We start from the raw sequence: 57,155 nt of genomic DNA, 5'->3' as shown, positions 1-57,155 counted from the left end.
TCGGCGATCACGGCCGCGACGATGATCGCGCCCTTGACCATCTCCTGGTAATACGCGTCGATGCGGATGAACGTGAAGCCCGACGTCATCACACCGAGGATCAGCACGCCGATCACGGTGCCCGTCACGCGGCCGAGGCCGCCCGACAGCGACGTGCCGCCGATCACGACCGCCGCGATCGCATCGAGCTCGTACATCACGCCCATGCCCGACTGTCCCGAGATCGCGCGCGCGGCCGTCACGGTACCGGCGATCCCGCTCAGCAGGCCCGCGATCGCATAGACGAAGACCAGGTGACGCGTGACGTTGATGCCCGACACGACGGCCGCGTGGCGGTTCGCGCCGATCGCATAGGTGTACTTGCCGAAGCGCGTGTAGCGCAGCACGACGTGGAAGATCGCGGCGATCACGAGAAAGATGATCACCGGATTGGCGCCCGCGCCGATGGCCGCGAACGGGTCGGTCAGCATCGACACGGGCATCCCGTTGGTAAACCACTTCGCGAACCCGCGTGCGGCGACCATCGTGCCGAGCGTCGCGATGAACGGCGGAATGCCCGTCATCGCGATCAGCGAGCCGTTCAGCAGCCCGACCAGCAGCCCGACGCACACGCCGGCCAGCACCGGCCAGATGATCGGCAGGTCGGTCAGGTGCGGAAACACCGCGCGCGGGAAGTCGGACACCTGCGCGAGGCTCGCCGACACGACGGCGGCAGCCGCCACGACCGACCCCGACGACAGGTCGATCCCGCTGGTGATGATCACGAGGTTCACGCCGACCGCGATGATGCCGATCACGGCCATCTGCAGCACGATGATCTCGAGCCGCTCGGCATTGAACAGGAAGCTCTGGCCGACGACGATCCAGCCGACGATCTCGAAGAACAGGCTGATGCCGACCAGCACGAGAAAGATGCTCAGCTCGGGCGGCCACTTCGTGTGCCGCGTCTTGATTGTCATGGTCTGCGCGTCCGCGACCGGATTCAGGTTGCCCATTTCAGTTGTCTCCAATCTTGTTTCGGCTCAGCGCGACGCGAGATCCATGATGCGGACCTGGTCGGCGTCCTTGCGTTCGACGATGCCGGTCATGCGCCCTTCGTGCATCACCATCACGCGGTCGCTCATCCCCAGCACCTCCGGCATCTCCGACGAGATCATCAGCACCGCGACGCCCTTGCCGGCGAGCGCGCTGACGAGCCGGTGAATCTCGGCCTTCGCACCGACGTCGATGCCGCGCGTCGGTTCGTCGAGGATCAGGATGCGCGGCTGCGTGAGCAGCCAGCGCCCGATCAGCACCTTTTGCTGGTTGCCGCCCGACAGGTTCTGGATTTCCTCGTGCAGGCCGGGCGACTTCACGCGCAGCATCCGGCTCATTTCCTCGCAGTCGCGCTTCAACTGCGCCTGCTGCACGAAATTGAACTTCACGTAACGGTTGCTGAGCACCGCCGCTTCCATGTTCGCGAGCAGGTCGAGATTCAGGAAGCAGCCGCTGTCCTTGCGGTCCTCGGTCAGGAACGCCATCCCGTGCTTCATCGCCTGCGCGGGCGTCGCGATCCGCACCGGCTTGCCGTCGATCCGGATCTCGCCCGACGTGGCCGGCACGACGCCGAACAGCGCCTCCGCGACGTTCGAGCGCCCCGAGCCGACCAGGCCCGCGACGCCGAGGATCTCGCCCGCGCGCAGCTCGAAGCTCACGTCGCGGAACACGCCGTCGACGCCGAGGTTCTTCACCGACAGCACGACGTCGCCGATCGGCACCTCTTCCTTCGGGAACATCTGCGTGATCTCGCGCCCGACCATCATGCGGATGATGTCGTCGCGCGTGACGTCGCTCGACGCATGCGTGCCGATGTACTTGCCGTCGCGGAACACCGAGAACTCGTCGGCGATCTCGAACAGCTCGTTCATCTTGTGCGTGATGTAGACGATGCCCTTGCCCTGCTCGCGCAGCTGGCGAATGATCCGGAACAGATGCGTGACTTCCTTGTCGGTCAGCGCCGACGTCGGCTCGTCCATGATCAGCACGTCCGAGTCGAACGACACGGCCTTCGCGATCTCGACCATCTGCCGGCTCGCGACCGTCAGCGTGCGCACGTCGGTTTCCGGATCGATGTCGATCGACAGCCGCTCGAACAGCGCGGCCGTGCGGCGGCGCAGCGCCGCGTGATCGATCAGGCCGAAGCGGTTCTTCGGTTCGCGGCGGATCCAGATGTTCTCCGCGACCGTCATGTACGGCATCAGGTTGAGTTCCTGGTGGATCATCGCGATCCCGCGGTCGAGCGCATCAAGCGGGCCGTTCAGCACGACGGGTTCGCCGTTGATCAGGATCTCGCCCTGATCGGGCGTGTAGACGCCCGCGATGATCTTCATCAGCGTCGACTTGCCCGCGCCGTTCTCGCCCATCAGCGCATGGACGGTGCCGCGGCGCACGCGGAACTGCACGCCGTCGAGCGCGACGACGCCGGGAAAGGACTTGCCGACGCCGCGCACCTCGAGCACGCAGTCGGCCGCGGCAGAAGCCGGCGAACCGGACGATCCGGATGCGCCGGGCGATCCTCCGGATGAAGCGGCCGGCGCGTCGACGCCGGCCATCGGGCGCGCGATCCTGGCTGTAAACATGGACGTTCCTCGACAAGTCGCGCGGGCCCGGCCAGGCCGGGCCCGCGCAGTTCAACGGAAAAGCCGGTCAGTGCTTGGCGTACTGGTTCATGTTCTCGGGCGTCACGAGCTCGAACGGCACGTTCACGAAGCGGTCGACGTTCTGCTTCTTCGCGAGCTTCAGCGCGGCGGCAACCGACTGCGCGCCCTGCCCGATCGCGTTCTGGTATACGGACACCTTCAGCTCGCCGCTCTTCATCGATGCGAGGCCGTCCGGCGTCGCGTCGATGCCGGCGACGACGGTCTTCGGCGTCCACTTGCGCGCGGCCTTCAGCGCGTTGATCGCGCCGATCGCCATCTCGTCGTTGTTCGACACGATCGCGTCGAACTTCGTCCCGGAGCTCAGCCAGTTCATCGTGATGTCCTGGCCCTGCGTGCGGCTCCACTTGCCTTCGCGCTTGTCGACGATCTTCATGCCCGAGCAGTCCTTCGTCGCGATCACGTCCTCGATGTCCTTGGTGCGGGCGCGCGCCGATTCGTTGGACAGTTCGCCCATCAGCACGAGCAGGTCGCCCTTGCCGCCGAGCAGCTTGCACACCTGGCGCGCCTGCAGCGTGCCCGACTGCTTCTCGTCGGACGCGACGACCGCGACGCCGGCCGGCAGCTTGTCGAAATCGACCGGCTTGCGGTTCACGTAGACGAGCGGGATCTTCGCCGCCGTCACCATCTTCGTGATCTTCGGCGTCGCGTCGGTGTCGACCGCGTTCACGATGATCGCGTCGACCTTCTGCGCGATCATGTTCTGAACCTGGCTCAACTGCTTGCCGACGTCGTTGCCGCCGTCCTCGATCTGCACCGTCGCACCGTCCTTCTTCGCTGCGTCGTTGATGCTGTTGCGCAGGATCGTCAGGAACGTGTCGTCGAACGACGCCATCGTCACGCCGATCTTTTCGGCGTGCGCAAGCGGCGCAGCCAGGATCGCGGCGGCCGCGACGGCCATCAGCTTGGTCTTCATGATCAATCTGTCTCCTCATCTCCGGGGGGCGGAAGACGGCGCGTTGCGCGCCGCCGGGCCGAGTCCGATACGGACTGAAGCATCCGGATGAAACTGTAGATCACTTCCTCGAAAATTTGGAAATTTATTTCTACGTGATTTCACCTAGGGAACTGGATTTCCAAAAAGTCTAGACTGCGTCCGTAGCCCGATTCCTTGCGGCAGGCAGCCTCGCGTCGTGCAGCGCACGTTGCGGACCGTCGCCGGAAGATCGGTCCCCCTAAACTGCCGGCAGCGCCGAACGCCGGCCGCGAGCGTGATACGTGATATGAGCCTGCTGAACTTTCCGAGTGACCGCCCCATCGATCTCGCCTGCCTCGGCCGTGTGGCCGTGGATCTCTATGCGCAGCAGTACGGCAGCCGCCTGGAGGACGCGCGCAGCTTCCAGATGTATCTCGGCGGCTCGTCGGGCAACGTCGCGTTCGGCGTGGCCCGGCTCGGGCTGAAGACCGCGATGATCTCGCGCGTCGGCGACGAGCAGATGGGCCGCTTCGTGCGCGAGACGCTCGAGCGCGAAGGCTGCGACACGAGCCAGCTGCAGACCGACCGCGAGCGCCTCACCGCGCTGGTGCTGCTCGGGCTGAAGGATCGCGACACGTTCCCGCTGCTGTTCGTGCGCGAGAACTGCGCGGACATGGCCGTGCGCGCCGACGAGATCCGCGAGGACTTCATCGCCGGCTGCCGCGCGCTCGCGATCACCGGCACGCACCTTTCGACGCCGGCCACGCGTGAGGCGTCGATGACCGCGCTCGGCTACGCGCGCCGCCACGGCGTCGTGCGGATCCTCGATATCGACTATCGGCCCGTGCTGTGGGGGCTGACCGCGCGCGGCGCGGGCGAGAACCGCTACGTGCCGGACGCGCAGGTGACGCGACAGTTGCAGCAGGTGCTCGGCGAATTCGACCTGCTGGTCGGCACCGAAGAGGAATTCCTGATCGCGGGCGGCGTGCCGCACGATCTGATCGGTTCGTTGCAGGCGGTGCGCGGGATCACGAACGCCACGCTGGTCGTCAAGCGCGGCGCGCTCGGCTGCTGCGTGATCGAAGGCGACATCCCCGCGCGGATCGACGATGCGCCGACCTTCCTCGGCGAACGCGTCGAGGTGCTCAACGTGCTCGGCGCGGGCGACGCGTTCCTGTCGGGCCTGCTGTCGGGGCTGCTGCGCGGACGTGACTGGGCCGAATCGACGCGCATCGCGAACGCATGCGGCGCGATCGTCGTGTCGCGCCATGCGTGCTCGGCCGCGATGCCGACGCCGGCCGAACTCGCGCACTGGTTCGACGGCAGCCGCAATCCCGTGGTCGACGCGGACCGCACGCTCGCGCACCTGCATCGCGTCACGGTGCCGCGCCGCGAATGGGACGACCTGTGCGTGATGGCGTTCGACCATCGCAGCCAGTTCTACGAACTCGCGGTGCAGGCCGGCGCGGACGAGGCGCGGATCAAGACGCTGAAGCGCCTGCTCGTGCGCGCGGCCGAACAGGTCGAGCGCGATCGTCATATCGAAGGCCACGTCGGCGTGCTGATCGACGGCGGCGCGTACGGCAGCGACGCGCTCGCGTCGGCCACCGGGCGCGGCTGGTGGGTCGGCCGCCCGGTCGAGCTGCCGGGCTCGCGGCCGCTGCGCTTCGACGAGACGCGCTCGGTCGGCTCGTCGCTCACGCACTGGCCGACCGAGCAGGTCGTGAAGTGCCTCGTTCACTACCACCCCGACGACGACGTCGACCTGCGCGTCGAGCAGGAGCAGCGTGTGCTGGAGCTGTGGGAAGCCACGCGCGCCAGCGGCAACGAGCTGCTGCTGGAAGTCATTCCGCCGCGCGCGGTCACGCCGGCCGGCACCGAGGACGATGCGGTGCTGCGTGCGGTCGCGCGCTTCTACAACCTCGGCGTGATGCCCGAATGGTGGAAGCTCGCGCCGCTGAGTGCCGACGGCTGGGCGCGGCTCGCTACGCTGATCGCCGAGCGCGACCCGCATTGCCGAGGCGCGGTGATCCTCGGGCTGAACCAGCCGCTGCAATATCTCGTCGACAGCTTCCGCTCGGCGACCGACCCGATCGTCAAGGGCTTCATGGTCGGGCGCACGCTGTGGGCCGATGCGTCGCTGAACTGGCTCGCCGGCCGGATCGACGACCAGGCGCTGATCGACGAGGTCGCCGGCAACTTCGCGCAACTCGTGGACGCGTGGCTCGGCCGCCGGGGCGCCGCGCGCGCCGCCGCCGCGGCCTGATGCATGTGCCCGTGACGACCACCCGACTCTTCATGATCGACAAACGATGACCCCTACCGTGAGACTGACCGTCAGCCAGGCGCTCGTGCGCTACCTGGCCGCCCTGCGCGCCGAAGTCGTCCAGCCCGACGGCCGCACCGAGATCCTGCCGTACTGCGGCGGCGTGTTCGCCATCTTCGGCCACGGCAACGTGGCCGGGCTCGGCGAAGCGTTGCACGCCGAGAAAGACCGGCTGCCGACGTTCCGCGCGCACAACGAGCAAGGGATGGCCAACGCGGCCGTCGCGTTCGCGAAAGCGAATTTCCGCCAGCGGATGATGGCCGCGACGTCGAGCATCGGCCCCGGCGCGACCAACATGCTGACGTCGGCCGCGCTCGCGCACGTCGGCCGGCTGCCGCTGTTGTTGCTGCCCGGCGACGTGTTCGTGTCGCGGCTGCCCGACCCGGTGCTGCAGCAGGTCGAGGATTTCGAACAGGGCGACGTCAGTGCGAACGACTGCTTCCGCCCGGTCACGCGCTACTTCGACCGGATCACGTCGCCCGAGCAACTGCTCGTCGCGCTGCCGCGCGCGATCCAGGTGATGACCGACCCCGCGCAGTGCGGCCCCGTGTGCCTCGCGCTGCCGCAGGACGTGCAGACCTTCGCGTACGACTGGCCCGAGGAATTCTTCGCGCCGCCGGTGATCCGGATGCGCCGGCCGCCGGCCGACCCGCTCGAACTCGCCGACGCGCTCGACGTGCTGAAGGCCGCGAAGAAGCCGCTGATCGTCGCCGGCGGCGGCGTGCTGTACAGCCAGGCATGGGACGCGCTGCGCGCGTTCGCCGACACGCACGGCGTGCCGGTCGCCGAATCGCAGGCCGGCAAGGGCAGCCTCGCGTGGGACCATCCGCTGAACCTCGGATCGATCGGCGTGACGGGCTCGCCCGCCGCGAACCGCGCGGCCGCGCAGGCCGACGTCGTGCTCGCGGTCGGCACGCGGCTGCAGGACTTCACGACCGGCTCGCACGCGCTTTACGGCGACGCGACGCTGCTGAGCCTGAACGTGCAGCCGTTCGACGCGGGCAAGAAACGCGGCCGGCAGCTGGTCGCCGATGCGCGCACGGGCCTCGGCCAATTGTCCGCCGCGCTGGCCGGCTGGCGCGCCGACGCGGCGTGGACGGCCGCCAACCGCGACCAGGCCGCCGCGTGGAACGCACGCGTGACCGAACTGACGACGCGCGTGCCGAAGGACACGCTGCCGTACGATGCGGACGTGATCGGCGCGGTGCGCGACTCCGCGGCCGACGCGGGGCGCGACAGCGCGCGCGGCGACCTCGTCGTGTGCGCGGCCGGCACGCTGCCGGCCGAGCTGCACAAGCTGTGGCGCAGCGGCGTGCCGGGCAACTACCACATGGACTATGCGTACTCGTGCATGGGCTACGAGGTCGCGGGCGGCCTCGGCGCGAAGCTCGCGCGGCCCGAACGCGAAGTGATCGTGATCGTCGGCGACGGCTCATACATGATGCTCAACGCCGAGCTCGCCACGTCCGTGATGCTCGGCCGCAAGCTGATCGTCGTGATCCTCGACAACCGCGGCTACGGCTGCATCGAGCGGCTGCAGCTGAATTGCGGCGGCGCGAGCTTCAACAACATGCTCGACGACTGCGTGCCGGAAGGCGGCGCGCGCTCGACGATCGACTTCGCGATGCACGCGCGCGCGATGGGCGCCGACGCCGTGCACGTGCGCGACGTCGGTGAGCTGCGCAGCGAAATGAAGCGCGCGCGCGCGGCGAAGACGAGCCAGGTGCTCGTGATCGACACCACGCACAAGCGCACGACCGACGACGGCGGTGCGTGGTGGGAAGTCGCGGTGCCGCAGGTATCCGAGCGCGCCGGCGTCGAAGAGGCGCACCGCGCGTATCTCGACGCAAAGACCCGGCAGCGGCGCTGATGCCGCGCGCAGCCTGCCCACCCGCCCCGCGAAAAACACATTCGAACCAAGGAAGCACGTCATGAGCTGGAACGTCCGCATCGGTATCAATCCCCTGTCGTGGATGAACGACGACCTGCCGTCGCTCGGCGGCGAGACGCCGCTTGAAACGGCGCTGAAGGAAGGCGCCGAAATCGGCTACGCGGGCTTCGAGCTCGGCAACAAGTTTCCGAAGACGGGCCCCGAGCTGAAGGCGAAGCTCGCCGAGTTCGGGCTCGTGTGCGTATCGGGCTGGTATTCGGGCTTCCTCGCGGAAGTCGAACCGGGCATGACCGACGCCGATGCCGTCGCCGCGGAAATCGAGCGCTGCCGCGCGCACATGACGAAGCTGCAGTACAACGACGTGAAGGTCGTCGTCTACGGCGAATGCGCGGGCACGATCCAGGGCAGCATCGACACGCCGGTCGCGAAGCGGCCGCGCTTCGTCGACGACGCAGCATGGCAGCGCTACGCGGCGCGCCTCGACGCGTTCGGCGCGCACCTGCTCGACACGTACGGAATCAAGCTCGCCTACCATCACCACATGGGCGCATACGTCGAGTCGCCCGACGACGTCGACCGGCTGATGGCGCTGACCGATCCGGCGAAGGTGTTCCTGCTGTTCGACACCGGCCACGCATATTTCGGCGGCGCGGCCGACCCGGTGACGCTGCTGAAGAAGCATGTATCGCGCGTGGTCCACGTGCATTGCAAGGACGTGCGTGCGCAGGTCGTCACGCAGGCGCGCAACGACGGCTGGAGCTTCCTGAACGGCGTGATCAACGGCACCTTCACGGTGCCCGGCGACGGTGCGCTCGACTACGACGCGACGCTGCGCACGCTGAAGGACGCCGGCTACGAAGGCTGGCTCGTCGTCGAGGCCGAGCAGGATCCGGCCGTCGCGCCGAGCTACGCGTATGCGAAAAAGGGCTACGAGTCGCTGCGCGCGATCGTCGACCGGTTGAGCGCGTGAGCACGCAAGTTGCCCGAACGCTTGAGCCCTACCCTATTGCGGAGCCCCACCCCATGACGATTTCTCCCCTGCTGGTCAAGGCATCCGCCGACCGCGAAATCTGCAACGTCACGCCCGAGTCGGCCGGCTGGAAGCATGTCGGTTTTCGCGCGCTGCGCCTGAAGGCCGGCGACACCGAGACGCTCGACACCGGCGCGCGCGAGCTGTGCGTCGTCGTGCTCACGGGCACGGTGCGCGCGGACGTCGACGGCGAAACCTACGATGCGCTCGGCAAGCGCGACAGCGTCTTCGAAGACGTGTCGCCGGACGCGCTGTACGTGCCGGGCGGCAAGACCGTCACGCTGGCCGCGACGCGCGATGCGGAAATCGCGCTGTGCACCGCGCCATACGCGAGCGGCGACAAGCCGGTGCGGCGCCTCGACGGCGAACGGATGCGCCGCTCGGTGCGCGGGCAAGGCACCAACACGCGCTATGTGTGCGACATCCTGATGGGCGACAACCCTGCGGCCGACCGGCTGCTGGTCGTCGAGGTCGTCACGCCGGCCAGCCATTCGAGCAGCTATCCGCCGCACAAGCACGACCGCGACGCGGCACCCGACGAGACCTCGCTCGAAGAAACCTACTACCACCGGATCGACCCGCCGCAGGGTTTCGCGTTCCAGCGCGTGTACACGGACGACCGCAGCCTCGACGAAGCATGTGCGGTCGAGAACCACGACGTCGTGATGGTGCCGCGCGGCTACCACCCGGTCGTCGCGCCGCACGGCTACAACCTGTACTACCTGAACGTGATGGCCGGGCCGAGCCGCGCGTGGGCATTCAAGAACGATCCCGCGCACGAGTGGATGCTCGACGCGGCGCCGAAGCGCTGAACAAATCACGGGCAAGCGCGCGGCCCGTGACGAGCCAACGCCGGCGCGCGAACACGACTTGTGACGATACGGAGCCGCCATGGTGACGACCTTCCTGCGCATCGATCACGCCGCGCCGCACACGGCGCTGCCGCGCTTCAATGCCGACGCCGCGCGCCGGCTCGGGGAAATCGCGGTCAATATCGCATCGCGCCGCGGGCTGCCGATCGCGGTCGGCATCGTCGGCGAAGCGGCACCGCTGTTCTACTGCGCGCTCGACGGCAGCCGTGCGGAAGACAGCGACGCGATCCGCCGCCGGCAGAACACGGTGCTCCGTTTCGGCCTGAGTTCGCTCGAGGTCGGCGCGCAGTTTCGCCGCGCCGGCTGGTCGCTGCGGTCGCAGGGCCTGTCGGACGACGACTACGCACTCGACGGCGGCGGCGTGCCGTTGCGAGTCGCCGGTGCCGGCCTCGTCGGTGCGATGACGATCGCGGGGCTCGACTCCGAACGCAATCACGCGCTCGTCGTCGAGAGCCTGCGCTGGCACGTCGGCGCGAACGCGCTGGCGATGATCGCTTGACGACGTAATCGGCACCATCGGCGCACGCGCGCCGATGGTGCCGACTTGCCGTATCGCGGGATCAGTTCAACCCGCCGCTCACGACGAGGTGTTCGCCGGTCATCCAGCGTGCATCGTCCGATGCGAGGAACACGGCAACCGACGCGATGTCGTTCGGCTCGCCGAGGCGGCCGAGCGGGGTCTGGCCAAGCACCTGCGCTTCGAGATCGGAACCGATGATGCCCGCGCTGTGCGTGCCCTCGGTCACCACCATGCCCGGGTTGATCGCGTTCACGCGGATCTTGCGCGGGGCGAGCTCGAGCGCGAGCACGCCGGTGATCGCGTCGACCGCGCCCTTGGTGCCGCTGTACACCGCGCTGGCGGGCGGCGTGATGCTGGTCACCACCGAGCTGATGTTGATGATGCTCGCGCCTTCGCCGAGATGCTTGACGGCCGCCTGCGTCGTGAGCAGCACGCCGAACACGTTCGTATCGAACTGCCGGCGGTAATGTTCTTCGGTGATCGCTTCGATCGGCGCGAATTCGTACACGCCGGAATTGTTGACGAGCACGTCGAGACGGCCGTACGTGTCGATCGCCGTATCGACGATGCGCTGCGCGTCGGCTGCCTTCGACACGTCGCCGCCGACCGCGACCGCGCGGCCGCCAGCTTCGACGATCGCGCTCACCACCGCGTCGGCGCCCGCCTTGCTGCTCGCGTAATTGACGACGACCGACGCGCCTTCCGCGGCCAGCGCCCGCGCGATCGCGGCACCGATGCCCTTCGAACCGCCCGTGACGATCGCTACCTTGCCTGTCAGCTTGCTCATGATTTCATTCCTCAGTCAGAAGACTATCGATGGATGGCGCCGGTCGCCGCGTCGATGCGGCGGCCCGGCATGAGTGGCAATTTAAGGCGCCGCGCGGCGGCGATAAAGCGGCTCGACGCGAATTGTCTGGCGGGGCCAGCCGAACAATCGGTTCGGCGTCGTCAGCCGGCGCTCAGCCACGCGTTGGCGACGTCTCCGCCCAGGCCGTCGAGCGCGCCGTCGTAGACGATCCGTCCGCGCCCCATTACCGCGACGCGCGTCGTCAACCTCGGCGCAAGCTGCAATCGCTGTTCGATCAGCACGATCGCGACGCCGTCGGCCTGCAGGGCGGCGAGGCACGCACCGACTTCGTCGACCGCGAGCGGCGCGAGCCCTTCGGCCGGTTCGTCGACGATCAGCACGCGCGGGCTGCCGGCGAGCGCACGCACCAGCGCGAGCACCTGCTGCTCGCCGCCCGACAGCCGCCCGGCCTTCACGTCCGCGCGCGCGGCCAGCAGCGGAAAACGGTCGAACAGGCGTTCGAGCGCCGCGCGTTCGGCCGCGCCACGCGTGCCGCGCAGCCCGAGCTTCAGGTTGTCGCGCACCGTCAGCAGCGGAAATACATCGCGGCTTTCGGCAACGTAAGCGACGCCGCGCCGCGCGATCTCGAACGTGCGCGCGCCCGCGCATTCGGCGCCGGCGATGCACACCGAGCCGGCCGTGCGCACGAGCCCCATCACGGCCTTCGCGAGCGTCGAGCGCCCCGAGCCGTTGCGGCCGAGCAGCGCGAGCGTCTCGCCCGGCGCGAGCGCGAGATCGACACCGTCGAGCACGGGCTGCATCCCGTACCACGCGCGCAGGTCGCGAATGTCGAGCAGTGCGCTCGTCATACGCTGCCCTCGCCGAGATACGCGGCGCGCACCACCGGATCGGCGCGAATCGCATCGGGTTCGCCGGTCGCGACCACCGTGCCGCGCACGAGCACCGTGATGCGTTCGGCGAAGCCGAACACCGCATCCATGTCGTGCTCGATCATCAGCACCGTGCGGCCCTGCGTCGTCGCCCGGATCAGCGCGATCATCCGCGCCGCCTGCGTGCGGCTCATGCCGGCCGTCGGCTCGTCGAGCAGCAGCGTGCGCGCGCCGCTCGCGAGCGCGATCCCGAGATCGAGCGCGCGCTGCTCCGCATAGCTCAGTTCGGCGGCCGGCGTGTCGCGCCGCGCGTCGAGACCGATGTCGTGCAGCACACGCGCGGCGGCGAGATCGACCGACGCCGATTCGCGCAGCCGGTTCCACCAGCGCCGCCGCTCGGCCGGCGCATGCAGCGCCGCGCAGCGCAGATTGTCGAACACGGTCAGCCGCGCGAACGCGCTCGTCTGCTGGAAACTGCGGCCGATGCCGAGGCGGCTCGCGACGACCGGCCCGCGCCCGCGCAGCTCGACGCCGTGCAGCACGACGCGCCCGCGGGTCGGCCGCGTCGCGCCCGCGATCACGCCGAACAGCGTCGACTTGCCTGCGCCGTTCGGCCCGATCAGCGCATGGCGCTCGCCGGCCGCGATGCTCAGCTCGACGCCGTCGAGCACGGTCTGCGCACCGAAGCGCTGCGTGACGCCATGCAGCGCGATCGCATTGCCGTTCATCGCCCGTCCTCCCGTTTGCCGGCCCGCGTGCCCTGCACGAGCCGCGCACGCCAGCCCCACAGCAGCGCGCCGATGCCGGCCGCCGAGCATGCAACGGCCCAGCCGGCCGGCGTATCGGCGTCGATGCTCCAGGCGCCGAACGCGAGGCCCGTGCCGCCGTCCTGCGCGAAGCGCCACGCATAACCGAGCTCGGCCGCGCAGACGATCGCAACGCCCCAGAACATGCACGCGCCGACGCCGCACAGCATGCGCCACCGCTCGGCCGCCGGCGCGCCGCGGCGCAACGCATGCGCGAGCGCTTGCGCGATGCCCGCGATCCCGCGCGGCGCAGCCACCACGATCACGACGAACAAGACGCCCAGATACAGCGCCCACGCGCGCGACACGCCCGCGACGACGATGCTCAGCGCGGTCAGCATGGCCGCGCCGGCCGCCGGCCCGAAGAACGCGCCGGTGCCGCCGATCACCGCGGCGATCAGCACGGTCGCCGAGCGCGCCATCGACACGCTGTCGGGCGTCGCTATTTCGACGTCGATCAACGTCAGCGTGCCGGCGATGCCTGCGAAGAACGACGCACAAGTGACCATCGCGAGCCGCACGCGGCGCGGATCGGTGCCGAGCGCGGCAACGCGTTCCGGGTTGTCGCGCACCGCGTTCGCGAGCCGCGCGAGCGGCGTGCGCGTCAGCGCATGCATGGCGAACGCCGACACGACGCACCATACAGCGATCACCGCGTATGCCTGTACCGGCGCGCCGAAATGCCAGCCGCCCCACGGCGTGCCGCTCGCGCGATCGATCGGCACGCCGCCGATGCCGCCGAACCACGCGGGCACGCTCCACGCGGCGGCCGCGACGCATTCGCCGAGCCCGAGCGTGATCATCGCGAACGCGGTGCCTGAACGGCGCGTCGCGAGCAGCCCGGCGACGAAGCCGAAGCCCGCGCCGGCCATGCCGCCGACGAGCGGCAGCAGCGGCAGCGGCCCGCCGAAGCGGTTGAACCAGTGCGCGGCCGCGAATGCGCCGAGGCCCGCGAACGCCGCATGCCCGAACGACAGCAGCCCGGTCGTGCCGAGCTGCAGGTTGTACGACAGCGCGAGCACGACGAGCGCGGCCGTCTGCGCGAGATAGCCGAGCACTGCGCCGTGCGGCCACAGCCACGCGGGCAGCGCGACGCACGCGGCGAACAGCGACCAGCGCGCAAGGCCGGCGAGCGCGCGGCTACGCATCGGCGCGCTCGCCGAACAGCCCGCGCGGCCGCGCGACCAGCACCGCGACGAGCAGCAGGTACGGTACCAGCGGCGCCAGCTGCGCGATCGACACCGCGGCCACGCTGTCGGGCAGCGCGACGCCGGCCCATAACGCGAGGTCGCGCAGCGACGTGTCGCTCGCGGCCGCGAAGGTCTGTGCGAAACCGACCGCGAGCGATGCGGCGAACGCGCCGCCGAGCGAACCGAGCCCGCCGATCACGACGACCGCGAACACGACCGACCCGACCGTCTCGGCCAGCGCGGGTTCGATCACCGCGAGCGGCGCGCCGATCACGCCGGCCAGCGCCGCGAGCGCGGTACCCGCGCCGAACAGCGCCGTCATCACGCGCGGCACGTCGTAGCCGAGCGCCTCGACGGCCGCGCGATGCGTGAGCGCCGCGCGCACGACGAGCCCGATGCGCGACACGCGCAGCAGCGCGCCAAGCGCGACCAGCATCGCCGTCGACATCCCCATCATGAACAACCGGTAGCGCGGCAGCGCGAGGCCGAATACGGTCACGGGTGCGCCGTCGAACAGCGTCGGCACGGGCGCCGGCAGCGGCGCGAGCCCCCACAGCAGTTTCGCGCCCTCGCCGATCAGGTACGCGAGGCCGAAGGTCAGCAGCAGCTCGCTCGTATGGCCGCGCGCCTGCACGCGGCGCAGCAGAGCGCGTTCGCAGCCGGCGCCGAGCAGACCGACCGCGAGCGGCGCGAGCACGAGCGCGGGCCAGAAGCCCGCGCGCGCCGCGATGCTGTAGCCAAGATACGCGCCGAGCATGTAGAAGCTCGCATGCGCGAAGTTCAGCACGCCCTGCACGCTGAAGATCAGCGTGAGACCCGCCGACAGCATGAACAGCAGCAAACCGTAGCTGAGGCCGTTGAAGGCCTGGAGCGCGACCGCGTGCACCGCGAACCGTCAGGCCGCGAGCGGGTCGAGCGCGGCGCGCAGCGCGTCGGGCAGCGGCACCGGGCGGCGCGTGCCGCGATCGACGTACACGTGCACGAAATGCCCCTGCGCGGCGGGCGATGCGTCGCCCTGCGCGAACAGCCCGACCTCGTAGCGCACGCTCGACGTGCCGAGCTTCGCGACGCGCAGCCCCGCGTCGACCGACTGCGGAAACACCAGCGGTGCGAAGTAGTTGCACTGCGTCTCGACGACGAGCCCGATCGTCTGCCCGTGCTCGACGTCGAGCACGCCCGCGCGGATCAGGTACTCGTTCACGACGGTGTCGAAGTAGCTGTAGTAGACGACGTTGTTCACGTGCCCGTAGACGTCGTTGTCCATCCAGCGGGTCGTGATCGGCAGGAAGTGGCGGTAGGCGTCGCGGGAACGCGGCTGCGGCTTGTCGGACATGGTGATGGCGGTCAGGACGATGGGGACGATGAAGACGAAGCGCGGCGGCCGGGTGGCACGGCGCGCCGGCAACAGGCGAAGCGCCGCGTCGCGGTCGCGCGCGGCACGTCGGATGAAACCCTGCGGACGGGCCGGCCCGTCACTGCCCCGGCCGGTCGACGAATTCGAAATCGAGGCCGCGCGCACGCATCCAGTCGGCAAGCGCGACGCCCGTGCCGGCGCGCCACGGGCGCAGCAGCGGCGGCTCGACGAGCCGGTATTCGAGCAGTTCGGGCGACAGCGCGACCGTGCCCGACGCGCGCACGTGGTACGCGATGATCAGTTCGTTCTTGCGGATGAATTCGTAGACGCCGACGAGCGACACGTGCTCGGCCTTCAGCGCCGTTTCCTCGAACACCTCGCGCGCGATGCCGTCCTCGGGCGTCTCGCCGTTTTCGAGGAAACCGGTGATCAGCGCGAACATCCCTTCGGGCCAGGCCGCATTGCGCGCGAGCAGGATCTTGCCGTCGAGCTCGACGATCGCGGCGACGACGGGCAGCGGATTGTTCCAGTGGACATAGCCGCAGGTATCGTCGGGACACGCCTGGCGGACGCGGCCGCCCTCATGTTCGGGATCGGCGCGCTCGGTCAGCGGGCTCGCGCAGCGCGGGCAAAAGCGGTAGTCGGCGGTGGTCATCGATGGGGATCTGGCGGACGCCCGGCGGCCGCCTGCCGGCCGCCCGCGCACCCGCTCGGCGCGGGAAAGGCTTCCATTCTAGCGAGTTTGCCCGCACCGCAGACGATCCGGCCCCGCCGGCGTCAGCGTCGCAGGCGGCCCTTTGCCGCGATCGCCGCGAAGCCGGCGGCACCCACGAGCAGAGCGGCCACCGCGACCCACAACGCGGGGGAAAACGACCCGAAGCGCGCCGCGAGCGGTGCCGCGACGAGCGGCCCGATAATCTGCCCGACCCCGTACGACGCGGTCGCATAGCCCATCAGCCCGGCCGCGCGCTCGCCGTGCAGGCGCCGCGCCTCGCGCATCGCGAACAGCGTGATCGCGGTGAACGGCAGCCCGAGCAGCGCGCTGCCGACCGAGAAGCCGAGCGCGTTCGGCCACACGATCCCGGCCGCGATGCCGAGCGCCTGTGTCGCACAGCCGGCCGCCAGCAGCAGCCGGTTGTCCCAGTGCCCGGGCAGTCGCGCGGCGGCGATCGCGCCGACGATCAGCGCCGCGCCGAACATCGGCCAGAACAGGTCGGGCCACGGCGAACCGGCCGGCAGCACGGCGCGCGCGATCACGGGCAGGAACGTCGCGGTGATGATGTAGCCGAAGCCCGGCGTCCCGTACAGCACGACGAGCCACGCGGCATCGGCTCGATGGCGGCGCGCGTCGGCCGGCGCCACGGAAGCCGCCGAGGCCGCGTGCGGCGTGGTGCCGGCCGGCGGCAAGGCTTGCGCCGGCGCGACCGCAAAGGTGCGCCAGATCGCGACCGACAGCACGGCCGACAGCGCCGCGAAGCCGAGCCAGCCCGACGCTGCCGGCCGGCCGGCCAGCGCGCTGCCGATCAGCCCCGTCAGCACGATGCCGACGCCGGGCCCCGCATAGATCACTCCGCTCCACTCGGGCGCGTGCAGTTCGGCCAGGCGCCGCAGCCCCCATTGCGATACGAACACGAACGTCCACGCGCTGACGACACCCGCGACGAAGCGCACCGCGAGCCACACGGGCAGCAGGTGGCCGATGCCCATCGCGGCGGTGAGCAGCACGGTGGCCGCGAGCCCGAAGCGAACCATCCGCGCGGGTGCGACGCGCAGCGCCGCGCAACTGACCGCGCCTGCGAAGTAACCCGCATAGTTCGCCGATGCGAGCCAGCCGCCGGCCTTCAAGCCGATCGAGCCGTCCGCGAGCATCAGCGGCAGCAGCGGCGTGAATGCGAAACGGCCGACGCCGAGCACGACGGCGAGGCCGACCATGCAGGCCAGCGCGGCCGCGCGGGCGCGTCGGTCGGCCTGATCGGACGGAAGCGCGCCGGCGGCGGCGGTCGGGGCATCGGAGCGGGACATGGCGGCAAGGGCCGGAGCGCGACGCGCCGGCCGGATCGGAAACCGGAATGCATCCATCGTAGCTTGACCAGATAATCTCGAAAAATGAATAATTAAGAATCCATCCATCGCCTGGAGAGAATCATGGATCTGGCGGCGCTGGCGATTTTCCGGGCGGTCGTGCGCGAGAACGGCGTGACGCGCGCGGCGGCGAAGCTCAATCGCGTGCAGTCGAACGTCACGACGCGCATCAAGCAGCTCGAGGAAGAACTCGGCGCCGCGCTGTTCGTGCGCGACGGCCGCCGGCTCGTGCTGACGCCGGCCGGGCACACGCTGCTGCCGTATGCGGAGCGGCTGCTGGCGCTCGCCGACGAGGCGCGCGACGCGGTGCGCGAGGACTCGCCGCGCGGGCGGCTGCGGCTCGGCACGATGGAGAGCACCGCCGCGAGCCGGCTGCCGACCGTTCTCGCGCGCTATCACCATGCGTGGCCCGACGTGTCGCTCGAACTGGTGACGGGTACGACGGGCTGGCTGATCGGCAAGGTGCGCGACTTCGAGATCGACGCCGCGCTGTTCGCGCGCCCACCCGCGCCGGACACGCTGCCCGACACGTTCGAGACGGTGCCGGTCTTCCGCGAGGATCTGGTGCTGCTCACGCCGCGCGGCCATCCGCCGGTGCGCACGCCGCGCGACGTGATCCTGCCGACGCTGATCGCGTTCGAGCGCGGCTGCGCGTATCGCAAGTACGCCGAGCAGTGGTATGCCGCGCATGGGATGAAGCCGGCGCGCGTGCTCGAACTCGGCTCGTATCACGCGATCGTCGCGTGCGTCGCGGCCGGCGCGGGCATCGCGGTCGCGCCGCGTTCGGTGCTCGACCTGCAGCCCGAGACCGGCAACATCGCCGCGCACACGATTCCCGAACTCGAAGGCATCGATACGCTGCTCGCGTGGCGGCAGGGTTATGCGTCGGCGGCGCTCGCCGCGCTGCGCGATGCGCTTGGCGAAGCCGCGCGGCAGCCGGACCCGGCGCAGAAGCCGCGCGTGGCGCAGCCGGCCTGACGCGATCCGCCGACGGACGCACGACGACGCACCCGCGCGCCGCCCGTCTGCATGGCCGGCTACCGCTCGTGCGTCAGGCATGGCGGGCGGATCAGCCACCTGCACCCCGTGCAAACGCAAAACGACCCGACCGGCCAATGGCCGATCGGGTCGTTTCGTTTCATGCGATTCCGCCAAAAGAACCGCGCGGTGCCGGCCGGCGCTCCGCCCTCTCGGGCGCCGCGCCGGCCAGGCCGATCAAAGACGCTCTTCGACCCAGCCCTTGACGCCGGCCAGCGCGCCCGGCAGGTTCGCCGGCTCGGTGCCGCCTGCCTGCGCCATGTCCGGACGGCCGCCGCCCTTGCCGCCGACCTGCTGCGCGACGAAGTTCACGAGCTCGCCGGCCTTGACCTTCTTGCTCGCGTCGGGCGTGACGCCCGCGATCAGGCTGACCTTGCCGCCTTCGACGGCCGCCAGCACGATCGCCGCGCTCTTCAGCTTGTCCTTCAGCTTGTCGACCGTTTCGCGCAGCGTCTTCGCGTCGGCGCCGTCGAGCGTCGCGGCCAGCACGTACACGCCGCCGATTTCGATGGCCTGCTGCGCGAGCTCGTCGCCCTGGCTCGATGCGAGCTTCGACTTCAGCGCGCCCAGTTCCTTCTCGAGCGACTTCACCTGGTCCTGCACCTGCGCGATGCGCTGGGTGAGTTCCGACGGCTGTGCCTTCAGCGCGGCCGCCGCTTCGTTCATGCGGGCGTCGAGATCCTGCACGAAGCGCACCGCGTTGTCGCCGGTGATCGCCTCGACGCGGCGGATGCCGGCCGCGACGCCGCCTTCGACGACGATCTTGAACAAGCCGATGTCGCCGGTGCGGTGCACGTGCGTGCCGCCGCACAGTTCGCGCGAGAAGCCGAGGTCGAGCACGCGCACTTCATCGCCGTACTTCTCGCCGAACAGCGCCATCGCGCCGCCCTTCACCGCTTCGTCGTACGGCATCACGCGCACGATGCCCGGCGCGTTCGCGAGGATTTCGTTGTTGACGATCTGCTCGACGCGACGAATTTCGTCGTCGGTCATCGGCGCGTTGTGCGCGAAGTCGAAACGGGTTTTTTCGGCGTCGACCAGCGAGCCCTTCTGCTGCACGTGCGCGCCGAGCACCTCGCGCAGCGCCTTGTGCATCAGGTGGGTGGCCGAGTGGTTGCGCTGCGTGCGCGCGCGGCGGTGCGCGTCGATTTCCGCGCGCAGCACGTCGCCGACCTTCAGCGTGCCCTGCTCGAGCGAGCCGTGGTGGCCGATCACGTCGGCCTGCACCTTCAGCGTATCGGCCACCGCGAAGCGCGTCGACGCATTCGCGAGCACGCCCTGGTCGCCGACCTGGCCGCCCGATTCCGCGTAGAACGGCGTGTGGTCGAGCACGACGACCGCATCCTGGCCGGCCTTCACTTCGTTGACCGACGAACCGTCGACGTACAGCGCGACGACCTTCGCGTCGTCGAACGCGATTTCCTCGTAGCCGTGGAAGGTGGTCTTCGCGCCCGTGTATTCGAGGCCCTGCGTGGCCTTGAACTTGCCGGCCGCGCGCGCCTGCTCGCGCTGGCGCGCCATCGCGTCGTCGAATGCCGGCTCGTCGACCGTCATGCCGCGCTCGCGGCACACGTCGGCCGTGAGGTCGAGCGGGAAGCCGTAGGTATCGTGCAGCTTGAACGCGAGTTCGCCGTCGAGCACCTTGCCGCCCTTCGCTTCGACGTCGGCCAGCGCGCCCTCGAGGATCGACATCCCGTGCTCGATCGTTTCGAAGAAGCGCTCCTCTTCCTGGCGCAGCACGTCGGTCACGCGCTGTTCGGCTTCCTTCAGCTCCGGATACGCGGCGCCCATCTCGGCGACGAGGTCGGCCACCAGCTTGTGGAAGAACGAACCCTTGCGGCCGAGCTTGTAGCCGTGGCGGATCGCACGGCGCACGATCCGGCGCAGCACGTAGCCGCGGCCTTCGTTGCCGGGGATCACGCCGTCGACGATCAGGAACGAGCACGCGCGGATGTGATCGGCGATCACCTTCAGCGAGTTGTTGGTGAGGTCGCTGATCTCGGTCACGCGCGCGGCGGCCTTGATCAGGTTCTGGAACAGGTCGATCTCGTAATTGCTGTGCACGTGCTGCAGCACCGCTGCGAGGCGCTCGAGGCCCATGCCGGTGTCGACGGACTGCTTCGGCAGGCGCGTCATGTTGCCCTGCGCGTCGCGGTTGAACTGCATGAACACGAGGTTCCAGATCTCGATGTAGCGGTCGCCGTCTTCCTCGGCCGACCCCGGCGGGCCGCCCCACACGTCCGGGCCGTGGTCGTAGAAGATTTCCGTGCACGGGCCGCACGGGCCCGTATCGCCCATCGTCCAGAAGTTGTCGGACGCGTAGCGTGCGCCCTTGTTGTCGCCGATCCGGATGATGCGATCGGCCGGCACGCCGACTTCCTTCGCCCAGATGTCGTACGCCTCGTCGTCTTCCTGGTAGACGGTGACCCACAGCTTTTCCTTCGGCAGCTGGTAGACCGTGGTCAGCAGCTCCCACGCGAAGCGGATCGCGTCGTGCTTGAAGTAGTCGCCGAACGAGAAGTTGCCGAGCATCTCGAAGAACGTGTGGTGGCGCGCCGTGTAGCCGACGTTCTCGAGGTCGTTGTGCTTGCCGCCCGCGCGCACGCTGCGCTGCGCCGTCGTGGCACGCGAATACGGGCGCTGGTCCGTGCCGAGGAAGACGTCCTTGAACTGGACCATGCCCGAGTTCGTGAACATCAGCGTGGGGTCGTTACCGGGCACGAGGCTCGACGAGCGGACGATCGTGTGGCCCTTCGATTCGAAGAATTTGAGGAATTTCTCGCGGATTTCGGCAGCTTTCATGGCGTGCGGGGACAGTCTGGCAAAGACGGCTTCAAACGCCGTCGCCCCAGGCGGGGCGCGCGGCGGCATGGATTCGGAAACGATCGATTATACGGGATCGGGGCCGGCTTCCGGGCAAAGCGCCGGCAAAGCGGCCCGGCCATCCGGCCGGCCCGGCCGGGCCACCCGCGCGGCCGATTCGCCTTAAGATGCTCGGCATGCCAATCGGCCTTGCCGAGCAACGGAGGCCAGCCATGAAAGGAGACGATTCGACGATGGGTGCCCTGAGCCATATCCGCGTGCTGGACCTCACCCGCGTGCTCGCGGGCCCGTGGTGCGCGCAAACCCTCGCCGATTTCGGCGCGGACGTGATCAAGGTCGAGCGCCCCGGCGCCGGCGACGACACGCGCCACTGGGGGCCGCCGTACCTGAAGGACGCGGACGGCGCGGATACCGCCGAAGCCGCGTACTACCTCGCGGCGAACCGCAACAAGCGCTCGGTGACGATCGACATCGCGACGCCCGAAGGCCAGCAGATCGTGCGCGAACTCGCCGCGCAATGCGACGTCGTGCTCGAGAACTACAAGGTCGGCCAGTTGAAGAAATACGGGCTCGACTACGAATCGCTGCGCGCGGTGAAGCCCGATCTCGTCTACTGCTCGGTCACCGGCTTCGGCCAGACCGGCCCGTATGCGCACCGCGCGGGCTACGACTTCATCGTGCAGGGAATCGGCGGCTTCATGAGCATCACCGGCGAGCGCGACAGCGAGCCGGGCGGCGGCCCGCAGAAGGCCGGCGTCGCGATCGCCGATCTCGCGACCGGCCTCTACTCGACGATCGCCGTGCTCGCCGCGCTCGCGCACCGCGACCGTACCGGCGAAGGCCAGTACATCGACATGGCGCTGCTCGACGTGCAGGTCGCGCTGCTCGCGAACATGAACACCAACTTCCTCGCGAGCGGCAAGCCGCCGATGCGCTGGGGCAACGCACATCCGAACATCGTGCCGTACCAGACGTTCCAGACGAGCGACGGGTGGATCATCGTCGCGGTCGGCAACGACGGGCAGTTCCGCAAGTTCGTCGAGGCCGGCGGCCGGCCCGAACTGGCCGACGACGAGCGCTTCGCGACGAACCCGTCGCGCGTGCGCCACCGCGACACGCTGGTGCCGATCCTCGCGGAGATGGTGAAGGCGCGCGGCAAGGCCGACTGGATCGGCGTGCTCGAAGCGGCCGGCGTGCCGTGCGGGCCGATCAACGATCTGGAGGAAGTGTTCGACAACGAGCAGGTCATCGCGCGCGGGATGCAGGTGTCGCTGCCGCACCCGTGCGGCGCGGACGTGCAGCTCGTGCGCAACCCGATCCGGATGAGCGCGACACCGCCCGACGCGCGCACGGCCCCGCCGCTGCTCGGCGCGCAGACCGACGACGTGCTGCGCGACATGCTCGGCTACGACGACGAACGGATTGCGGCGTTGAAGGCAAAGCAGGCGATCTGACGATCGACGCTTCAACGGCTCGCGCGGCGACGGCTACCCGACCGGCGTCTACCGCGCGAGCGCGTCCAGCCAGCCGCGCGCGGCCGGCCAGTCGCCGAGCCCGCTGTCCGCGTTGATATGGCCGCGCGGGCCGATGTCGCGGAATTCACTGCCCCACGCATGTGCGCAGCCGCGCGCGAACGCGAGCGAGCCGTACGGATCGTCGTTGCTCGCGACCACGCAGGTCGGAAACGGCAGCCGCTCGTGCGGCACGGGCCCGAAGCCGTGCGCGTCGGCGGGAAACGCCGGCCCGGCGGGATCGGGCAGCGCGACGAGCAGCGCGCCGCGCACTTTCGCGAGCGCGGCCGGGCGCGCATAACGCGTCGCCCACCACGCGGCGGTCAGCGTGCCGAGGCTGTGGCCGGCGATCAGCACCGGCCCGCGCGCGGCTTCGACCGCGCGATCGAGCGCGAGACACCAGCCGTTGCGAAACGCGCGGTCCCAGTCGGGCATCGCGACGCGCGAGAAGCGCGCATCGGCGCGCTCCCAGCGGCTTTGCCAGTGAAGCGGGCCCGAATTGGCGTAGCCCGGCAGGACGAAAACGAGGGGGGCGCTCATGAAAGGATTCGTCGACGAATGGTGTCGTAATGTGATGTCGACGAAGTGTCGCACACCCTCCTCTCCCTGATGCTGCCTGTCAAAAAACCGGAAGGATGTGCAGCGGATCGTGACGCGCTCGAATCGGCGTCACGCCCGGCCGGCGCTCGATCGCGCCGGCTTCGATCAGCGCACGCCGGCGCCGACCAGGCCGCCTGCCGCCGCGCCGGCAACCGTGCCGACCGGGCCGCCCGTGATCAGGTAACCGAGCGCGCCGCCAGCGGCCGCGCCGATACCGGCATTGCGTTGCGTATGCGTCATCGCGCATGCGCCGAGTTGCGACAGCGCCGCGACGATCACCGCGGTACGAACGAGAAAAGTGGTCTTCTTCATCATGATTATTGGCTTCCTCCCGCCACGCAATTACGCGAATGGCGGCATTGAATCGGTGAAGCCATCATAGGAAAACCCGAACGGCGCGAGCAATCCGATTTACGTCGTGTTACAGCCGACACACTATCGAGATATTGCGGCACGCATCGCGAACGCACCGCCCTTCACCCGCAAGCCGCGCGGGACGGACCCCGGTCAGGTAGAATTACAGGATTAAACCGGCGCGACGCGCCGACACAACCTGACGCCAACCGCATGAGCACCGAACGCAACGACGCCCCCGCGGCTTCCAACTTCATCCGCAACATCATCGACGACGACAACCGCACCGGCAAATGGGGCGGCCGCGTCGAAACGCGCTTCCCGCCCGAGCCGAACGGTTATCTGCACATCGGCCACGCGAAGAGCATCTGCCTGAACTTCAGCGTCGCGCGCGACTACGGCGGCGTGTGCCACCTGCGCTTCGACGACACGAACCCGGAAAAGGAAAGCGTCGAGTACGTCGATTCGATCGTCGACGCGGTGCGCTGGCTCGGTTTCGACTGGCGCAAGGACGCGGTCGACCACCAGTATTTCGCGAGCGACTACTACGACAAGCTGTACGAATTCGCCGAGCTGCTGATCAAGCGCGGCAAGGCATATGTCGACAGCCAGAGCGCCGACGAAATGCGCGCGAACCGCGGCTCGCTGACGGAAGGCGGCAAGCCGTCGCCGTTCCGCGACCGCACGCCCGACGAAAACCTCGACCTGTTCCGCCGCATGAAGGCCGGGGAGTTCAAGGAAGGCGAGCACGTGCTGCGCGCGAAGATCGACATGGCTTCGCCGAACATGAACATGCGCGACCCGGTGATCTACCGGATCCGCTACGCGCACCACTACCGCACCGGCGATGCATGGTGCGTGTATCCGATGTACGACTACACGCACTGCATCTCGGATGCGCTCGAAGGCATCACGCATTCGCTGTGCACGCTCGAATTCGAGGATCACCGCCCGCTGTACGACTGGGTGCTGAACGAACTCGCGGAAGCCGGCGTGTTCACGCGCCCGCTGCCGCAACAGATCGAATTCTCGCGGCTGAACCTCACGTACGCGATCACCAGCAAGCGCAAGCTGCTGCAGCTCGTCACCGAAGGCCACGTCGACGGCTGGGACGACCCGCGGATGCCGACGATCGTCGGCGTGCGCCGCCGCGGCTTCACGCCGGAGAGCATCCACCTGTTCTGCGAGCGGATCGGCGTGACGAAGATCGATTCGTGGATCGACATGAGCATCTTCGAAGGCGCGCTGCGCGACGACCTCGACGACAAGGCCGCGCGCACGGTCGCGGTGCTCGATCCGCTGAAGCTCGTGATCGACAACTATCCGGAAGACCAGGAAGAAGCGTGCACGGCGCCCGTGCATCCGCATCACCCGGAGCGCGGCGTGCGCACGTTCCCGATCTCGCGCGAGCTGTGGATCGAGCGCGAGGATTTCGTCGAGAACCCGCCGAAGGGCTATTTCCGCCTGTTCCCGGGCAACAAGGTGCGCCTGCGCTACGGCTACGTGATCGAGTGCACGGGCTTCGACAAGGACGCCGACGGCAACGTGACGGCCGTGCACTGCAACTACTTCCCGGACAGCAAGTCGGGCACCGACGGCGCGAACACGTACAAGGTCAAGGGCAACATCCACTGGGTCAGCGCGAAGCATGCGCAACCGGCCGAAGTGCGGATCTACGACCGCCTGTTCAAGGAGCCGCATCCGGACGCGGGCGGCGCGAACTTCCTCGAAGCGCTGAATCCCGATTCGAAGAAGATCGTGCAGGCGTACGTCGAGCCGGGCAACAGCGACATCGCGCCGGAAACGCGCCTGCAGTTCGAGCGGCACGGCTACTTCGTTGCCGACCGTGTCGATTCGAAGCCGGGCAAGCCCGTGTTCAACCGGATCGTCGGGCTGCGCGACAGCTGGGGCAAGCCGGCCTGACGGCCTGCTCCGCGTGCGGCGCGCGGCCTCGGGCCGACGTCGCGCGACCATGAAAAAACCGGCTCGAGGGCCGGGGCGATGCCCGGTCTTTTCCAGAAGCGGGGCCGGTACGGGCCACCGCCACCTGTTCGGTTCACATCTGTTGATGCGAGCGCGGAACCGAATTGATCATGAACTCGCCCATCTGATAACGCATCGCGATTTGCCGGATGCCTTGTAGGTCGTCCGGCTTTTGCGGACCGATCACCATATAGTGATCGCCGGTCCCGCCTTTCATTTCGACATACTCGTGCCAACTCTTCTCGTTGGTCGAGTCGATCTTGACCTTGGTGTCCTTGTTGTCGGGAAAGATCAGAACCTTTCCCTGCGCGTTGATCTGATTGATCATCTCGACGGCAGCCTGCTCGGTCATGTCCTCCGGGTAACCATTGCGATTCTGCATCACATGGACGAGGAAATCGCGCTGTCCATCCGTCTCGACCATCTTGCGCAACACGTTGTTTCCGACGTCGAAGCGAAGCACCTCCTGAAGGTTCTCCTTGGCGCCCGGCTTGTTCCAGACCGAAGCAATTTGGTTTTGTGCGGCGGTCTCGTGCCCGGTCGTCAGATAGAATCCTTTGCCGAATTCTCCCTCTCCACTGTCCACATTGACCTGTGCGTGATCGAAGTGGCGAAGCGCACTCGGCCGGGTGACGTGTGCGAGGGAGGTCGTGGTCGCCGGGTCCAGTTCGGTCGGAACCGCATGCGCCGTGGGTGTTCCAAGGTCCCAATTCTTCGGGAACCCATTGTTGGAGGGGTCCATTTCACCGGGGAAAACGCGAAACTGGCTCTTGGTCTCGTCGAAAAATTCCACACCCGGCCGAGAGTTGTTCACTTGCCTGAGGTGGTCGATAAGTTCTTTCGGAGAGCTATATTGTTTGAGGTCATCCGTTTTCTCGAGGAATCTGAGCGCCTCCTGGAGCCTCGGAGGGAGTTCTTCCGGCAGCTTCCTTTGTTTTCCTGCCGCTACGTCGCCCGCCGACGTGCCGACTTTCGACGCGTTGGCTGCATACCATTCCGCCCAGTCCTTGGCGCCTCCTCTCGTCGGCACCGGTGAAAAGCCGGTTTCCGGTGCGGGTGCCGATGCCGATGACGCGCGTGCGGAGGGCAGGGGGGCCCTGTTCGTTACCAGTGTCGCCGTACTCGAATGAGGCGTCAAAGCCTGGAGCTGTGGTGACGATCCGCCTCCCGATACGCTCCCGCCGGGACGCGAATTGTCGGGGCGCGGGGCGATAACCTGGGATGTTTCCAACTGCCGCATGCTCGGTGACGAACGGTTAATTCCCGACGGGCTGCTCATGGCCAATTCTCCATTTTGAGACGTGTGAAAGCCAGGCTCATTGCGATCGTCCTGGCGAGTGCCTGACTATCGCCCAGCGTCTCCGGCGCGCTTGCGCCACCCGCGAATCCGCGCACTGAAATCCGAAACGCGATGGCAACCCGGCGCGTCATGCGACGCGATTGCAAAAAAAACGCCACCCGTTCTATCGGGTGGCGCTGCTAATAAAAAATGCCGTTCAGTTCTTAACTGAACGGCATTAGGCTCGAGCGCCGGTTTTTTATTGCATGCAACGAAGCCAAGAGACGCGGCGACGGAAGCCACAGCGTTCCTTCACGCGCCCGACAGCCGCCGATGCAGTTCCGCCAGCGACAGCTTCGTGCGAAACAGCCGCGCGAGGCTGCGGCTCGCATACGCGTCGATATCGCCCGGCGCGGTCCAGCGGTACGCATCCATCTCGGGAATCATCGAGCCGTCGCGACGGCTCGGGAACAGCGACGTGCACGTGCACAGCGCGGGATCGATCTCGCCGTCCGCCACCTGCACCGCGAACAGGTGCAGGTCCTTGTCGTGCCGGTACGCGAAGCGGCCGAGATCGAGCAGCCGGGCCGGCGCGAACTCGATGCCGGTTTCCTCGAGCAGCTCTCGCAGCGCCGCGTCGGCCGGCGTCTCGCCGGGCTCGCCCTGCCCCTTCGGGATGTCCCAGTGCGTGGTGTCCGTCGCGTGCGCGAGGAACACGCGGCCGGCCGCATCGAGGATCACGACGCCGCACGACACCGCGCGCGGCGCGTCGCCCCGCTTCATCACCCGCGTGCTCAGCGCTTCTGCAACTGCCACTTGCCCGCGGCCGTCTTGCAGTAGACGGGCTTGAGCGTCATCGTCTGGCCCTTCGCGGTGATGTCGGTGGTGATTTCGCGGCAGGTCTTGCCGTCCGTCTCGGTCGTGGTCGGCGTGAGCTTCGCCTCGATCTGCGTGCGGCTGCCGCTGTTCTGCCACGTCGTCGTCTCGCCGTCCTTGCCTTCGTCGCGCACCTTCGCGGCGGCCTTCGACAGCGATGCGGTGTCGGCCTTGCTGAAATAGCTGAGCGGCGTGTCGTTCAGGAAGTTCAGGTTGTTCTGCGCGTGGGCGGGCAGCATCGCGGCAACGCACGCGGCGCCGGCCAGCACACGCGTGACGACGGAAAGGGATGCACGCATCGACATGTTGTTCTCCTTGGATGTTCGATCGAACGGCGCGGTGCATGCCGGCGAACCGGCACGCGCCACGCCCGTCAGCGAGCGAGCATAGCATGCGTGCCGCGTGCGACGCTTTCGGGCCTGTTCCCTCTAATAACGGGCCTTAGCGGGCCGCCTGCGTCGACCCGGGTTGATATCCGTCAGTCAGCGTGCCCAGGAACGCGATCACGTCCTTGATCTCGGCCGCGTTCAGCGCCGGCTGCTCGCCGCGCTTGCGGTCGAACGGCGGTTCGCGGTTGATGTTCGGCCAGTAGCGCTTCGGCAGGTCGTCGTAGATCTGCACCTTGCCGTGCACGACCGGATAGAACTTCTCCGGATGAATGTCGCGCTCGACGTAGAAGCGCATCACGTCCTCGAGCGAGTGATACACGCCGTTGTGGAAGAACGTCTTGCGCAGCGCGACGTTGCGCAGCGACGGCGTGCGGAACAGCCCGCAGAATTCGTCGCGGCCCTTCAGGTCGGTGCGCTCGGGGCCGCACGCGCCGAAATCGTGGAAGCTCGGGTCGCGGTTCACAGGCAGCGCGCGGTTGCGCGGCACCGCGATCGCGATCAGCCCGAAATCGCTGAACTGCGGCGGGCCGCCTTCGAGCGTGCGCTGGCTGATGTGGCAGCTCGCGCAATTGCCCTTCTTCTCGTCGTTGAACAGTTGCAGACCGTGCAACTCGGCCGGCGTGAGCTGCGCGCGGCCGGCCAGGTACGCGTCGTACTTGCTCGTGTACGGATCGAACAGCGCAGGCTGCTGCTGGAACGCATCGAGCGCACGCAACACCGCGTCGAAGGCGGCCTGATCGTCGCCGAGCACCCGCTCGCCGAATGCCTTGCGGAACGCGTCCGCATACGGCGCAGCGCGCACCGCCTGCGCGACCCGCGCCGGCGAGCTGCTCATCTCGAACGGCGACAGCAGCGGAATGCGCGCCTGCGCGTCGCGCGTGTCGACGCGGCCGTCCCAGGTCAGCCCGCCGGTCGGGCCCGCGTCGATGCTTTCGTCGCCCTCGTCGGGCGAATCGTGGAAATGCTCGCTGAACGGCGGGATGCCGCGCAAGTACTTCAGCGACGGCGCCGCACGGAACCCGATGCGATGCATGTCGTCGCCGCCGAGCTGCACCGACAGCGCGTTTGGCGGCCCGAACGCGTGTTCGGCGCTGTGGCACGACGCGCACGCGAGCTTGCCGGAACCCGACAGCGACCGATCGGAGAACAGTTGCTTGCCGAGCGCCGTCATCTGCTTCACGCCCTCGAACACCTGCGCACGCGTCTGCGGCTGGCTGGCCGGTGCGACCGCGGGCGCGGCCTGGGCGGCCTGGGCGGCCTGGGCGGCCTGGGCGGCCGGCACGATGGCCGCCGCCGGCGAATTCGCGCCGGGCCGTGCATCGCAACCGGCGAGCGCCGCGAGCCCGGCAGCCAGCGCCAGGGCCGCCGCGGCATGGATCAACGATCGCGCGGACGCAAAGGATTTCGGGGTGGTGGGCATCGTCGTTCTATGGGTAGCGGTGGGCAATCGGCCGGAGCTTATGTCAGTTCCGTGTCCGTCGCGTGACGTTCCGCCGACAGTCAATTGAAAGCGCCCCTACACCCGCCTGTCAAACGGGTTCCAGATAATGCGCGCAGCCGGTCGGCGCCCGGCTCCTGCTGCGCCGGCCCCAAGCCACCCCGGTTCCCACACGCGACCAACGACGAAAGAGAGAACATCGCATGAAGAAGCACGCCTGGATTCGCCATACGCCGATCGCCCTCGCGGCCGCGCTCAGCCTGACCGCCTGCGGCGGCGACGACGTCACGCAACAGGGCCTGTCGGCCGTCAAGAACGTTGTCGTGATCTATGCGGAAAACCGCAGCTTCGACAACCTGTACGGCAACTTCCCGGGCGCGAACGGCCTGCAGAACGCGACGGCCGCGAACTCGGTGCAGAAGGATCGCGACGGCTCGACGATGGCGACGCTGCCGAAGGTCTGGGGCGGCCTGACCGCGACCGGCATCACGCCGGCGCTCACCGAGGCGATGACGGCGAACCTGCCGAACGCACCATTCGCGATCGACGATCCGAACGGCTTCAACCAGCCGATGAGCATCGCGACGCGCGACATCGTGCACCGCTTCTACCAGGACCAGATGCAGATCAACGGCGGCAAGAACGACATGTACGCCGCGTGGACCGATGCCGGCGGCCTGACGATGGGCCATTACACGCCGGACCCGTCGAAGCTGCCGCTGTGGAAGATCGCGCAGCAGTACGTGCTCGCCGACAATTTCTTCATGGGCGCGTTCGGCGGCTCGTTCCTGAACCACCAGTACCTGATCTGCGCGTGCGCGCCGTTCTACGCGAACGCGAACACGAGCCCCGCGGCCGGCAAGATCGCCGTGCTGAACGCGGACGGCAAGTCGCTGAAGGTCGCTACGAACTCGCCCGCCTCCGCGCTGAGCGGCCCGCCGAAGTTCGTCAACGACGGCGCGATCACGCCCGACTTCTTCGCGGTCAACACGATGCAGCCGCCGTATCAGCCGAGCGGCAACAAGGCGGCCACGGGCGGCGACCCGCTGCTCGCCGACCCGGCCAACGCGTCGACGATGCCGCCGCAGACGGCCACCAACATCGGCGACCTGCTGACCAGCGCGAACGTGTCGTGGGCATGGTATAGCGGCGCGTGGGGCCAGGCGCTGCAGGCGAGCCAGAACGGCACGTCGAACGTGATCTACGGCGCCGACCTGTCGACGCCGAACTTCCAGCCGCACCACCAGCCGTTCAACTACTTCGCGAACCAGGCGCCGGGCACCGCGAACCGCGCGCAGCACCTGCTCGACGGCGGCGCGAACGGCGCCGAGTTCATCAAGGCGATCGACGCGGGCACGCTGCCGGCGGTGACGTTCTACAAGCCGCAGGGCAACCTGAACGAGCACCCGGGCTACACGGACGTCACCTCCGGCGACCAGCACATCGCCGACGTGATCGCGCACCTGCAGGCGAGCCCGCAGTGGAAGAACATGGTCGTGGTCGTCACGTACGACGAAAACGGCGGCTTCTGGGATCACGCCGCGCCGCCGACCGCCGACCGCTGGGGTCCGGGCACGCGCATTCCGGCGCTGATCGTGTCGCCGTATGCGAAGAAGGGCTTCGTCGACCACACGCAGTACGACACGGGCTCGATCCTGCGCTTCATCACGCGCCGCTACTCGCTGCCGCGCCTCGCGGGCCTGCAACAGCGCGACGACGCGCTGAAGGCCAACGGCGCGCAGCCGATGGGCGACCTGACGAACGCGCTCACGCTGTCGCCGAACCTGTAACGGCATCGCGACGAACGGGCCGGCGGCGCTGCCGGTCCGGACGAACGAAGGGCGGCCTCGTGGCCGCCCTTCGTTCATGAGTGCGCGTCGTTGTCGCGCCCCTTCGTCACCAGCCGTACTTGAGCTCGACGCCGACATAGTCGGCGTTGTGCCCGCCCGCCTGCCGGATCGCGTCGCCGACCTGGAAATGCACGGCTTCGACCGCGCCGATCAGGTTCGCGGCGATCGTCCAGTCCGCCCGCAGCTGCACGTACATCCCCGTCCACAACCCGCCCTTGCCGGCCGTGCCCGGCACCACGGCGTTGCCCTGCTGGTAGACCGCGTCGCCGGTCGTCTCGCGCCACTGGAAACCGAGCGCGCCGAGCAGCGCCAGGTTCGGCGACGGCTTCAGCGTCACCGACGGCTTCACGTGGATCAGGTTCGAGTAACCGGTGAAGCCCGCGAGCGTGAAGTAATAGCCGTTCGGAAACAGCGGATTGAAGGTGCCGATGCGGCCGTCGTGCGGATGCCGGTCGCCCGACGCCGCGTCGACCTGCAGCGCGACGCGCGGCGACCACGGCGCATCGAGCCGGTAGCCGGCGATCGAGCCGAGCGCCCACGCGCGGATCGAGCTGCTGCCGACCGTCCCCGTCTGCAGCATCGTTTCGAGATCCCAGTCGAAGCGCCCCTGCGTGCCCGTGTAGCGCACGTCCCACACGTCGCGGCGCTCGGCGCCGCTCGCATCGAGAAAGCGCGCGTTACTGCGGTTGTAGCGTGACCAGTAACCCGACAGGTCGCCGGGCCCGACCGACTGCCGCTCGAAGCGCACGCCGCTGAACGTGAGGTTGCGGTTCGACACGTCGTCGAACGCGGACACGGTGCGGTTCTGCACGGGCTGCGTCGCATACGCGATAAAGCGCCACTTTTGATATTCGTAGTCGGCCCACACCGCATCGAACGCCTGCCGCACGTTCGGGCCATCACGCGCGGCGATGAAACGCTGCAAGTCGAACGCCATCTCCTGCCGGCCGACGCGAAACTTGAACGTGCCGCCGCCGAGCGCACCCGTGTAGGTCGCGAATGCCTGTTCGAGATCGAGCGGGTTCCTGTCGACCGGCGAGATCGTGTTCTTGCCGAACGCACGGTCGTCCTGCAACTGCACGAAGAACTGCCAGTGTTGGCCGAGATGCGCATCGGCATGCACTTCGACGCGCTGGATCAGGTACGTGTCCGATTGCGCGGAGCCGATTCCGAACAACGGCGCGTCGTTGGTTTCCAGACGCTCACGTAGATTCACGCCGAGCGAAAGATAGGATGACGGATCGTTGCCGAGCGGGATGTATTTCAACCCGTCGAGCGGCGCGCGCGGCACGCATGGATTCGCGAGCACCGACCAGTCTTCCTGCCAGCGGTTGAACAGCACGGTCGGCCGCTTGGCCGTGCACGTCGATGCGGGCGCGCTGTCCGCCGCCGCCGGTGCAGTCGCCGTGTCCGCGAACGCCGCATCGGCACCCGCGAGCAGCAGCCCCGCGACAACCGACGCGCGGGCAACCCGGTCGAAGCGTCTGCCTCGGGTCGTCGCGGCACGCCGCCCGCTTGTCGCGGCCATCCGTTCGCGACCGCCTGCATCGGTCCGGCCCGCTCGCCCGCCGCGATCGCGACGCGCCCCTCCACGCTGCACGATCATGCATGCTCCTGCGTGCCGGTACGGGCGGACACCCCCGTACATGCCGCCAGCACCGCGAGCGTGCCGGCGGGCACAAGCAGCGCCCAGAACCCGATATGGCGAAAACCCAGCGCGCCGCATACCGCGCCGAGCGCGAACGCGACGATCGCCGGCAGCATCTTCGCGAAGCGCGCGCGTGCCGTCGCGCGCACGCTGTCGGCCGTGCCGGCGGACAGCAGGTCGACGACATCGAGGATCGCCTGCGTGACGTTGCCGGTCATCACCGTGTTCGGCACGCCGGCGCGCGCGATCACGCGCGGATGCGCGTTCTGCACGCCCATCGCGAACGTGCCGACGAAACCGGCCACCAGCACCGGCAGGCTGTCGGATTGCGTCACGGGCGTCGCCCACACGCCGGCCGCGCAGAAGCCGAGCAGCAGTACCGCCTGCACCGTATGCAGGGCTCGCGCGCCCTGCCATGCGGGTCGCGCGGAAAGCGCGCGCGCAATCAGGCTGCTCGCGACGACGCCGCACACGAACGCAGGAAACACGCTGAGCTTCAGCAGGACGCCCTGCCCGAACCCCGCGACGCCCGCGCCGATCAGCACGAAGTTGCCCGTCACGTGCGCGGTGAACAGTCCGAACAGCGCGACGAAGCTCAGCGTATCGACGAAGCCGGCCACCGCGGAAAGGATCGTGTCTTCGTGCTTCATCGCACCGCGCTCGCGTGGATCTCAGCGACGTAGCCGCCGGGGAACTGCACGAGCGCCGCATCGCGCCCGTCCGCCGTATACGACGGCACGAGCACGTTCACGCCCGCGGCCTGCGCCTGCTTCAGCGTCGCGGCCAGATCCGGCACTTCGTAGCCGGTCATCTCGTGCCCGTACGGGTAAGGCAGTTGGCCGTCCGTCACGAGCACGGTCATCTTGCCGAAGCCCGACGTGATGCGAATGCGGCGATAAGTGTCGTTCGGCCGGCCGATCTCGATGCCGGGAGCCTTGAGGTTGTCGGACACCACCTTGCCGTTCGAGAACTTGACGAAATCATGGACGAACTTGCGCACGCTCTGCGGCGACACATACACGCGGTTCTCGGGGATCGTCTGCAGCGCCGCGTAGTTCGGCGCCTGCGTGTGCCAGTACAGCTGCATCTTCACGCCGCCCGTCCACGCGATCACCGCATCGCGGCCGATCGGATCGGGGAACGTGTCGACGATCACTTCCGCGCCATGCTCGCGCGCCACCTTGATCGCCGCGTCCATGTCGGTGACGAGATAACCCGTGCGCTCCGCGCCGAACGGCCAGGGCACGGGCGTCTTGAAGCCGAACACGGAGATCGTGCCCGCCGGCGTGAAAACGAGTTGCGACATCGTCTGGCTCGGGGTCGGCGTGACCTGGAACACGCCCTGCTTCGACTTGCTGCCGCCGAACGTCGCGACGAAGCTGTCGGTGAAGCGATCGAAATCCTCGGGGGCGACGTATACGTGTGTCGTGTCGTATTGCGGCCCGACGGCAAGCGTCGGCGTGGCCGCCGGCGGCACCGGCGGCTTCGCGTACGACGCCGGCGCCGCGACGAGGCCGGCGGCGATCGCAAGCGCGAGCAAGGCGGAACGAATCGTTTTCATCACAGGATTTCCTTGTTGTTTAATCGTCATCGAGTGGTACGGCCGTCGCCGGCCGTGTGCTTCGCATCGGCGAGCAGCGTCGCGAGCACGAGTGCGGCGATCAGCCCGAGATGCTCGAAAAAGCTGTTGAGCGCCATGAAATGATCGGCGCCCGTGCGGTTCCAGAAATCGTTCGCCACCAGCATCGCGACGAGCGTCAGCATGCCGAGGCTGCCGGCGCCGAGCCACGTGAAGCGGTTCAACACCACGCACAGCGAGCCGGCGATCTCGACCGCGATCGCGAGCGCCGCCCAGAGCGCGGCCGGATGCAGGCCGAAATGCGCCTGCTCGGCGACCGCGCCGTCGAAATCCAGCGCCTTCGCGACGCCGCCGATCAGGTAGGCGGACACCAGCGCGAGGCGCACGAGCGGCAGGACCCACGGCTGCGCCAGCAACGCGCGGACCCACGCCGGGTTGCCGAAGCCGCCGGGGTTGATCGGGGCCGCCATGTCAGACCGCCCAGCAGGAACAACCGAACGCGCCCCAGAAGCCCTTCGCGTCCGACGTCGGCAATGCACTGCCCCACGCGCTCGCATGGGCATGCGCGTGCACGTTGCACGCACTCGCGCAGCCGCACATCGCGGCGGCCGCCGCACGCTGCAGCGGTGCGCCGTTGCGCTGCGTCGCGCCCCAGCCGCCGTAGCCGCCGTACTCGCGCACCGGCGACCAGTCCGGCATCGCGGGCGGAATCGGCGCGTCGTGCGACGCGAACGGCCCCGCGCCCCATACGATCTTGCCGCCGACCACCGTCAGCAACGCGGTCGTGCCCGCGATATCGTCCTCCGCACATGTGAAGAAATCGCGATCCGGGACCACCAGGACGGCGAGCTGCCCGACCGCTAAACGCCCTTTCTTCCCTTCCTCGTTCGAGAACCAGGTCACGTATTCGGTCCACATCCGCAGCGCGGTCTCGCGATCGAGCAGGTTGCGTTGCGGATACATCCGCAAGCCGCCGACCGTCTTGCCCGTCACGAGCCACGCGAGCGACACCCACGGGTTGTACGACGCGACGCGCGTCGCGTCGGTGCCGGCCGACACCTTGATGCCCTTCGAGAGCATCTTCGCGACGGGCGGCGTCGCTTCGGCCGCCTGCGCGCCATAACGCTCGACGAAGTATTCGCCCTGGTACGCCATCCGGTGCTGCACCGCGATGCCGCCGCCCAGCGCCGCGATACGGTCCATCGATTTTTCGGTAATGGTTTCCGCGTGATCGAAGAACCAGTTCAGGCCTTCGAGTGGGATGTCCTTGTTGACCTTCTCGAACACGTCGAGCGCGCGGTCGATCGTTTCGTCGTAGGTCGCATGCATGCGCCACGGCCAGCGGTTCTGTGCGAGCACGCGCACGACGCCTTCGAGATCGTCCTCCATCTGCGCCGGCAGGTCCGGCCGCGCGGCGCGGAAATCCTCGAAGTCGGCCGCCGAGAACACCAGCATCTCGCCCGCGCCGTTGTTGCGGAAATAGTCGGTGCCGTCGTGATACTTAACGCTCTTGGTCCAGTTCACGAAGTCTTCCTTCTCGGCATTCGGCTTCTGCGTGAACAGGTTGTACGCGATCCGGATCGTCATCTCGCCCGCGTCGTGCAGCTTGCGGATCACTTCGTAATCGTCGGGGTAATTCTGCGAACCGCCGCCCGCATCGATCACGCCCGTCACGCCGAGACGGTTCAGTTCGCGCATGAAGTGGCGCGTCGAGTTGTACTGGTATTCGAACGGCAGCTTCGGCCCCTTCGCGAGCGTCGCGTAGAGGATCGTCGCGTTCGGGTTCGCGAGCAGCAGCCCGGTCGGGTTGCCCGCGGCGTCGCGCAGGATCGTGCCGCCCGGCGGCTCGGGCGTGTCCTTCGTGTAGCCGACCACGCGCAGCGCGGCCGCGTTCAGCAGCGCACGGTCGTACAGGTGCAGGATGAACACCGGCGTATCGGGCGCGGCGGCGTTGAGCTCCTCGATCGTCGGCAGGCGCTTCTCGGCGAACTGGTGCTCGGTGAAGCCGCCGACCACGCGCACCCATTGCGGCGCGGGCGTGATCGCGACCTGCCGTCTGAGCATGTCCATCGCGACTGCGAGCGAACGCACGCCGTCCCAGCGCAACTCCATGTTGTAGTTCAGGCCGCCGCGAATCACGTGCGTATGGTTGTCGATCAGGCCCGGCAGCACGGTGCGGCCGTCGAGATCGACGACCTTCGTCGCACGGCCCGCGAGCGGCACGATCTCCGCATTGCCGCCGACCGCGACGAAGCGGCCGTCCTTGATCGCGACGGCGGTGGCGACGGGGTTCGCACGATCGAGCGTCGTGATGCGCCCGTTGTGCAGGATGAGATCAGGTTGAGTGTCGGTTGCGCTCATCAATTGGGTCCTCTATGCAATCAGAAGCCGAGCCAGTGACGGACCGGTGCGATGGCCCCTGCGCCGATCAGCATGCCGGCGAGCCCGACCAGTGCAATCAGCGGCGGTGCGGGCGAGCGCACCTTGATCACGCTGTATACGACGCCGATCAACACGCCGGCGCCCAGTGAAACGACATACGATTCCATATGCTCCCTCCCGACTGGATTAGAATGACCCGCATTGCCGCGCGCCATCGGCGCGATCCGCTGCCGCCGAATCCGCTTCGCTTCCCTGCCACGCCTTCCAGCCATGCAACATCTTCCCGATCTCGAAGCCTGGGCCATCTTCGCGCGCGTCGCGGAAACCGGTTCGTTCGCCAAGGCCGCCGACCTGCTCGGCATATCGCAACCGACGGTGTCGAAAGCGATCGCGCGCCTCGAAAAACGCCTGGGCTCGATGCTGCTGTACCGCACGTCGCGCAAGCTGTCGCTCACGCCGACCGGCGAACTGCTGCGCGATCGCGCGATCCGGCTGCTCGCCGACGCCGAGCTGATCGAAGGCGAGGCGTCCGCGCACGCGCTCGAACCGCACGGCCTGCTGCGCGTGAACGCGCCGATGTCCTACGGCCTGTGCAATCTCGCGCCGCTGTTGCCCGCGTTTCTCGAGCGCTACCCGCGCGTCGACGTCGACCTCGTGCTCACCGACAACTTCGTCGACATCGTGTCCGGCGGCTTCGACGTCGCCATCCGGATCGCCGAACTGAACGATTCGTCGCTGCGCGCGCGCCGCCTCTGCGCCGTGCGCCGGCCGCTCGTCGCATCGCCCGCGTATCTCGACCGGCGCGGCCGGCCGACCCATCCGAGCGAACTCGACCAGCACGTGTGCCTGACCTACACGAACATACCGACACCCGAATACTGGCGCTTTCGCCACACGGCGTCGGGCGACGAATTCGGCGTGCCCGTGCGCGGGCGCATTCGCGCCAACAACGCCGACGTTCTCTGCCCCGCGCTGATCGCCGGCCACGGCCTCGCGCTGCAGCCGGCGTTCCTGGTGTGGGATGCGCTGCAAAGCGGCGAGCTCGAGGAAGTGATGCACGACTGGAAAATCCCCGACATCAACGTCAACCTCGTCACGCCGCCCGGCATGCTGCGTGCGGCGCGTGTGACGGCCCTGCTCGACTTTCTCGTCGAGAATCTGACACACGCGCCGTGGGCACTGCCGCCCGTTTGAACGCGCGACGGCATGCGGCCCGTTACTTCGCCGGCACCGGCGCGAGCGACTCGTGCGGCGTCGCGGTGCGCTGTTCGGCCTTGTGGACCATCGTGTACGCGTAGTCGACGCCCATCCCGTACGCGCCCGAGTGCTCCTTCGCGATCGCCATCACGGCGTTGTAGGTGTCGCGGCGTGCCCAGTCGCGCTGCCACTCGAGCGCGACCTGCTGCCACGTGACGGGCACCACGCCGGCCTGGATCATCCGTTGCATCGCGAAGTCGTGCGCGTCCTTCGACGTGCCGCCCGATGCATCGGCCACCATGTAGATCTCGTAGTCGCCTTCGAGCATCGCGCAGAGCGCGAACGTCGTATTGCAGACTTCGGTCCACAGGCCCGACACGATCACCTTCTTGCGGCCGTTCGCGGCCAGCGCGTCGCGCACCTTCTGGTCGTCCCACGAGTTCATCGACGTGCGTTCGAGCGTCTTCTGGTTCGGAAACACGTCGAGCAGTTCGGGATAGGTGTAACCGGAGAAGCTCTCCGATTCCACCGTCGTGATCGTGGTCGGAATGTTGAATGCCTTCGCGGCCTTCGCGAGCCCGACGACGTTGTTCTTCAGCGTCTGGCGATCGATCGATTGCACGCCGAATGCCATCTGCGGCTGCTGGTCGATGAAGATCAACTGGCTGTTCTGGGGAGTGAGGACTTCAAGCTTGGGGTTGCTCATGGCGCGAATCATCCTTTGGACAGGAAACGTTTAAGGCTTGCCTCGATCGGAAAGTACGAGGAGCCGACTGTGCGTTGCTCCGGATTTGCGTCTTCCGGTTGCAGCCATTTAATCGGAAAAGTCGCAGCTCGAACATCCAAGAAACGGAATCGATCGAATTCCGAAAGAGGGGTCTCTCAAGGGCAATCCGCCCTTTTTTTCCACACGTAAACCCGATACGCTTCCAGCACATTAAAGGCGCACCCTTCGCGCCCGACCAGCCTATCACGAGAGGTTTTCATCATGAAACCGTATTTTCTGTCGCTGCTCGCCGGCATTCTCGCCGGTGTCATCTACGGCGCGCTCGGCGTGAATTCGCCGGCGCCGCCCATCATCGCGCTCACCGGCCTGCTCGGCATGCTGGCCGGCGAACAGATCCTGCCCGTCGCGCGCCGGATGCTTTCCGGACACCGGCTGAATACCGCATGGCGCGACGCGCAATGCAGCCAGCACATGTTCGGCGCGCTGCCGGGTGGCGCCGCGAACGACCGCAGGCCGTCGTGATGCACGCCGTCGCCGCAGGCCGCGCATGACCAACGTCGAGCTGTTCCACTACCTGCTGCTGTTGATCTGCGGCGCGGGCGCGCTCACGTGGCTCGCCGAACGAATCTCGATTCCGCCGGCCGTCGTGCTGCTGCTCGGCGGCTGCGCGGTGGCGATCGCCGGCAAGCGCGTGCCCGACATGGACCCGGCGCTGCTGCTCGCGGCCGTACTGCCGCCGCTGCTGATGTCGAGCGGGTTCTACACCGCATGGAAGGAATTCAGGCAGGAGCTCGCATCGATCGCGTCGCTCGCGCTCGGTGCGGTGGCGTTCACGACCGTCGCGGTCGCCGTGGCCGTGCGTGCCGCGAACCCTGCGCTGCCGTGGGCCGCGTGCTTCACGCTCGGGGCGATCGTGTCGCCGCCCGACGCAGTCGCCGCGAAGGCGATCCTGCAGCGCTACCCGCTGCCCGCGCGGCTCGTCGCGGTGCTCGAAGGCGAAAGCCTCGTCAACGATGCGTCGGGCCTGCTGCTGTACCAGATGGCCGTATCGGCCGCGCTCGCCGTGTCGATCACGGCCGCGAGCGCCACCGGCCTGTTCTTCTCGCTGACGCTGATCGGCATCGCGGTCGGCCTCGCGTGCGGCCATGCGATGTGCTGGGTGCTGCCGCGCCTGCGCGACCCGATGCTCGGCATCGTCGTGACTTTCGCGATGGCATGGGGCAGCTACGGGATCGCGGAAGCCGTCGACGGCTCGGGCGTGCTGTCGGTGGTGACCTGCGGCCTCGTGCTCGGCGTGCGCCAGCATCGCGTGTTCGACGCCGACCTGCGGATCAAGGCGAAGGCGACGTGGGAAGCGATCGTGTTCGTGCTCGATGCGCTCGTGTTCATCCTGATCGGTCTCGCGCTGCACGCGATCCTCGTGCGCGTGAACCACGAAGGCGCGGTGCTGATGGCCGGCCTGCGCGTCGCGCTGCCCGCCACCGCCGCCGCGATCGGTGCGCGCGTCGTGTGGGTATTCGTCGCGATGTGGCTGCCGGACCGCCTGCGCGCACCGCGTGCGGGCCACGCGCGGTGGTCGTGGCGCGAGGCCGTCGTGCTCGGCTGGTCGGGCATGCGCGGCGTCGTGAGCCTCGCGGCCGCGATCGCGCTGCCGAGCAACTTTCCCGGCCGCGACCTGATCCTGTTCAGCACGTTCCTGCTGATCATCGCGACGCTCGTCGTGCAGGGCGGCACGCTTGCGCCGCTGATCCGCGTGCTGAAGCTGCGGCCCGTCGCGCGGCATACGATGTCCGAGCACGCGGTACGCGCGCATACGTTCGGCGCGGCGCTCGCCGAACTCGACGCGCTGGAGCAGCGCGGGTCGAACCTCGAGCGCCCTTCGCTCGACCGCCTGCTCGCCGAATACCGCAACCGCGTCATGTTCAACGAACGCGCGCATCGGCATGGTGCCGAGCCGGCCGACATGCGAGCACGGATGCTGCGCGTCGAGCTCGAACTCGTCGGCGTGTCGCGCCAGGCGCTGCTCGACCTGCATCGCGACGGCAAGGTCGACGACACGGTGCTGCACCGGATCGAATCGGAGTTCGATTTCGAGGAACTGCGGCTGCAGCGGCTGCTCGAACCGTAACGTCCGGCCACGCCGCCGGCCCTCCCCCTTTCTCCCCAATGGAACTGCAATGAGCGAACTGTCCGTCGAAGCGAGCATCGGCTCGGTCGATTACCTCGTCCACTTCAGCGATGGCGTCCACCAGTGGCGCGCCGACGAACCGGCGCCGCTCGGCGGCGGCGATGCGGCGCCGACGCCCGTCGCGCTGCTGCTGTCGAGCCTCGGCGCCTGCACCGCGATCACGCTGAAGATGTATGCGCAGCGCAAGGGCTGGCCGCTCGCCGAAGTACACGTGAAGCTCGCGCACGAATCGGGCAGCGCGGGCAGCACGATCGTGCGCCGCATCACGCTCGAAGGCGACCTGTCCGGCGAGCAGCGCGAGCGCCTGCTGCAGATCGCGAACGCGTGCCCGGTACACAAGATCCTCACGCATCCGATCACGATCGACACGGCGATCGCCTGACCGCCCACCGCACCGAACACGAGCTCCCCATCATGACCGCATCGATCAAGACCCTGCTCACGCCGCGCGAAAGCGACATCGGCAACCTCGTCGTGCGCCGCGTGCTGCCCGCGCGCGCCGCACGCCTCGTCGGCCCGTTCATCTTCTTCGACGAGATGGGCCCGGCCGTGCTGCCGGCCGGCCGCGGCATCGACGTGCTGCCGCATCCGCACATCGGGCTCGCGACCGTCACCTACCTGTTCGACGGCTCGCTGATGCATCACGACAGCCTCGGCTTCCGGCAGAAGATCGTGCCGGGCGACGTAAACTGGATGACGGCCGGCCGCGGCATCGTGCATTCGGAGCGCTCGCCCGACGAGGACCGCCCGCGCGAGCAACCGGTCCACGGGATCCAGACCTGGGTCGCGCTGCCGGTCGAGCACGAGGACACCGCGCCCGCATTTGTCCATCATCCGGCCGACACGCTGCCGTCGTTCGCGCGCGACGGCGCGAGCGTGCGCGTGATCGCGGGCACCGCGTTCGGGCTTACGTCGCCGGTCGCCGTGTTCTCGCCGACGCTCTATGCATATGCGGAATTCGCGGCGGGCGGCCAGCTCGCGCTCGATGCGGAGCACGACGAGCGCGGCGTGTATCTCGTCGACGGCGATCTCACCATCGACGGCACGCCGCTCGCCCCCGCGACGATGGCCGTGCTCGAACCGGGCGCGACCGTTGCGCTCGCCAGCGCGAACGGCGCGCGCGTGATGCTGCTCGGCGGCGCACACCTGCCGGGCGAGCGTTTCATCGAATGGAATTTCGTATCGAGCGAGCGCGCGAAGATCGAAGCGGCGCGCGCAGCGTGGGCCGCACAGACCTTCGGCAAGGTGCCGGGCGAGGAAGACGAATGGACGCGCCAGCCGGAACGCAGAGCGCGACCGGCAGAATAGGCAGGTTCGCCCGCAAGCAGGCGACGGCCGGCACGCATGCCGGCCGTCGTTCGTTTACCGCTTCAATCCCATCAGTTTCGCGAGCGTCGGCCAGCGCTCGAGCGACTCGATGAACGCGCGGCGCGCCTGCTCGTCGACATAGCGCTCCGGGTCGAGCGCGGGCAGATGCCGCGCGAGGCCGAGCACGTCGTTCGGCTGCGACAGGCGATCGTCGTCGCCTTCGCCGGGAAGGATTACTGTTCGTCGATCCATACGCCATCCGGAGTTTTCACCGCGTAGCCCGCGGCCGTCTGCATCGTTACCGTGCCCTCGTTCTCGCCGACCATCCGCGTGCGCGGCAGGTCCGCCGCATATTGCGCGAGCGTCGCGCCCGGCTTGAACGGGCTGTTCGACACGAGGTTCGACAGCAGCTGCGCGAGCGCGAGGAAGCTGGTCGGCTGCTCGATCACGGTCGTCGCGCCGTGGTTGCCGGCAAAGCCGACGAGCCGCACGCCTACCGGCCCGTGCACGATGCGCGGCGTCGGGATCTCGCGCAGGCCCGCGACCTGGTTCTTGTCGCCGCGCAACGCGGCGCCGTGCTCGGGCACGAACACGATCACCGCGCGGCGGCCCGATTGCGCGATCAGGTCGGCGAGACGGTCGAAGTCGCTCATCAGCTTCGTCGCACGCTGCGGATACGAGTCGATGCTCGTCAGCGAACTGCCGACCACGCGGTTGCCGTCATGCAGGCTGATCGTGTTGTAGTACAGCGCGACAGGCCCCTGCACCGTCCCGCGCTGCGCATACCAGTTCGCGAGCGTTCCGTAGTCGTCCTTGATCGCCGAGCCGTCGAACGCGTGCATCGCGACGGGCGCGGCCGCGTTCGAGACCATCGGCGCGTCGGCCGCGCCGATGTTGTCGTGGATCACCTGCAGGAAGTTGTCGAAGTGGCCGTCGTGGTTCAGCAGCGACTGCACCGTGTAACCGGCGCCCGCGAGTTGCGCGAACAGCTGGCACTGTTGCGGCGCGGGCTTGTACAGGTCCGCGTGCGCCTCCTGCCCGCAGCTCGCGCGCAGCACGCGGATCGCCGCCGGGCCGCTGTAGCTCGCGGCGGTGCTGAAGTTCGTGAACAGGTAGTCGAAATGGCTCAGCATCGGGTGATTGCGCACCTTGGCCGCATCGAGATCGTCCCACGACAGCGAGCAGACGTGCAGCACGATCACGTCGAACTGGGCGGCCGGATCGTTGCCGAGATGGCCGAACGCGACCTGCCGCTGCGACTCCTGTGCACGGAACGTCGCGAGCGCGGCGTTGCGGTCCTCGGGCTGGTCGGCGCGCCCCATCGTCGTCGTGCCCTGCGCGTTCGCCTGCTGCGTGGCCGGTGCGGCCACGCGCGCCATCAGGCCGCTGCCCGCTTGCCACAGCGGCATCACGATCAGCACGGCCAGCACGAACGTCGCGACGCGCAGCCAACGGTTGACGATGAAATAGACGATCAGCGCGCCGGCCACCGTCAGCACGAGCGCGGGCGGCAGCAGGCGCGGCAGCAGTTCCATCCAGTAGTCGACGCGGAACGTGCTCATTTCGCGCGCGGCCTCGACGAGGCGTGCGAGCGGCGGCGCATGCATCTCGCGCGCGAGCAGCGGCACCGCGATCGCGATCGCCGTGAGCTGCCGGACGATGCGCCATGCACGCCGCCGCACCGGCGCGCTCGCCGCGAGCGCCACCGCGAACGCGAGGTTCGCGAGCCACAGCGGCTGCAGGTGCCCGGTCGCGAACAGCGCGAACTTCAGGATGAAATACAGATTCCAGAACGCCATCTAACCCACTCCATGATGAGCGCGCGTCAGTCGCGCGCCCGATCGAGCTTCGGCGCCAGCATGGCCTGCAGGCCGCGCGCCGCACCCTTCCACATCCGCACATAACCGTCCACGCCGATGCGCAGCACGCCCTTCAGCCCGCCGAGCGGCGTGTCGACGCGCGTGCCTTCGTGCCAGTCGAGCCACGCATCCGCGCGGCCGAACGTGCATTGCACGAGCTGGCGCTCCTGTTCGAGCGTCAGCGCTTCGAAACTCACGCCGACGTGGGTCGGCGTCACGCGGCTCACGCGCACCGGGAACGGGAACGGCCGGTCGCCGCGCGTCACGCACACCGTCAGCGTGTCGCCGACGGCGATCGGCAGCCCCGGCACGGCCTCGAGGCCCAGGCCGCCGGTCGAGTAGTCGCTCGTGAAGCATGCGGCCGTCGTTCCGTCGGCGAGCAGCAGCGTGGCCGGCACGCGCATCGCGATCCGGTGCGTGACGCGCACCTGCCTGGTCTCGCGCGCGACGGCCAGCGCCGCGCCGAGCATCGCGAGGTTGTACACGGTCCAGCCGAGCGTGATCAGGATCGTCGACGCCTCGTCGCCCTGGTCGGCCGCGAGCCGCCACAGGCCGGCGACGATCGCGAGCACGTTCAGCGCGAACAGCACGAGATACGGCTTCGACGTCGACCAGTCGACATAGCCTTCGTCGATCTTGCCGCCCTTGTCGGTCACGTTGAACTTGCCGTGCTTCGGGCTGAAGAACGCGACGGTGGTCGGCAGCGCGATGTACCACGCGAGCACCGATTCGTAGACCTCGGCCCAGAACGAATGGCGGTAGCGCCCCTGCATCCGCGAGTTCGCGACGTTCGCGAGCACGAGATACGGGATCACGTAGCTCGCGAGCGCGAGCGACGACGCGTTGATGAAGTACAGGTGGAAGAACAGGTATGCGATCGGGATCGTCAGGAACACCAGCCGCGGAATCCCGTAGAAGAAATGCAGCATCGCGTTGCCGTAGCAGATCCGCTGGATGAAGCCGAGCCCGCGCCCGAGGAACGGATTGTCGATGCGGAAGATCTGCGCCATCCCGCGCGCCCAGCGCGTGCGCTGCTTCACGTGGCCCGCGAGGCTTTCGGTCGCGAGGCCGGCTGCCTGCACTGTCGGCAGGTACGCCGACGTATAGCCGCGCCGGTGCAGCTTGAGCGCCGTATGCGCATCCTCGGTCACGGTTTCCACCGCGACGCCGCCGACCTCTTCCAGCGCGCTGCGCTTGAGCACCGCGCACGAGCCGCAGAAGAACGTCGCGTTCCACAGATCGTTGCCCGACTGCACGAGGCCGTAGAACAGGTTGCCCTCGTTCGGGATCTCGCGGAATGTGCCGAGGTTGCGCTCGAACGGATCGGGCGAGAAGAAATGGTGCGGCGTCTGCACGAGCGCGCACTTCGGGTCGCGCAGGAACACGCCCATCGTCGTCTGCAGGAACGAGCGCGTCGGCACGTGATCGCAGTCGAAGATCGCGATGTATTCGCCGTGCGTCTTCGGCAGCGCGCGGTTGATGTTGCCGGCCTTCGCGTGAAGGTTATCGTCGCGCGTCAGGTAGTCGATGCCGGCCTCGGCCGCGAACGCGGCGAACTCGGGGCGCCGGCCGTCGTCGAGCAGGTAGACGCGCAGCTTCGCCGTCGGCCAGTCGATGCTCTGCGCGGCGAATACCGTCGGCTTCACGACCGACAGCGGCTCGTTGTAGGTCGGGATGTAGATGTCGACGGTCGGCCAGGTGTCGGGGTCGTCGGGCAGCGGCACGATCGGCCGGTCGAGCGGCCAGGCGGTCTGCACGAAACCGAGCAGCAGGATCATCCACGTATAGGCTTCGGCGCCGTACAGCAGGTAGCCGGCGACCGCTTCGACAGGGCTGCGGAAGTCGAGCGTCTGCGTCGTGCGCCACCACACGTAGCGCACTGCCGCGAGCAGCGCGAGCGACGCGAGCGCGAGCGTCGGCAGGTGGCCCGGCAGGCGGCGCAGCGCGAGCGCCAGCACTGCGACGATCGCGAAGAACGCGAACTGCGCGCCGGGCATCAGCGGCGACATCCCGGCCGCTGCCCACAGCAGCGCGCCGGCCGCGAGCAGCAGCGGCGCGAGCCAGCGGTGGCGGCCGACGCCGTTCGCGCGCGCATCGAGCCAGCCGCCCCAGCGCGCCCACGGCAGGCGTTCGAGCATCGCGTCGATGCGACGGCCGACCGCGCGCCCGGCCACATACACCGGCACGACGAACGTGTCGAACCACGCGAGCGGATCGCGCGCCGGCCGGCCGTCGGCCGCGCGCGGCGCGCGCACGATCGCGCGCCACAGCCATTCGCGCGGACTGAGCGGCTGCAGCACGCCCCACTCGTGCGCGAGCCGCAGGAACGCGGCGCGCGCCCGGCGGCGCACGGGATCGGGCCGGCCCGGCGGCGGCGCGTGGAAGAACAGCCGCACGACCCAGTCGAGCAGCGTGCGCTCGGCCGGCAGCCCGATGCCGCGCGCGAACCAGTCGGTCGCGCGGCGGCCGAACGCGCGCAGCCGCGGCGCGAAGGCGGCCTTCATCGCGCCGCTCCGGTGCGGCCGGCGACTGCCGCCGCCAGCCACGCATCGACCCAGTTCGCGATGCCGTTCAGGTCGTGCGACGCCTGCGAATACGGCGCGTCGTCGAAGATCCAGCTGCCGCGCGCAAGCGCTTCGGGCACGGCCGCGTCGACGTGGATCCGCTGTTCGAGCATCGATGCCGGCCCCGCGACCGCGCGCAGCATCGCGATCGCATCGCGCTGCATGTCGCGTGCCGGATTCAGCCGGTTCACGACGATCTGCAGTTCACCGCCGCCGGCACGCAGCGCCCCGAGCCGCGCGGCCGCCGTCGCGCAGGCGATCGGTTCGGGCGGCACGACGACGAGCGTCAGGTCCGCGCGGCGAATCGCCTGCTCGGCCTGCGGCGACGGATAGCGCGCGGTGTCCACCAGCACGACGCCGTCGGCCGGCAGCGCGATCTCGTCGAGCGCGCGCGACAGCCATGCCGGGTCGGCCGCGAGCCGCGCATCGCACGCGGCCGCGCCGGCCGCGTCGACCTGCCCGTACGGCACGAACAGCACGCCGTCGGCATTGCGCCACGTATGCGCGTGCCACGGCTCGGCGCCGCCGAGCACGCTCTGCGCGAGGCCGTGCCCGGCCAGCGAGTCGAGGCCGAGCGTCGCGCCCATCAGGTTCTGCGCATCGAACTCGACGGCCACGACCTGCCGGCCGCGGCGCGCGAGCAGCACCGCGAGCGCGGCCGCGAGCGTCGTGCGGCCCGCGCCGCCCGTCGTCGATGTAATGGCGATCGTCTTCATCGCGTCGCCTCGCCGCCATGCTCGCCGCCGCGCTCGTCCCCGCGCTCGGCGCCGGGCAGCAGCCGCCCGCGCAGCGCGACCGGCACCAGTTCGCACGGCACCGCGTCGCGCCGGTCGATCCCGCGCGGCGCCTGAAAGCCGCGGCCGATGCCGAGATGCTGTGCGACGATCCAGACGGGCACCGCGACCACGATGCCGACGATGAATCCGATGACGAGTTCGGCGATCATGCGCCCTCCGGCTTGCGCAGCGGCATCGCGCTGCGGATGGCACTGCGCGTTCGCGCGGCGGGAATCACGGGTTGCGGCGGCGCCGCGTCGACGCCCGCGGGCGCCGGCGCCGGCGTCGCACCAATCGCCTCGAGCGCGACGATCGTATCGATCGCGTCGATCGCATCGCTTACTTCGCTCGCTTCGTCCGACGCCGCGCCGGAATCGGCGCGCGCCGCAGGCGCACGCGCGGCGCCCGGCGGCTGCTTGACCGCGAACAGGTCGCTGTAGTCGGCGATCGGCGCGCGCCGGTTCTCCGCTTTCAGCGCATCGAGCTCCGTGTCGATGCTGCCCCGCCCGAGGCACACGACGCGATCGGACAACGTGTCGACCGGCACGTCGAAGATGCGCGCGAGCGCGTCGTCGGCATCGACCGGCTCGCACGCGAACAGGAACACGTACAGGTGCCCGGGATCGGCCGTCACGACGTCGCCCGCGCGGCGCGGCTGGCAGTGCCGCAGCGCGTCGACGTGCGACACGCCCGGCAGCAGCGCGATCTTCGCGAGCGTGTGCGGCAGCGCGAGCACGGCGCCGCGATCGAGCACCGCGCGAATCCGCAGGCAGAACGCGCCGACCGGCAGATAGCCGAGCACCGAATCGCCGAGCGCGGCCGCGAGCGCCGCACGATAGTCCGCCGCGACGGGCCGCGCATAGAGCTGGCCGCGCAGCGCGTGCACGGCGGCCTGCATCCGCGACACCGGCAGGTCGCGCGCGACGACGCGGTTCGCGCCGACGCTCAGCAGCAGCATCTCGAACTGCTGGCGCAGCACCTCGCCTCCGCGCTCGACGACCGCGATCTTCAGCGCGCCGCCGCACTGCCGGCGCAGCGCGTGCACGTCCGCGCACAACGCTTCGAGCTGCGCATGCGAGCGGAACGCGAGCACCGCGGTCGCGGCCTGGGCATGCGCGCAGGCCGCGACGACGGCCGCGTTGTCGTCGACGATTTCCCAGTCGCCGGGCGCGCGGTTCACGCCATCGAGCACCGCGCGGCTGACGACGACGCGATCCTCGTCGATCGCGAGCTTCATCCGGCGCGCCGGCTCGGTCGCGCCGCCATCGATGCTTGCCGACAGCCGGCCGCCCGGCGCAAAGCGCAGCGGCCGCACCTCGCCGGCCGCGAGCGTGTCGCCCGCGCGCCAGAAATCGACGATCCACAACAGTTCACCGTGCGTGCGCTGCATCTGCGCGACGCCCGAGAAGACGCCGTGGAAACCGCTGCGCGGCGTGCGATCCGCACCGCGCACGAGCGGCGGATCGTCGGTGCGCGCATCGGTGCCCGCACGCGCCGCTTCGGGATCGAGCAGCAGCACGAGCGCGATGCGGTGCGTGCGGCACCAGTCGGCGAGTGCGCGCGCTTCGTCGGCGAGCGCGACCGGATCGTCCCAGCTGAACCAGCGCTGCGCGCCTTCGACGAAATACAGCGAACGCGCACGAAAACCGTAGCGCTTCATCGCGCGCAAGCCGCCGGTCAGCCGCGCGAACGGGCCCGGTGCCGCGTGGCGCGGTGCGGCGCCGGCGCCTTCTCCATCGGCCGGCTCGGCCGCCGCCGGCATCGCCAGCACGCTCAGGTTGCGCGGCCAGCCGGCCGGCTGCGCACCGCCCGCAAAGCCGCGCGCCTCCATTTGCTCGACGACGCGCGCCGCGTCGCGTGCGAGCACGACCGTGACGTCGCGCGTGCGCGCCTGCCGCGCGCTCTCCCACACGAGCGCATCGCACGCCGGCGTGCCGCCGGCCGCGTAGATCGCGTACAGGCCGCCCGCTTCCAGTTGCGTCCATGCGTCGGGCAGGCCGTCGATCGCGAGCCGGCTCAGCGTACCGACGCGGCCGCCGGCCGGCCCCGTGCGCAGTAGCGCACGCAGGCGGCCCAGCAGGCCGGCGGCGCCGAGCGCGGGACGGGTGGCATCGATTTCCGTATTCACGACGTTCCCCTAGTAATCCGAATAAAGCCGCACCGGCGTCGGCGTGACGAGCCAGCTGGGCTGCGCGCGCGCATCGAACGCATAGCGCAGGTACACGAGCGCCGAACTCGGCGCGTAGTCGTGCGACCGGTCGACATGCAGTTGCGCGCCGACGCTCAGGTGCGGGTTCACGCGGTACTCGACGATGCCGTTCACGCCGTACGAGAACGACACGCCGCGTGTCGAGCTGCCCGCGTACACGAACCCGGCCGCCACCTGCGCGGCCCGCTGGTCCGAAAACGTCGGGTAAAACAGCGAATCCTTCTCGTAGCTGTTCGAGATTCCGCCCGTGACGGTCAGGTCCCACGACAGCGCGTCGCGCCGCCCCGCCCATTCGATCGGCACGCCGAGCGACAGGTAGCGCTGCGGGCTGTAGTAACCGCCCTGCCCGTACGTGTAGTAGCGCAGGTTCTGCGCGTAGTGCCACGCATTGCCGACGAGCCCGGTGCTGACCTTCATCGTCGCGCGCTCGTACACGGGCACCGTGAACCCGGTGCGCAGCGTGACTTCCGCGTTGCGTTCGACGTTGCGGCCGGACAGCACGCCCGCGCCGAGTTCCGCGAACAGGTTCGTGCGGCCGACGTCGACCGACGCACGCAGGTTCACGCCGTCGCGGCGCACGCCGCCCCAGACCGCGCCCGTCCACGGGTCGCGCATCCCCGCGTACGACAGCACGCTGCTCGTTTCCGGCCGCCGCGACGCATTCACGCTAAAGCTCGCCGGGCCCGCGTCGAAACGGTAACGCACGCCGCCGACGAGGTAATGCACGGGGAAACCAAGCGGCGACGTGCCGAGATCGAAGCGCCACGCATCCGTGCGATAGCCGGCGCCGAGCGCGACGCCCGTCGTCGACTGGTGCAGCGAGCCCGGCGGATTCGCGATCAGCGCGGAGGCCGGCTGATTCGACTGGAACGGGGGCGGCAGCCCGTTCGATGCCCTGAGCGCCGCGTAGGTCCCGAAGGTCTTCAGCGAATACGCGTTCGGGTCGCTCGTATCGAGCGTGCCCGGATCCAGATGCACGGTGTCGATCTGCGCGAACACATGCCCGTCGTAGCGGATCGGCATCTGCAGGTAGATCGGCACCTGCTGCGCGCGATACGACGAGATGCCTTCGTCGCCCGACTTGTACGCCGGCATCCAGCCGGTCTCGATCTCGGGGTTGCGCCGCTGTTCGAGATCCGCGAACGCGGCTTGCGCGGGCGTCAGCCCGTCGCGGCCCGGGCTCACGCCCGCCGTGCGTTCCTGCGACCGCGACAGCCGGTACAGCGACGCCGCGTCGTCATAGCGGCCCTGTGCCTCGGCCACGCGCCCGGCCGCGACCGTCACGTCCGCACGCGCCGGATACGCGGCCTGCAGCCGGCCGGTCACCTGCGCGGCTTCGTCCGGATGGCGCAGCGCGTTCAGGCGGCGCACGGCCGACAGTTGCGTGTCGACGTCGTCGTCCGGCGTGCGTGCGAGCACGGCCTGCACCCGCGCGAGCGCGGCCGCACGGTTGCCGCTGTCCTCGTCGATCCGCGCAAGCGCGAGCTGCGTATCGGCATCGTCCGGCGTGCGTGCGACGACCGGCGCAAGCGCGTCGCGCGCCGCGCCGTAATGGCCCTGCGCGCGTTCGAGATCGGCCAGTTCGAGCGCATGGCGCTTGTCCGCGCGGCCGGCCGGGCTCGCGCGATCGAGCAGCGCACGCGCCTGCGCGTAGTCCTGCCGCGCGATCGCATCGTCCGTCTGCCGCAGCACGAGCCGCAGCGACTGGTCCTCGAGCCTCGCCGTCTGCGCGGGCGTCAGCGACGGTTCGCGGCGCAGCGCATCGAGCCACGCGGCGAGTGCGTCGTCGCGCCCCGCGCTGCCGAGCAGGTCGCCGTAGCGCAGCCGCACGTCCGCATCGGCTTCGCGCGGGTGCGCGGCGATCCAGTCGCGCAACTGCGCGAGGCCGCGCTCGGGTTCGCCCGCGTCGATCCACTGCGCGCCGATCGCGGCGAGCATGTCGGGATCGTCCGGCGCGCTCGCCTGCGCATGCGCGAGCGATGCCGCGAATGCCGCATGATCGCCGCGCCCGAGCGCGCCGCGCGCGTCGGCCAGCGTGCTTTCCGCGTCGAGCTTGCGCGCGAGCGCGCGCATCCCGTCCGAGCGGTGCGCGTCGTCGACGGGCGCGAGCGCGGCCTGCGCGCCCGCGACGTCGTCGAGAGAATTGCGGTACAGCGCCGTTGCATAGCGCATCTCGGGCGTATCGCTTTGCGCGAGCCCTTCGTCCATCACCGTGCGGCCGAGCTGCGGCAGCCCCATGTCGCGATACAGGCGCGCGAGCGCGAAGCGCGTCCACGGCGCGTCGGGCGCCGCACGCACGGCCGCCTCGTAGCGTTGCGCGGCGGGCCCGCGTTCGCCCTTGTCCGCGAGCGCGCGCGCCTGGTTCGCGAGCAGGTCGGCGCGCATGCCGTCGAGCGCGCGGCGATCATCGCGGCCCGTCACGCGCCCTTGCAGCGCGTCGAGCAGCGGGCCGATCCGGTCCGCGCGGCCGGTGTTTTCATACAGCGTCGCCGTGCCGCGCACGGCCGACGGGTTCGGCGAACGCACGGCCAGCAATTCGCGCAGCAACGGCTCCGCGCGCGCCCAATCGCGCTGCGCCAGCAGCGCATCGGCAAGCTGCAGCTTCGCGTCCGGGCTGTCCGGCTGCATCGCGAGCGCGGCACGCGCCGCGCGCTCGGCATCCTGCGGCCGGCCCGCGGCGGCGGCCTCGCGGCCTTGCGCGACCAGGCCCCAGAACTGCGCGGTGCGCGCCAGGCTCTGCCATTTGCCGCGCTGGTCGGTCGCGAGCGTCGCGGCTCGCGCGAACAGCGCGCGCGCGTCGTCGTGCCGCCCTTCGCGCAGGCGCAGCAGGCCAAGCCCGCCGACCGCATCGGCGTCGTCCGCGCGCGCACGTGCGGCGCGGGCAAGCAGCGGATCGGCGGCCGCAAGGTCGCCGCGCGCGAGCGCCTGCAGGCCGCGCTGCTGCGCGATGTAGCCGGGGTCGCGTTCGAGCCGGCGCTGCGCATCGCGCCGGCTGTCCAGTTCGGCAGCGCGGCCGCGGAATTCGGTGTCGTCCGGCACGAGCGCGAGATACGCATGCAGCGCGTCGAGATACGCCGGATCGCTGCCGGCCGATTGCAGCACGCGCCGCCACAGCGCCATCGCCTCCGTATGGTCGGCGTCGTCCCGCTTCGCGAGCGACCATGCGATCCGGTTCGCCTCCGCGCGCGTGTCGGCACGCTGGTTCAGCAGCCGCGCGAGCGCCATCGACGCGCTCGTGTCCTGCGGATCGGCCGCGGCCGCGCGGCGCAGCGCGGCGATCGCCGGCTCGCGACCGCCCGGCGCATTCGACACGATCTGGTAATACTCGGCGCCGAGCGCACCCGACGGCGCACCGTTCGGAAACAGCGCGACGATCCGCCGGGCTGCCTCGTCGGCGCGGCCGCTGCGCGCGAGCAGGCGAATCTGCGCCATCTCGCCGCGCCCGCTCGTCGCGACGCGGTATTCGTCGGCCACCCGCCGCGTCGCGGGCGCATTCGGTGACTGCGCCTGCAGGCGCGCGAGCGCGGCCTGCGCGCCCTTCGCGTCGCCGAGCCGCAGCAGCACACGGACCTGTTCGGCAAGCAGTTCAGGATCGCCCGGCGCGATCAGCAGCCCCTTGCGCAGCGCATCGTGCGCGAGGTCGTCGCGATGCTTGACGCCCCACATCCGCGCGGTATCGAGCTGACGCTGCGCATCGGCGGAAGCGGCGGCCGCCGGCATGGCGGTTTTCGGCATCGCCGCGTCGGCTGCGGTGCCCGGCGCCGCCGCGCACACCGACGACGCGAGCCATGCGAACCCCGCGACATGCGGCGCGGCGCACTTCAGCGGGCGGCGCACGAATGGCCTCCCCAGCGGGCGTCGAGCGTGCCGTCCGCGCCGAACTTGTAGCGTCCGTCGCGCCAGCCGAGGCCGAACAGCGTCAGCACGCTCGTGTAATAGCCGGGCGCCGACTGGCGCGCAAGCGACTCGACGCGGGCCGCCTGCGCGTCCGCGAGCGCGCGCTGGCCGCGCGCGTCGAGGAACGGCACGGCCGCCGCGGAGAACCCGGCGTTGCCGTCGTTCGGCCCCGCGACGCCCGTCGTCGTATCGACCTTCTCCGGCGGCGCGCCATGCGCGGCGATATGGTCGGCGAACGGCGCGAAACGCGCGAGCAGCGGCGCGGCGAGCGGATCGGCGCGGTCGAGCATGCCGGCCCACAGGTACACGCGGATCGCGTTGTACGCGCTCTCCGCATGCGTCTGCGGATCGGGCCCGAAGCCCGTGCCCATGCGATACAGCGCCCAGTCGGGCGAGAAACCCTTCGGCGCCGTGTCGAGCAGCACGCGCCCGGTGCTGGACGCCAGCGCGGCCCAGCGCCGGTCGTCGGGCAGGCGCGCGCCGAGCGCGCGGATCACCTGCGGCGGCGAATAGCTCGGGTTCACGCGCCACTGGCCGTTGGGCAGCCTGAAGCCGGTCGGCCCCGGCAGCAGCGTGACGCCGAGGCCCGGCACGGTCGCGGTTTCCTCGTCGAGCACGCGCTTCGCGAGCAGCGCGCCGCGCGCCGTGTAGCTGCGCTCGTGCCACAGCCGCCCGGCCTCGACGAGCGCGTACGCGATCCACAGGTCGGCGTCCGACGCCGCGTTCGCGTCGAGCACGCGCCACGCGCCGCCCGGCGCGCGGGCCCACAGCCACGCAGGCAAGTGCGCGCTCAGGTCGCCCTGCGCGAGGTTGTTCTCGGTCCATGCGAGGATCGTGTCGAACATGCGCCGGTCGTTCGCGACCAGCGCGAAGAAAAGCCCATACGCCTGCCCCTCCGACACCGTGCGTGAATCGGCCGAACCGACGTCGATCACGCGGCCGTCGGCCGAGATGAAATCGCGCTTGAACGTGTCCCAGCGCGGCCACGCCGCGCTGCATCCGGCGGCGGCCGCATCGGTCGCGCTGGCGCCCGCGGCCTGCGCGCGAGTGGCCATGCCGGTTGCCGCGCACGCCATCGCAACCGCCAGCGCGAGTGCCGCGCCGACGCGCCGCGCCGGCCGCGTTGCCCGTCGCTTCGCCATTGCCCGCGCCATCCGTTACATCCCCCGTCGACGCGCGGCGATTCTCTGCAGCACGCTGAACACGCCGAGCGCGAGCAACAGCCCCGCGACGACGCCGATCGCGCCGAGCACGACCGGATGCCGCGCCGCCTGCGTCCAGACGCGCGCATACCACGGCACGAAGCCGACCACGTAAGGCTCGCCGACGCGCAGGCTGTCGACCTGCCCCGGCCGCACCAGCGCGAGGTCGCCCTGCAACTGCGACACGAGGCCCGAGTTCTCGAACACGTTCAGCAGATCGCCGAGGCGCGGCTGGTCGGTCGCCGTCAGCGCGACGACGCTGCGGCCATGGCTGCCCGGCAGCTCGAAACCGGCGAGCGCCGCGAGCGGGCCCGTCTGCTCGATATGCGCGCCGCCGTCGGGAAGGCCGACGCCGTTGCGCCAGCGCTCCTTGACCGTGAACGCGACGCGCGTCGCGCCGTCGCCGCCCGCACCGCCCTGCTCGCCGATCGCGAGCGGCAGCGCCGAGCGCCAGTGCGCGAGCAGCGGCGACGCGGGCGAGCCGTCGATCACGAGCAGATCCTTGCTGCCCGACAACGCGGCGACGTCGCCGGGCCGCGCGACCTGCACGCGCAGTGCCGGGAAACCCGTCCACTCGCCCATGTGGCCGAGCATCGTCAGGTAGGCCTCGAGTTCCTGCGGCGACGGCCGCTCGGGTATCACGACGGCCGTCTGCGACAGGTCGGCGAAGCGCGTGAACGGAAAACCGCTGTTCGCGAAATACGCGAGGTTCGGCAATTGCGCGTAATGGACGAAGTGCGAGAAGTCGATCGTCGAATCGGGATCGATCGCCGCGCGCTGCGGCTCGGTGGCCGTGCTCGAGCACAGGCCCGTCTTCTGCGAATCGAGCGTGAAGCGGAACTGCAGCTGGTTGCCGCTGCCGACGCGGAACGCCGGGATGTCGACATCGCTCGTCACGCGCCCTTCCGGCACCGACAACAGCGGCAGCTGCATGCGGCCGCGCGCGTCCTCGGCATGGGCCGGCCCGAGCCGGTACGACTTCACGAGCTGGTCGTTGATCTCGACGGCGAGCGTCGAGTTGTCCTGCACGGTCGGCGCCGTGTAGCGGTAGCGCAGCGTGATCGGCACGCCCGAGCCGTTCCATGAATGAAGATCGGCCGGCACGCGCAGGTTCAGGCGAATCGCGTCGGGCGTCGTGCCGCGCGCTTCCAGCTCGCGCAGATCGGACACGAGTTCGCGGAACGCGATCGGCCGGTTCACCGGCAGCCAGCGCGGCGCGTCGTACGGCTTGCGCGGCGCGCCGAGATCGACGTGCGCGACCGTCGCCGCCGGCCCCGACAGCGCCGCGCGGCCGAGCACGAGCGTCGCGACCGCGTCGTCGACCTCGGCCGCCGTGCGGCCCGTGACGACGAGCAGCTTGCGTCCCGGCGCGGCCGGGTTGTCGGCGACCGCGAGCAGCGGGCCGTTGACCGACGGCAGCGCGAGGCCGGCCGGCAGCGTCGCGGCCGTGCCGACCACCACCGCCTGGTCGTCGGCCGGCAGCGTGGGCGACACCGGGAAGCGCGCATGCCGGTAGTCGGCCAGCGCGCCGAACCACGACGCGAGCACGCCCGCGCTGCGCAGCGTCGCCGAATCGGGCGACCCCGGCAGCACGAACGGCAGCCGCACGCGGCCGTTGTCGCGCCGGTCGAAGAACGGCGCGGGCAGCAGCGCGAGATCGTTCGGCAGGCGGACCGGCGATTCGTCGAGGATCAGTTCGCTCGTCGGGCTCACGTCGGCCCACAGCGCCGAATTCGACGGATCCTCGCAATGGTCGAGCGTGTAGTGCGCGATCAGGCGCAGGCCGATCTGGTTGAAATCCGAGAAGTAGCGCGGGTCGATCGGGATGTCCTGCGTGACCGTGCGGCCCGCGCGCGCGGCGTCGAACGGGACGGTCGCGATGACCTCGCCGTTCACCGACACCTTCAGGTGCGACATCGGGAACACGAGCGACGGCGAATACGCGTAGGTCAGGCGCAGCCGCGCGCCCGTGACCACGCGGTCGAGCCGCACGCCCGCGTGGATCGTGCGCGCGTCGTCGGCGCCGCGCAGGCGCAGCGGTTCGAACGCGCCGAGCGACGCGAACGGCACGCGCACGGTCGTCGCAGGCAGCCCGGCGGACGGCGCGCTGGCCGCCGC

General features: G+C 69.4%; 48 protein-coding genes (1 of these 48 running past the window's edge). 14 read left to right on the top strand and 34 right to left on the bottom strand.

Annotated features, from left to right (window positions below; translation table 11 throughout):
• From ACNQQL_RS23540 to ACNQQL_RS23530, 3 genes are all read right to left on the bottom strand, one after another.
• Nucleotides 1-995: the 5' portion of an ABC transporter permease gene (locus ACNQQL_RS23540; RefSeq protein WP_347066062.1), read on the bottom strand. The gene continues 31 nt to the left of window position 1, outside the view; the window shows 995 of its 1,026 coding nt (coding positions 1-995); the start codon lies at nucleotides 993-995; its stop codon lies beyond the left edge, outside the window.
• A gap of 27 nt (nucleotides 996-1,022) precedes the next feature.
• Complete coding sequence (locus ACNQQL_RS23535) at nucleotides 1,023-2,618, bottom strand: sugar ABC transporter ATP-binding protein (protein WP_204426217.1); 1,596 nt, start codon at nucleotides 2,616-2,618, stop codon at nucleotides 1,023-1,025.
• Nucleotides 2,619-2,685: 67 nt separating this feature from the next.
• A complete protein-coding gene (locus ACNQQL_RS23530) occupies nucleotides 2,686-3,612 on the bottom strand; it encodes a sugar ABC transporter substrate-binding protein (RefSeq protein WP_175961624.1) in 927 nt (308 codons plus the stop codon).
• 307 nt (nucleotides 3,613-3,919) lie between these two features.
• On the opposite strand from ACNQQL_RS23530, the gene ACNQQL_RS23525 reads away from it, so the two are divergent.
• The 5 genes from ACNQQL_RS23525 (at nucleotide 3,920) to ACNQQL_RS23505 (ending at nucleotide 10,230) form a co-directional block, all read left to right on the top strand.
• Entirely contained in the window at nucleotides 3,920-5,878 is a 1,959-nt protein-coding gene (locus ACNQQL_RS23525; protein ID WP_347066059.1) for a bifunctional 5-dehydro-2-deoxygluconokinase/5-dehydro-2-deoxyphosphogluconate aldolase, read from the top strand.
• A 46-nt stretch (nucleotides 5,879-5,924) separates the two neighbouring features.
• Nucleotides 5,925-7,808, top strand: a complete 1,884-nt coding sequence (iolD, locus tag ACNQQL_RS23520) for a 3D-(3,5/4)-trihydroxycyclohexane-1,2-dione acylhydrolase (decyclizing) (RefSeq protein WP_347066057.1) — start codon at nucleotides 5,925-5,927, stop codon at nucleotides 7,806-7,808.
• Nucleotides 7,809-7,869: 61 nt separating this feature from the next.
• Entirely contained in the window at nucleotides 7,870-8,799 is a 930-nt protein-coding gene (gene iolE, locus ACNQQL_RS23515) for a myo-inosose-2 dehydratase (protein WP_072444372.1), read from the top strand.
• Between the two features lie 53 nt (nucleotides 8,800-8,852).
• Entirely contained in the window at nucleotides 8,853-9,671 is an 819-nt protein-coding gene (gene iolB / locus ACNQQL_RS23510) for a 5-deoxy-glucuronate isomerase (RefSeq protein WP_204426213.1), read from the top strand.
• 79 nt (nucleotides 9,672-9,750) lie between these two features.
• Entirely contained in the window at nucleotides 9,751-10,230 is a 480-nt protein-coding gene (locus ACNQQL_RS23505; protein ID WP_204426212.1) for a heme-degrading domain-containing protein, read from the top strand.
• A 61-nt stretch (nucleotides 10,231-10,291) separates the two neighbouring features.
• Here ACNQQL_RS23505 and ACNQQL_RS23500 read toward each other — a convergent pair whose 3' ends face one another.
• The 8 genes from ACNQQL_RS23500 to ACNQQL_RS23465 all read right to left on the bottom strand — a co-directional run bounded on the left by ACNQQL_RS23500 (nucleotide 10,292) and on the right by ACNQQL_RS23465 (nucleotide 17,300).
• A complete protein-coding gene (locus ACNQQL_RS23500; RefSeq protein WP_072444378.1) occupies nucleotides 10,292-11,038 on the bottom strand; it encodes an SDR family NAD(P)-dependent oxidoreductase in 747 nt (248 codons plus the stop codon).
• Nucleotides 11,039-11,199: 161 nt separating this feature from the next.
• A complete protein-coding gene (locus ACNQQL_RS23495; protein ID WP_347066053.1) occupies nucleotides 11,200-11,907 on the bottom strand; it encodes an ABC transporter ATP-binding protein in 708 nt (235 codons plus the stop codon).
• Nucleotides 11,904-12,656 (bottom strand): ABC transporter ATP-binding protein, encoded by a 753-nt coding sequence (locus ACNQQL_RS23490; RefSeq protein WP_347066051.1) that lies wholly within the window; start codon nucleotides 12,654-12,656, stop codon nucleotides 11,904-11,906. The genes ACNQQL_RS23495 and ACNQQL_RS23490 overlap by 4 nt, the downstream gene beginning before the upstream one ends.
• Entirely contained in the window at nucleotides 12,653-13,882 is a 1,230-nt protein-coding gene (locus ACNQQL_RS23485) for a branched-chain amino acid ABC transporter permease (protein ID WP_347066049.1), read from the bottom strand. Before ACNQQL_RS23485 ends, ACNQQL_RS23490 begins: the two co-directional genes overlap by 4 nt.
• Nucleotides 13,875-14,810 carry a branched-chain amino acid ABC transporter permease gene (locus tag ACNQQL_RS23480; RefSeq protein WP_347066047.1) on the bottom strand — a complete coding sequence of 312 codons (936 nt, stop codon included), beginning with the start codon at nucleotides 14,808-14,810 and terminating at the stop codon, nucleotides 13,875-13,877. The genes ACNQQL_RS23485 and ACNQQL_RS23480 overlap by 8 nt, the downstream gene beginning before the upstream one ends.
• Before the next feature lie 9 nt (nucleotides 14,811-14,819).
• Nucleotides 14,820-15,257 (bottom strand): acyl-CoA thioesterase, encoded by a 438-nt coding sequence (locus tag ACNQQL_RS23475; RefSeq protein WP_047901196.1) that lies wholly within the window; start codon nucleotides 15,255-15,257, stop codon nucleotides 14,820-14,822.
• Between the two features lie 139 nt (nucleotides 15,258-15,396).
• Nucleotides 15,397-15,933, bottom strand: coding sequence for an NUDIX domain-containing protein (locus ACNQQL_RS23470; RefSeq protein WP_072444388.1), 537 nt, complete (start codon nucleotides 15,931-15,933; stop codon nucleotides 15,397-15,399).
• 122 nt (nucleotides 15,934-16,055) lie between these two features.
• Nucleotides 16,056-17,300 (bottom strand): YbfB/YjiJ family MFS transporter, encoded by a 1,245-nt coding sequence (locus tag ACNQQL_RS23465; RefSeq protein ID WP_347066044.1) that lies wholly within the window; start codon nucleotides 17,298-17,300, stop codon nucleotides 16,056-16,058.
• Nucleotides 17,301-17,423: 123 nt separating this feature from the next.
• Here ACNQQL_RS23465 and ACNQQL_RS23460 point away from each other — a divergent pair, with 123 nt between their 5' ends.
• Complete coding sequence (locus ACNQQL_RS23460) at nucleotides 17,424-18,338, top strand: LysR substrate-binding domain-containing protein (protein WP_347066042.1); 915 nt, start codon at nucleotides 17,424-17,426, stop codon at nucleotides 18,336-18,338.
• Nucleotides 18,339-18,575: 237 nt separating this feature from the next.
• On the opposite strand, the gene alaS is transcribed toward ACNQQL_RS23460, so the two are convergent.
• Entirely contained in the window at nucleotides 18,576-21,200 is a 2,625-nt protein-coding gene (alaS, locus tag ACNQQL_RS23455) for an alanine--tRNA ligase (RefSeq protein ID WP_347066040.1), read from the bottom strand.
• Nucleotides 21,201-21,454: 254 nt separating this feature from the next.
• Here alaS and ACNQQL_RS23450 point away from each other — a divergent pair, with 254 nt between their 5' ends.
• A complete protein-coding gene (locus tag ACNQQL_RS23450) occupies nucleotides 21,455-22,675 on the top strand; it encodes a CaiB/BaiF CoA-transferase family protein (RefSeq protein ID WP_347066112.1) in 1,221 nt (406 codons plus the stop codon).
• Between the two features lie 48 nt (nucleotides 22,676-22,723).
• Here ACNQQL_RS23450 and ACNQQL_RS23445 read toward each other — a convergent pair whose 3' ends face one another.
• Both ACNQQL_RS23445 and ACNQQL_RS23440 read right to left on the bottom strand, forming a co-directional pair.
• Complete coding sequence (locus ACNQQL_RS23445) at nucleotides 22,724-23,272, bottom strand: RBBP9/YdeN family alpha/beta hydrolase (RefSeq protein WP_347066038.1); 549 nt, start codon at nucleotides 23,270-23,272, stop codon at nucleotides 22,724-22,726.
• Nucleotides 23,273-23,437: 165 nt separating this feature from the next.
• Nucleotides 23,438-23,647, bottom strand: a complete 210-nt coding sequence (locus ACNQQL_RS23440; RefSeq protein ID WP_006497729.1) for an ornithine acetyltransferase — start codon at nucleotides 23,645-23,647, stop codon at nucleotides 23,438-23,440.
• Nucleotides 23,648-23,899: 252 nt separating this feature from the next.
• Between ACNQQL_RS23440 and ACNQQL_RS23435 the strand changes: the two genes are divergently transcribed.
• Nucleotides 23,900-25,609, top strand: coding sequence for a glutamine--tRNA ligase/YqeY domain fusion protein (locus tag ACNQQL_RS23435; RefSeq protein WP_204426201.1), 1,710 nt, complete (start codon nucleotides 23,900-23,902; stop codon nucleotides 25,607-25,609).
• A 133-nt stretch (nucleotides 25,610-25,742) separates the two neighbouring features.
• Here the strand turns inward: ACNQQL_RS23435 and ACNQQL_RS23430 are convergent, their stop codons facing one another.
• The 4 genes from ACNQQL_RS23430 to ACNQQL_RS23415 all read right to left on the bottom strand — a co-directional run bounded on the left by ACNQQL_RS23430 (nucleotide 25,743) and on the right by ACNQQL_RS23415 (nucleotide 29,633).
• A complete protein-coding gene (locus tag ACNQQL_RS23430; protein ID WP_347066034.1) occupies nucleotides 25,743-26,948 on the bottom strand; it encodes a hypothetical protein in 1,206 nt (401 codons plus the stop codon).
• A gap of 312 nt (nucleotides 26,949-27,260) precedes the next feature.
• Complete coding sequence (locus tag ACNQQL_RS23425) at nucleotides 27,261-27,731, bottom strand: NUDIX hydrolase (protein WP_347066110.1); 471 nt, start codon at nucleotides 27,729-27,731, stop codon at nucleotides 27,261-27,263.
• An 11-nt stretch (nucleotides 27,732-27,742) separates the two neighbouring features.
• On the bottom strand, nucleotides 27,743-28,129 hold the full coding sequence (locus ACNQQL_RS23420; protein ID WP_072444405.1) for an RT0821/Lpp0805 family surface protein: 387 nt from the start codon (nucleotides 28,127-28,129) through the stop codon (nucleotides 27,743-27,745).
• Between the two features lie 136 nt (nucleotides 28,130-28,265).
• On the bottom strand, nucleotides 28,266-29,633 hold the full coding sequence (locus tag ACNQQL_RS23415; RefSeq protein WP_347066031.1) for a cytochrome-c peroxidase: 1,368 nt from the start codon (nucleotides 29,631-29,633) through the stop codon (nucleotides 28,266-28,268).
• 221 nt (nucleotides 29,634-29,854) lie between these two features.
• On the opposite strand from ACNQQL_RS23415, the gene ACNQQL_RS23410 reads away from it, so the two are divergent.
• Nucleotides 29,855-31,441, top strand: a complete 1,587-nt coding sequence (locus ACNQQL_RS23410) for an acid phosphatase (RefSeq protein ID WP_347066029.1) — start codon at nucleotides 29,855-29,857, stop codon at nucleotides 31,439-31,441.
• Between the two features lie 106 nt (nucleotides 31,442-31,547).
• Here the strand turns inward: ACNQQL_RS23410 and ACNQQL_RS23405 are convergent, their stop codons facing one another.
• The 6 genes from ACNQQL_RS23405 to ACNQQL_RS23380 form a co-directional block, all read right to left on the bottom strand.
• Complete coding sequence (locus tag ACNQQL_RS23405; protein WP_347066108.1) at nucleotides 31,548-33,029, bottom strand: alginate export family protein; 1,482 nt, start codon at nucleotides 33,027-33,029, stop codon at nucleotides 31,548-31,550.
• Nucleotides 33,030-33,103: 74 nt separating this feature from the next.
• On the bottom strand, nucleotides 33,104-33,799 hold the full coding sequence (locus ACNQQL_RS23400; protein ID WP_347066027.1) for a YoaK family protein: 696 nt from the start codon (nucleotides 33,797-33,799) through the stop codon (nucleotides 33,104-33,106).
• Entirely contained in the window at nucleotides 33,796-34,710 is a 915-nt protein-coding gene (locus ACNQQL_RS23395; protein ID WP_347066025.1) for a glyoxalase, read from the bottom strand. The genes ACNQQL_RS23400 and ACNQQL_RS23395 overlap by 4 nt, the downstream gene beginning before the upstream one ends.
• A 26-nt stretch (nucleotides 34,711-34,736) precedes the next feature.
• Nucleotides 34,737-35,198: a DoxX family protein gene (locus ACNQQL_RS23390; protein ID WP_347066023.1), complete on the bottom strand. Its 462-nt coding sequence runs from the start codon at nucleotides 35,196-35,198 to the stop codon at nucleotides 34,737-34,739.
• A 1-nt stretch (nucleotide 35,199) separates the two neighbouring features.
• Nucleotides 35,200-37,089 carry an amidohydrolase gene (locus ACNQQL_RS23385; RefSeq protein ID WP_347066021.1) on the bottom strand — a complete coding sequence of 630 codons (1,890 nt, stop codon included), beginning with the start codon at nucleotides 37,087-37,089 and terminating at the stop codon, nucleotides 35,200-35,202.
• Between the two features lie 20 nt (nucleotides 37,090-37,109).
• The gene (locus ACNQQL_RS23380) at nucleotides 37,110-37,277 is read right to left on the bottom strand and encodes a DUF1427 family protein (protein WP_072435773.1); all 168 of its coding nucleotides are present in this window, start codon (nucleotides 37,275-37,277) and stop codon (nucleotides 37,110-37,112) included.
• A 103-nt stretch (nucleotides 37,278-37,380) separates the two neighbouring features.
• Here ACNQQL_RS23380 and ACNQQL_RS23375 point away from each other — a divergent pair, with 103 nt between their 5' ends.
• Entirely contained in the window at nucleotides 37,381-38,304 is a 924-nt protein-coding gene (locus ACNQQL_RS23375; protein WP_072435774.1) for a LysR family transcriptional regulator, read from the top strand.
• A 22-nt stretch (nucleotides 38,305-38,326) separates the two neighbouring features.
• Here ACNQQL_RS23375 and ACNQQL_RS23370 read toward each other — a convergent pair whose 3' ends face one another.
• On the bottom strand, nucleotides 38,327-39,013 hold the full coding sequence (locus tag ACNQQL_RS23370) for a hydrolase (RefSeq protein WP_047901195.1): 687 nt from the start codon (nucleotides 39,011-39,013) through the stop codon (nucleotides 38,327-38,329).
• A 282-nt stretch (nucleotides 39,014-39,295) separates the two neighbouring features.
• On the opposite strand from ACNQQL_RS23370, the gene ACNQQL_RS23365 reads away from it, so the two are divergent.
• The 4 genes from ACNQQL_RS23365 to ACNQQL_RS23350 are packed head-to-tail and all read left to right on the top strand — an operon-like array spanning nucleotide 39,296 to nucleotide 42,530.
• Nucleotides 39,296-39,556 carry a XapX domain-containing protein gene (locus tag ACNQQL_RS23365; protein ID WP_347066017.1) on the top strand — a complete coding sequence of 87 codons (261 nt, stop codon included), beginning with the start codon at nucleotides 39,296-39,298 and terminating at the stop codon, nucleotides 39,554-39,556.
• 25 nt (nucleotides 39,557-39,581) lie between these two features.
• Complete coding sequence (locus tag ACNQQL_RS23360; RefSeq protein WP_347066015.1) at nucleotides 39,582-41,162, top strand: sodium:proton antiporter; 1,581 nt, start codon at nucleotides 39,582-39,584, stop codon at nucleotides 41,160-41,162.
• A 49-nt stretch (nucleotides 41,163-41,211) separates the two neighbouring features.
• Complete coding sequence (locus ACNQQL_RS23355; protein ID WP_034183342.1) at nucleotides 41,212-41,604, top strand: OsmC family protein; 393 nt, start codon at nucleotides 41,212-41,214, stop codon at nucleotides 41,602-41,604.
• 32 nt (nucleotides 41,605-41,636) lie between these two features.
• On the top strand, nucleotides 41,637-42,530 hold the full coding sequence (locus ACNQQL_RS23350; RefSeq protein ID WP_072435777.1) for a pirin family protein: 894 nt from the start codon (nucleotides 41,637-41,639) through the stop codon (nucleotides 42,528-42,530).
• Between the two features lie 54 nt (nucleotides 42,531-42,584).
• Here ACNQQL_RS23350 and ACNQQL_RS23345 read toward each other — a convergent pair whose 3' ends face one another.
• The 9 genes from ACNQQL_RS23345 to bcsB form a co-directional block, all read right to left on the bottom strand.
• The gene (locus ACNQQL_RS23345) at nucleotides 42,585-42,782 is read right to left on the bottom strand and encodes a hypothetical protein (RefSeq protein ID WP_072435778.1); all 198 of its coding nucleotides are present in this window, start codon (nucleotides 42,780-42,782) and stop codon (nucleotides 42,585-42,587) included.
• Nucleotides 42,764-44,329, bottom strand: a complete 1,566-nt coding sequence (gene bcsG, locus ACNQQL_RS23340) for a cellulose biosynthesis protein BcsG (RefSeq protein ID WP_347066011.1) — start codon at nucleotides 44,327-44,329, stop codon at nucleotides 42,764-42,766. The genes ACNQQL_RS23345 and bcsG overlap by 19 nt, the downstream gene beginning before the upstream one ends.
• Nucleotides 44,330-44,355: 26 nt before the next feature.
• Nucleotides 44,356-46,893: a UDP-forming cellulose synthase catalytic subunit gene (gene bcsA, locus ACNQQL_RS23335; protein ID WP_347066009.1), complete on the bottom strand. Its 2,538-nt coding sequence runs from the start codon at nucleotides 46,891-46,893 to the stop codon at nucleotides 44,356-44,358.
• The gene (gene bcsQ, locus ACNQQL_RS23330) at nucleotides 46,890-47,669 is read right to left on the bottom strand and encodes a cellulose biosynthesis protein BcsQ (protein WP_072435780.1); all 780 of its coding nucleotides are present in this window, start codon (nucleotides 47,667-47,669) and stop codon (nucleotides 46,890-46,892) included. The genes bcsA and bcsQ overlap by 4 nt, the downstream gene beginning before the upstream one ends.
• Complete coding sequence (locus ACNQQL_RS23325) at nucleotides 47,666-47,899, bottom strand: hypothetical protein (RefSeq protein WP_347066006.1); 234 nt, start codon at nucleotides 47,897-47,899, stop codon at nucleotides 47,666-47,668. The genes bcsQ and ACNQQL_RS23325 overlap by 4 nt, the downstream gene beginning before the upstream one ends.
• Nucleotides 47,896-49,857 (bottom strand): cellulose biosynthesis protein BcsE, encoded by a 1,962-nt coding sequence (gene bcsE, locus ACNQQL_RS23320; protein ID WP_347066004.1) that lies wholly within the window; start codon nucleotides 49,855-49,857, stop codon nucleotides 47,896-47,898. The genes ACNQQL_RS23325 and bcsE overlap by 4 nt, the downstream gene beginning before the upstream one ends.
• Nucleotides 49,858-49,866: 9 nt before the next feature.
• Nucleotides 49,867-53,775, bottom strand: coding sequence for a cellulose synthase subunit BcsC-related outer membrane protein (locus ACNQQL_RS23315; RefSeq protein ID WP_347066002.1), 3,909 nt, complete (start codon nucleotides 53,773-53,775; stop codon nucleotides 49,867-49,869).
• Nucleotides 53,760-54,989, bottom strand: coding sequence for a cellulose synthase complex periplasmic endoglucanase BcsZ (gene bcsZ / locus ACNQQL_RS23310; protein WP_347066000.1), 1,230 nt, complete (start codon nucleotides 54,987-54,989; stop codon nucleotides 53,760-53,762). The genes ACNQQL_RS23315 and bcsZ overlap by 16 nt, the downstream gene beginning before the upstream one ends.
• A 3-nt stretch (nucleotides 54,990-54,992) precedes the next feature.
• Nucleotides 54,993-57,155: cellulose biosynthesis cyclic di-GMP-binding regulatory protein BcsB (bcsB, locus tag ACNQQL_RS23305; RefSeq protein WP_347065998.1), on the bottom strand; the 2,163-nt coding region annotated here is incomplete at its 5' end.

The organism is Burkholderia sp. LFS061, from assembly GCF_047978125.1.
In the GTDB taxonomy this organism is placed as follows: domain Bacteria; phylum Pseudomonadota; class Gammaproteobacteria; order Burkholderiales; family Burkholderiaceae; genus Burkholderia; species Burkholderia pyrrocinia_C.
The sequence above is the reverse complement of the archived record's forward strand: the minus strand, read 5'-3'. Positions and strand labels throughout refer to the sequence as shown.

Coding starts and splice junctions, on each gene's coding strand:
- bcsA (WP_347066009.1), bottom strand. CDS start 46,893: ATGAAGGCCGCCTTCGCGCCGCGGCTGCGCGCGTTCGGCCGCCGCGCG.
- ACNQQL_RS23435 (WP_204426201.1), top strand. CDS start 23,900: ATGAGCACCGAACGCAACGACGCCCCCGCGGCTTCCAACTTCATCCGC.
- ACNQQL_RS23325 (WP_347066006.1), bottom strand. CDS start 47,899: ATGATCGCCGAACTCGTCATCGGATTCATCGTCGGCATCGTGGTCGCG.
- ACNQQL_RS23440 (WP_006497729.1), bottom strand. CDS start 23,647: ATGATGAAGAAGACCACTTTTCTCGTTCGTACCGCGGTGATCGTCGCG.
- ACNQQL_RS23380 (WP_072435773.1), bottom strand. CDS start 37,277: ATGGAATCGTATGTCGTTTCACTGGGCGCCGGCGTGTTGATCGGCGTC.
- ACNQQL_RS23385 (WP_347066021.1), bottom strand. CDS start 37,089: ATGAGCGCAACCGACACTCAACCTGATCTCATCCTGCACAACGGGCGC.
- bcsG (WP_347066011.1), bottom strand. CDS start 44,329: ATGGCGTTCTGGAATCTGTATTTCATCCTGAAGTTCGCGCTGTTCGCG.
- ACNQQL_RS23350 (WP_072435777.1), top strand. CDS start 41,637: ATGACCGCATCGATCAAGACCCTGCTCACGCCGCGCGAAAGCGACATC.
- ACNQQL_RS23460 (WP_347066042.1), top strand. CDS start 17,424: ATGGATCTGGCGGCGCTGGCGATTTTCCGGGCGGTCGTGCGCGAGAAC.
- ACNQQL_RS23445 (WP_347066038.1), bottom strand. CDS start 23,272: ATGAGCGCCCCCCTCGTTTTCGTCCTGCCGGGCTACGCCAATTCGGGC.
- ACNQQL_RS23500 (WP_072444378.1), bottom strand. CDS start 11,038: ATGAGCAAGCTGACAGGCAAGGTAGCGATCGTCACGGGCGGTTCGAAG.
- ACNQQL_RS23490 (WP_347066051.1), bottom strand. CDS start 12,656: ATGAACGGCAATGCGATCGCGCTGCATGGCGTCACGCAGCGCTTCGGT.
- ACNQQL_RS23505 (WP_204426212.1), top strand. CDS start 9,751: ATGGTGACGACCTTCCTGCGCATCGATCACGCCGCGCCGCACACGGCG.
- ACNQQL_RS23470 (WP_072444388.1), bottom strand. CDS start 15,933: ATGACCACCGCCGACTACCGCTTTTGCCCGCGCTGCGCGAGCCCGCTG.
- ACNQQL_RS23390 (WP_347066023.1), bottom strand. CDS start 35,198: ATGGCGGCCCCGATCAACCCCGGCGGCTTCGGCAACCCGGCGTGGGTC.
- ACNQQL_RS23525 (WP_347066059.1), top strand. CDS start 3,920: ATGAGCCTGCTGAACTTTCCGAGTGACCGCCCCATCGATCTCGCCTGC.
- ACNQQL_RS23495 (WP_347066053.1), bottom strand. CDS start 11,907: ATGACGAGCGCACTGCTCGACATTCGCGACCTGCGCGCGTGGTACGGG.
- ACNQQL_RS23345 (WP_072435778.1), bottom strand. CDS start 42,782: ATGGATCGACGAACAGTAATCCTTCCCGGCGAAGGCGACGACGATCGC.
- bcsZ (WP_347066000.1), bottom strand. CDS start 54,989: ATGGCGCGGGCAATGGCGAAGCGACGGGCAACGCGGCCGGCGCGGCGC.
- ACNQQL_RS23370 (WP_047901195.1), bottom strand. CDS start 39,013: ATGAGCAACCCCAAGCTTGAAGTCCTCACTCCCCAGAACAGCCAGTTG.
- alaS (WP_347066040.1), bottom strand. CDS start 21,200: ATGAAAGCTGCCGAAATCCGCGAGAAATTCCTCAAATTCTTCGAATCG.
- ACNQQL_RS23430 (WP_347066034.1), bottom strand. CDS start 26,948: ATGAGCAGCCCGTCGGGAATTAACCGTTCGTCACCGAGCATGCGGCAG.
- ACNQQL_RS23375 (WP_072435774.1), top strand. CDS start 37,381: ATGCAACATCTTCCCGATCTCGAAGCCTGGGCCATCTTCGCGCGCGTC.
- bcsQ (WP_072435780.1), bottom strand. CDS start 47,669: ATGAAGACGATCGCCATTACATCGACGACGGGCGGCGCGGGCCGCACG.
- ACNQQL_RS23355 (WP_034183342.1), top strand. CDS start 41,212: ATGAGCGAACTGTCCGTCGAAGCGAGCATCGGCTCGGTCGATTACCTC.
- iolE (WP_072444372.1), top strand. CDS start 7,870: ATGAGCTGGAACGTCCGCATCGGTATCAATCCCCTGTCGTGGATGAAC.
- ACNQQL_RS23415 (WP_347066031.1), bottom strand. CDS start 29,633: ATGCCCACCACCCCGAAATCCTTTGCGTCCGCGCGATCGTTGATCCAT.
- ACNQQL_RS23535 (WP_204426217.1), bottom strand. CDS start 2,618: ATGTTTACAGCCAGGATCGCGCGCCCGATGGCCGGCGTCGACGCGCCG.
- iolB (WP_204426213.1), top strand. CDS start 8,853: ATGACGATTTCTCCCCTGCTGGTCAAGGCATCCGCCGACCGCGAAATC.
- ACNQQL_RS23475 (WP_047901196.1), bottom strand. CDS start 15,257: ATGTCCGACAAGCCGCAGCCGCGTTCCCGCGACGCCTACCGCCACTTC.
- iolD (WP_347066057.1), top strand. CDS start 5,925: ATGACCCCTACCGTGAGACTGACCGTCAGCCAGGCGCTCGTGCGCTAC.
- ACNQQL_RS23450 (WP_347066112.1), top strand. CDS start 21,455: ATGGGTGCCCTGAGCCATATCCGCGTGCTGGACCTCACCCGCGTGCTC.
- ACNQQL_RS23395 (WP_347066025.1), bottom strand. CDS start 34,710: ATGAAAACGATTCGTTCCGCCTTGCTCGCGCTTGCGATCGCCGCCGGC.
- ACNQQL_RS23365 (WP_347066017.1), top strand. CDS start 39,296: ATGAAACCGTATTTTCTGTCGCTGCTCGCCGGCATTCTCGCCGGTGTC.
- ACNQQL_RS23485 (WP_347066049.1), bottom strand. CDS start 13,882: ATGCGTAGCCGCGCGCTCGCCGGCCTTGCGCGCTGGTCGCTGTTCGCC.
- ACNQQL_RS23360 (WP_347066015.1), top strand. CDS start 39,582: ATGACCAACGTCGAGCTGTTCCACTACCTGCTGCTGTTGATCTGCGGC.
- ACNQQL_RS23410 (WP_347066029.1), top strand. CDS start 29,855: ATGAAGAAGCACGCCTGGATTCGCCATACGCCGATCGCCCTCGCGGCC.
- ACNQQL_RS23530 (WP_175961624.1), bottom strand. CDS start 3,612: ATGAAGACCAAGCTGATGGCCGTCGCGGCCGCCGCGATCCTGGCTGCG.
- ACNQQL_RS23420 (WP_072444405.1), bottom strand. CDS start 28,129: ATGTCGATGCGTGCATCCCTTTCCGTCGTCACGCGTGTGCTGGCCGGC.
- ACNQQL_RS23400 (WP_347066027.1), bottom strand. CDS start 33,799: ATGAAGCACGAAGACACGATCCTTTCCGCGGTGGCCGGCTTCGTCGAT.
- ACNQQL_RS23465 (WP_347066044.1), bottom strand. CDS start 17,300: ATGTCCCGCTCCGATGCCCCGACCGCCGCCGCCGGCGCGCTTCCGTCC.
- ACNQQL_RS23405 (WP_347066108.1), bottom strand. CDS start 33,029: ATGGCCGCGACAAGCGGGCGGCGTGCCGCGACGACCCGAGGCAGACGC.
- ACNQQL_RS23425 (WP_347066110.1), bottom strand. CDS start 27,731: ATGAAGCGGGGCGACGCGCCGCGCGCGGTGTCGTGCGGCGTCGTGATC.